Raw genomic sequence first — 54,121 nt, 5'->3', positions numbered from 1 at the left:
CGGGGGAGCGAGGGCTGTCCGAACGCGAGGCGGCCCGCAGGCTGGCGGTCTACGGGCCCAACCAGGTCCGGCGCCGCGAGAGGCGCTCCCTGGCGAGACTGCTGTCCGCCCAGTTCCTCCACCCCCTGGCGCTGCTGCTGTGGGGCGCGGGCTTCCTGGCGTTCGTGGCGGGCATGCCGGTGCTGGGCTGGGCGATCCTGGCCGTGATCCTGGTGAACGCGGTGTTCGCGCTGCTCCAGGAGCACCAGGCCGAGCGGGCGGTCGAGGCGCTGGCCGCCTACCTGCCGGAGAAGGCCCGCGTAGTACGGGACGGGACTCCGCGCGCGGTGGAGGTCACCGGACTCGTCCCAGGGGACCTGATCCTCCTGGAGGAGGGCGACAAGGTCCCCGCCGACGCCCGGCTCACCGACGGGGCCCTGGAACTCGACCTGTCGATGCTGACCGGCGAGTCGGCCCCCGTGGACAGGGTGGCGGCCCCGGCGGAGCAGGGCGTATCCCTGCTCCAGGAGCCCAACCTGGTGTTCTCCGGGACGACCTGCACCGGGGGAGAGGCGCGGGCGATCGTGTTCGCGACCGGCGGCCACACCGAGCTCGGCCGCATCGCGGCGCTCAGCCAGCGCGCCCCCCGCGGGGAGAGCCCGCTGGAGGCCCAGGTCAAGAAGGTCGCCTGGCTGATCGCCGCGGTCGCGGTCGGCATGGGCGCGGTCTTCCTTCTGATCGGCGCGCTGGTCGGCCTGCCGCTGACCGACGCGCTGATGTTCGCGATCGGGCTGCTGGTCGCCAACGTCCCCGAGGGGCTCCTGCCGACCATCACCCTCGCGCTCGCGGTCGGGGTCCGGGTCCTCGCCCGGCAGGGCGCGGTCGTCAAGCGGCTCAGCGCGGTCGAGACGCTCGGCTCCACCAACGTCATCTGCACCGACAAGACCGGCACCCTCACGCAGAACCGGATGCGGCTCCAGTCCTTCTGGACCCCGGACGGCGGCACGGTCACGGCCCCCGGTGAGGCGCCGCCCGCCGAGCTGGCGCGCGCGATGACCGAGTGCACGACCGTCACCCGCGGCGAGGGCGGCGACCTGCAAGGCGACCCGACCGAGATCGCCCTCGTCCTGGGCGGCGCCGGGCCCGACCCGGGGGCCGCCATGAAGGCGCGCGACGACCGGCGCCGCGCCGTCTTCCGGTTCGACGCCCGCCTGCGGTTGATGTCGGTCGTCGCCCAGCGCGACGACCACCTGGCCGTGTACGTCAAGGGCGCGCCCGAGGCGGTGCTGGACCGCTGCCCCGGCGCGGACCGGCGAGCGGTCATGGGCGTCGTGGAGGAGCTCGCCCGCCGCGGGCTGCGGGTGCTGGCGGTCGCCGACCGCGACCTGCCGCCCGGCGCCGCCCTCCCGCAAGCGCGGGAGGACGCCGAGACCGGGCTCCGCGTCCTCGGGCTCGTCGGGCTGTACGACCCGCCCCGCCCGGAGGTCGCGGACGCCGTGCGCCGCTGCCACGACGCGGGGCTGCGCGTCCACATCGTCACCGGCGACAACGGCGCCACCGCCGCGGCCGTCGCGGCGGAGGTCGGCATCGGGGTCCCGCGCCTGCGCGTGGTGGCCGAGTCCGAGAAGGTGCACGACCACGAGCTGGACGAGCTGCTGACCGGCGACGCCGAGATCGTCTTCGCCCGCTCGTCGCCGGAGACCAAGCTCAAGGTCGCCGACGCGCTGCGCGCCCACGGGAAGATCGTGGCGATGACCGGGGACGGCGCCAACGACGCCCCCGCCCTGCACCAGGCCCACATCGGCGTGGCCATGGGACGCTCGGGCACCGACGTGGCCCGCGAGGCCTCCACGATGGTGCTGACCGACGACAACTTCGCCACGATCGTCACCGCCGTGGAGTCCGGCCGGCGCGTCTACGACAACGTCCGCAAGTTCATCCTCTACATCTTCGCCCACGCCGTCCCGGAGATCGTCCCGTTCCTGGTGTTCGCGCTCAGCGGCGGCCTGGTTCCGCTGCCCCTCACCGTCCTGCAGATCCTCGCCATCGACCTCGGCACCGAGACGCTCCCCGCGCTGGCCCTCGGCCGCGAACCCGCCGAACCCGGCATCATGAGCCGGCCGCCCCGCCCGTCCTCCCAGGGCGTCATCTCCCGCGACATGCTGGTCCGCGCATGGGGCTACCTCGGCCTGGTGTCCGCCGTCCTGGTCATGTCGGTGTTCTTCTACACGCTGTGGCGGGCCGGCTGGCGGCCCGGCGACGCCACCGGCGCGGGCGCCGCCCTGCACCACGCCTATCTGACCGCGACCACCGCCACGTTCGCGGGCCTGGTCACCTGCCAGATCGGCACCGCCATGGCCGCCCGCACCGACCACGCGTCCCTCCGCGAGGTGGGCCTCACCACCAACCCGCTCCTGCTGGCGGGCATCGCCTTCGAGGTGCTGTTCGCCGCCGCCCTGATCTACCTGCCGCCCTTCCAGCACCTCTTCGGCACGGCCGCCCTCCCCCCGGACGTCCTGGGCATCATCGCCGTCTTCCCCGTCATCGTCTGGGCCGCGGACGAACTCCGCCGCCGCCACCGCCGCCGCGCCCGCCCCGCCCCGGCGGCGGTCGGCGCGCGCTGATGGTCCCGGCGTCTCAGGGCGCGGGGTGCGCGGTCCGCGCCGCTTCCCCGGCGAGCTCGTCGACGCCGTCGCGGATGCCCGCGCACAGCGTCCGAAGGTCGGGCAGGGCCTCGTGGTCGCCGGTGACCCCGAACGACAGGACGCCGTCGTAGGAGACGATGCCGACGGAGACGCGCAGTCCGGCGACGATCGGGATGTAGGGATCCATCTCCACCATCCGGCGCCCCATCGCGTACAGCGGGAAGGAGGGGCCGGGGACGTTGGTGACGATCGTGTGGACCAGCGGCTGCCGCAGCCGCAGCGCCGTGTGCGCGGCCAGCGAGAACAGCCCCGGGGCGCCCCCCAGGAGCTGTATGAAGGCTTCGAGTCCCGCGGCCTGGTGCGCGCTCTTCGCGCCGTCCATCTGCTCCCGCAGCAGCCGCAGGCGGCGCACGGGGTCCGGCACCCCGCACGGCAGGTCCGCCAGGACCGCCGACACCCGGTTCGCCAGGACCCCGCGCTCGCCGGGCGACCGGACCGAGACGGGGACGAGGGCGCGGACGGTCGAGTCCGCGGTGAGCTCGCCGCGGGCGGCCAGCAGCGCCCGGAAGCCCGAGGTCGTAGCGGCGAGCGCGGCGTCGTTGACCGATCCGCCGAAGGCGCGCCTGATCCGGGTCACCTCGTCGAGCCCGGCGTACGTCCGCGACCAGCGCCGCAGCGGGACGGTCGGGCCGTTGAGCGAGGACGCGCCGGGCCCGCTGAGACGCGCGGCGTAGCCGGGCACCGCGCCCGCGACGGCCATCGAGTCGCGCAGGGCCGGGAGGAAGAGCCGGGCGGCCTGCCGCCCGAGCCCCCTCATCCGGTCCGCGACGGCGCCGCGGACGACGGCCCGTCCCGAGGGCTCGGGGTCGGGCGTCCACAGCCGGGGATCGGCGGGCGACCAGCCGGGGCCCGCGTCGAGCAGCACGGCCAGCAGGTCGATCCCGGCCAGCCCGTCGACCATGCAGTGGTGCACCTTGGAGATCAGGGCCCATCGACCGCCCTCCAGGCCCTCGACCAGCCACACCTCCCACGGGGAGCGGGTGAGGTCCAGCCGCCGGCCGAGGACGCGGCTCGCCAGCTCTTCCAGCTCGCCCGGGCCGCCGGGCGGGGGCACCTCCACGTGCCGGACGTGGTCGGCCATCCGGAAGCGGTCGTCGTCGACCCAGACCGGGTGAGCGAGGCGGAGCGGGACCGTCCGGACGCGCTGCCGGCAGCGGGGCGCGAACCGCAGCCTGGCGAAGATCTCCCGCACCAGCTCCGCGTGGCCGGGCGCGGGTCCCTCGAACACGGTCACCGTGCCGATCTGGAGCGGCGTCGTGTCGTTCTCGGCGAAGAACATCCCCGCGTCCAGCGAGTTCATCCGCTCCATCGCGCACCTCCGGCGTGGCGTCTCGGGCCTGTCAGGTCGAGCGGGAGCGGCGGTCGAAGTCGGCCCATTCCTCGTCCCACCGGCGGTAGCGGCGCCTGTCGCAGCGGTGGCGCAGCAGCAGGTAGAGGGCGAGCAGCGGCAGTCCCGCCCCCGTCGCGGCCGCCGCGCCCGCCGACACGTCGTCGCCGATGGTCCGCATGTGCTTGCGCGGCCCCGTCTCGCCCAGCCTGCCGCCGGGGCCCGCCCACAGCTCGCGCCGCTCGCCGAGCTGGGTCGCCTTCCAGCTGGTGTAGTGGCCGGTCCGCGAAGCGCCGTCCGGGTCCGTCCAGGCCGCGGTGACCTCGCGCCCGGACTCCAGCGGCCTGACCCCGATCACCGTCGCGTCCACCCGGTGGCGCGTCGCGGCCTCGTACCGTTCGGCGCGGACCCCCGCGCCGTGGACGGGCCCGACGACGTGGGCGCAGACGACCGGGGCCGCGACCAGGAAGACGAGGAGCAGGAGCAGTCCGATCCGCCACTGGACCCGGTCCACGTGCCTGCGCAGGGGATTGCCGTCGAACCCGCAACGGCGCCGCAAGCGGTCCGCGCGCGTCCTGGCGTCCGGCGGCTTCATCTCCAGCCCCCCTCAACAAGGCGAGACGCGGTCTACCAGCAGCCTTTCTCGGAGGTGCGCCGGGCGCCACGGACCGATGTCCTCACCCCCGGGACCCGAAGGTCCCTTCCCGGTCGGCCGCGCCCACCACGGGCGCGGAGGGACGAACGTCCCAGGCCGAAGTGGCGAAGGCCCCTGCGGAGGCGGGCGGCAGCTCGGCAGCGTGGAAACGAACTCCTGTCGACCGGGGGAGGGCCCGTGAACCGCACGAGAGTCCGCAGGATCGCGTTCGCCTGCGGCGCCGCCACCGCCTATGTGTTCGCGCTCCGTCCCACGCTGCTGTGCTGGGGTGCCACCTACAGGGAGGCGGGCGTCCGGTATCCGAGCGACGAGCTCGTGGAGAACGCGACGAGCCAGTCGACCATGGCGGTCTCGCTGCCCGCGCCTCCGGAGGAGGTCTGGCCGTGGCTGGTGCAGATGGGGCACGGCCGGGGCGGCTGGTACAGCTGGGACCTGCTCGACAACGGCGGGCGGCCGAGCGCGGACCGCGTCGTCCCCGAATGGCAGGACCTGGCGGTGGGCGACCGCGTGCCCGCGGTGCCGAGCGGGGAGGCCTACTTCCGGGTCGAGGTCCTCGACCCGGAAAGGACGCTGGTGCTGCGGAGCGACCTGGAACTGCCGTCCGGAAGGTCGTTCGACCCGCGGGGCCCGCTGCCCAGGGCGTACTCGGACGGGATCTGGGCGTTCCATCTCCGCCGGCTCCCCGACGGGTGCACGCGGCTCGTCGTGCGGACGCGCGGGCGCGGGGAGCCCTCCTTCGCGAACCGCCTCTTCGCCTGGGGCCTGGGTGAGCCCGCGCATTTCATCATGCAGCACCGGCAGTTCCGCAATCTCGGCCGGCGCGTCGCCCGCCGCGGGTCCGCCGGGGCGCGGGGCGTTGAGGCCGGTCAGGCCCGCCGCCGGGGGAACGTCCGGCTCGTCCGGTAGCGGGAGGCGGACGAAGGACCTTCGTCCCTGGTGCGGGTTCCGCCGGCGCGGTGGAATGTAATCGGGCGAGGGAAGTCGAGGAGAAAGGGACGGAGAAGTGGGAGACCACGCACCGTCCATCTCGAAACGCTGCCTAAGCGGCGGAGGGCTTCTCCCGCCCCCAATCATGTTCCCTCGCGGACGCGGGGGAGGGTGACGGAGGTGCCCGATGTCTGACGGAAGCGGTGCCCGCGACGTGGTCGTCGGCTTCGACGGATCGGTCTACGCCATGCAGGCGCTGGACTGGGCGCTGGACGAGGCGGAGCTGCGCGGATCGCCGCTGGTGCTGTGCCACGCCTGGCACTGGCCGTACCAGGGCGTCGCCCCCGAACTGGAGGAGGCGGGCCGCCGGTCGCTGCACGAGGCGGCGCAGCACGTGCTGGCCCACGGCGTCGAGTGCGCGCGGGAGCGCACCGCCGGGGTGGCGGTCAGGCCGGTCTCGGAAGAGGGGTCGGCGGCCGAGCGGCTCACGGAGCTGTCGTCCGGCGCGGAGCTCCTGGTGCTCGGGTCCCGCGGGCTCGGGCGCCTCGCGCGCGTGCCCGTCGGCTCGGTCGCCGCGCACGTGGCCATGCACGCGCGGTGCCCGGTCATCGTGGTCCGCGGCGTCGGCGCGCTGCCCCGTCCCGGGGACGTGAGGCCGGTCGTGGCCGTGGTGGACGGCTCGCCGGCCGCGGAGGGCGCGCTCTCCTTCGCCGCGCGCGAGGCCGAGCTCCGCCAGGTGCCCCTGAAGATCGTCTACACGGGCGCCGAGGCGGAGCCCGCGACGGGGCCGGCGGCCCGGCACTCCTCCGCTCACGACCCGGTGGAGCGGGCCGTGGCGGTCGTCCAGGAGCGCCACCCGGACGTCCTCACGCATCCGGAGAACCCGCTCGCGCCCCCGCCCGAACCGCTGCGGGAGGCCGCGCGGGAGGCACGGCTCCTCGTGGTCGGGGCCGCGCACCCCGCGTTCGGCTCGGTGGCACAGTGGCTGCTGTACAACGCGGTCTGCCCGATCGCGGTGGTGCCGCCGGGGAGCACCGGCGACTCCTGACCGGCGACTCCTGACCGGCGACTCCTGACCGGCTCCGCCCGCTGGGCGGACACGTCCTCCGGATTTACCCGAATGTCCCTGCATGACCGGACTTTTGAACCTTTATCGGGGGACGGTGGGGGCGGACGCTGGAGGCATGACGACGGACGCCGAGAGCGGCATGAGGACCCTGCGCCGGATCGTGTCGGGAGAGCCGGTGACGACCGCGGTCGAGATGCCCGAGGTGCGGCTGCCGGACGTCCTGCTCGGCGCACCCGTCCCGTACGTGCGCCCGCTCGTGGCCTGGCTCCAGGAGAGGCCGCCCCACGTCCTCGCCCTGGCCGACCGCGAAGGCGCGGACATCGAGATCCACCACGGCGGGATCCAGCAGCGGATCGTCCGCAAGGAAGTCGGCGCGGACGACGGCATGAGCGGAGCCGTCCGGGGGGCCGGAAGGCGGAACAGGCGCGCGCCGGCGGATCCCGGTGAGCGCAACGCCGTCCGGGTGGCGAGGGCCATCTGCGACGAGCTCCTTTGCAGCCCCATGGAGCTGCTCCTCATCGCCGGAGACATCCGCGTGGTCTACGACGTCGACAAACGCGTCCCAGGCGGGTTGCGGCGCAGGGTCTCCGTCCTGCACGTGCCCTGCGTCCTCACTCGCGGGGACGCGGGGCACCGCCTGGCGCCCCGGGTCGACCGGCACGTCCGCGCCTGGGTCTCGGAGCGGAACCGGCGGCTCCTGACGCGGATCACCGAAGGGGGCGGCTCCGGTGACTGGGCGGTGGCGGGCGCGCAGTCGACGCTGGACGCCCTCTCGCGCGGCCGGGTCCGCGTCCTGGTCGCCGTCGACGACCCGCGGGACCGCCGCGTCGCGTGGTTCGACCGCTCGTCCGCGCGGGTGGCGCTGAGCCCGGACGCGTGGACGCGCCCGGACGCCCCGGCCGACGCCGTCCCCGTGATCGAGGCCGCCCCCCTGGTCGACGTCGCGCTGCGGGCCGCGCTCCTCACCGGAGCCGAAGCCCGCCTCGTCCCGCCCGGCACGCCCGACGCCCCGGTCCAGGGCCTCGGCGCGCTCTGCCGCTTCGGCGGATGACGGGCCCCCGCGCCGGGGGGCCGAAGGTCCCTGTTCCAGCGGACCCTCGCCCCTCCTGCGGGAGCCCTTCGCGGGTCAGGCTGGGACCGACCAGGCGGGAACCCTGAAGGGGGAGTTCACTGATGAACGACGAGCCGATCACCGGTGTGGTCGTTGGCTACGACGGCTCCACGGGCGGTGTGCAGGCCCTGGAGTGGGCCGCCGACGAGGCCCGGGCCCGGGGCCTGCCCCTGACCGTGCTCCACGTGTGGGACGTCTACGTCGGGGGCCCGATCGCGATGCCGGTCGTCGACCTGCGGGCCGTGGCGGAGGAGAACCTCAACAGCGGCGTCGAGCACGTCCGGAAGGTGGCGCCGGAACTGACCGTGCGGGGGGTGCTGGCCCGGGGGCAGGCGGCCGCCAGGCTGATCGAGGCGGGGCGCGGGGCGGACATGGTCGTGCTCGGCCCGCGGGGGCTCGGCGGGTTCGTCGGACTGGTGCTCGGCTCGGTCGGCGCGCAGGTGGCGGCGCACGCCCCCTGCCCGGTCGTGATCGTGCGGGGCGAGCTCGTCCCGCCGCCGGAGCAGGTGCACGGGCACGTCGTGGTGGGCGTCGACGGCTCCGCGGCGTCCCGGGAGGCGCTGGCGCTGGCGTTCACCGAGGCCGGCGCGCACGGCTGGGACGTCCACGCGCTCGTCGCCTGGGAGGCGGTGCCGGAGGGGGAGACCCCTCCACTGGTCGACGAGTCCGGAATGCGCGACGCGGCCAGGGCCCGCCTGGCCAGGATGATGATCCCCTCGCGCGAGCTCCACCCCGACGTGAAGGTCCAGTTCGAGATCGTGACCGGACCACCGCGCGAGGTCCTGATGAGCGCCGCCGAAGAGGCCCGCCTGCTCGTCGTCGGCTCGCGGGGCCTCGGCGGCTTCCGCGGCCTGCTGCTCGGCTCGGTCAGCCACGCCCTGGTCCACCACGCGCCCTGCCCGGTCGCGGTCGTCCACGCGTCCTGAGCGCGGGCCGGCGGACCCGCCTGGTCTCCGCGCGAGAGGCGCCGGGGGCCGCCGTCGGCGGCCCCCGGCGCCGTCCGGTCAGCGCCTCGGGGCCTTCTCGCGCTCCACCTGAGGAGCGGGAGCGGACGCCGGCCTCGGCGTGCGCAGGGTCGCGGCGGCCAGGACCGCGCCGGCCAGCGCGACCAGCGCCGCGCCGGCGAACGCCGCGGAGAAGCCGTCGGTGAGCGCGGCCGGGTCGCCGGACCGGCCGGCGCCGGCGGAGGCGGCGACGGCGGTCATCGCGGCCAGTCCCAGCGCCGAGCCGACCTGGTAGCCGGTGTTGACGATGCCCGAGGCGAGGCCGCCCTCCTCCGGCCGCGCGGCCGAGATCGCGGTGCCCAATGAGGGGATGAAGGCCAGCGACATGCCCAGCGCCGCGACCAGCGACGCGGGCAGGACGTCGACCCAGTAATTCCCCTCCGGGCGGACCAGCGCCAGCCAGCCCATCCCGGCGGCCAGCACCAGCAGCCCGGTGACGGTGGCGGCCTTCGGACCGAGGCGGCCGATGGCCCGCGGCGCCAGCACGATCATCCCGATCATGATCAGCGCGGTCATCGGGACCAGCGCGGCCCCGGAGGGGAAGGCGCTGTAGCCGAGGACCCGCTGCAGGTAGAGGTTCAGGAAGAACCACATCGGGATCCAGGCGCCGCCGAGCAGGAACTGGGCGAGGTTGGCGGCGCCCAGGTTCGGTGCGCGGAAGATCGACAGCGGCACCAGCGGGCTGCGGCGGGACGCCTGGACGGCCAGGAAGACGCCGAGCAGGACGAGCCCGCCGGCGAGCACCGCCCAGGTCGCGGGCGCGTCCCAGCCGGCCTCGGGGGCCCGGACGACGGCGAAGACGACGGCGCCGAGCCCGGCGGTGACGGTGAGCGCGCCGACCACGTCCACCGAGCCGCGGGCCCTCCCGCCGCCGCCCGGCATCAGCGCCGGCGCGGCGGCCAGCGCCACGACGGCGATGGGGATGTTGACGTAGAAGACCCATGGCCAGGACGCGTACTCGGTGATGAGGCCGCCGAGGAAGACCCCCGCGGTGCCTCCGGCGGGGGCCGCCGCGCCGTAGAGGGACAGCGCCTTGGTCAGCTCGCGCGGTTCGGAGCCGAACAGCGTCATCAGCAGGGTGAGCGCGGCGGGCGCGATGAGCGCGGCGCCGACGCCCTGCAGGGCGCGCCCGGCCAGCTCGACGGCCACGGTGCCGGCGGCGCCGGCCACCGCGGACCCGGCGAGCAGGACCACCCATCCGGTCGAGAAGAGCCGGCGGGCCCCGAACAGGTCCGACAGCCGGCCGCCGAGCAGGAGCAGGCCCCCGAAGGCGACGACGTAGGCGTTGAACACCCAGGACAGGTCCTCCTGGGAGAAGTCCAGGTCGTCCTGGATGCGGGGCAGCGCCACCCCGATGATCGAAGTGTCCATGATCACCATGAACTGGGCGGTGGCGATGAGTGCCAGCGCCCACCAGCGGCGGCCGGCGGGCGGCACGGAACGAGCGGACATATCCCCTCCCATTTACCCCTAGGGGGTATTATTGGAACGGGGTTACCCTAAGGGGGTATACCGGAACCCGCAAGCGTCCTTGCGGCGATCGGAAGGGTGACCTGCCGCACTATCCGCAGCCCACAGGCGCGATCCTCTCCGTGGGCAGTCCCACCCGGCGGTGACATCAAGCGAGGGATCGTCGAATCAACCTGGACATATACGGGGTAGGGGTACCGTCCCGTCCCCGGCATGAGGCCTCAGTGGCGCGTGATCGGCCGGCCGTGGTGGGCGGGGGCGGCGGTCGACGGCCGCGCGGGGCGCGGGTCCGGGCTGCCGCGCTCCTGGAATCCCGGCCGCACCTCGATCGTCGAGGCCCAGGCGTCGATCCGCTCCCAGTCGCGGTAGTCGCCGTACCGGCATCCGAGGCCCCTGAAGAGCAGATGCCCCACCACGGAGGTGTGCTCGCGGCGGAAGATGCCCGAGAACAGGCGGTGGTCGCGGGCCCTGACCTTGTCCCGGAGCTCGTCCCCCACGAGGCCCTCCTCCTTGGCGCCGAAGTTGCGCCACGGCCCGCGCAGAGCGGCGGGCATCCCGACGCTGAAGAGCCACACCGGCCGGCGGGCCAGGACGGCGCGTTCGCGGTCCAGGAAGGCGAACGCCTCGGGCAGCCAGGTGCGGTCGTGGATCGCGCTGCCGAGCACGAACGCCTCGTAGGATCCGGCGTCGTCGACCTCGGCCATGGAGCGGACGTCCACCTGGAAGCCGCGCTCGGCCAGCAGCGTGCCGATCCGTTCGGCGATGCTCCGCGTGGAGCCGTGCGCTGTGGCGTAGCCCACCAGGACCGTCATTTCCTCACCTCCGGGATGTGTCAATCTCAGCTTCGGCCCTCGCCGCGCCCGCCCCCAGGGCCGAACGTCCCGCGACGGCGGTACGTGTGGGAGGTCCGAACGTCCCTGCGGCGAGTGCCGAAGGACTTCCCGGCCTCCTCAGGGTTCGGGCCGGCCCGGGACGTCGGCGAGCACGAAGTAGTTCTCCTCCTCCTGGGCGAAGTGCAGGCGGAGGACGGCGTAGAGCTCCTGCGCGGTCCGCCTCAGGTCGCCCGCGGGCTCCGGAGCGGCCGGGGCGGTACGGAGCTCCGCCAGCAGCGCGCCGACCCGGCGGGTCAGTTCGGCGATCTCGGTGTGCCCGCGGCTCATCGCCCCGGTGGGGTCGGAGCCGCCCAGAACGCGCGCCACCGCCGGGTAGAGGAGCCTCTCGTCCTTGCGCTCGTGGGCCGCCAGGTCCGTCAGGAAGCCCGACAGCGCTTCCACGGCGGTGTCCCGCGCCTGCCCGGCGGGACCGGCGGCCGCGTCCGCCAGCGCGGGCAGGCGCTCGATCCGCGGCCACAGCGCCTGGTGCTCCTCGTCCAGCCGCCTGACGAGCTCGGCCTCGTCCCCGCGAAGGCGCGGCGCCCTGTCGCGGCTCGGCCCGAGCACGCGCAGGGCGGACAGGATCGCCGCCACGTCGATGCCCTCCTGGAGCAGCGCCCCCGCCGCCGGGGCCAGGAACCCGAGCGCCGCGACGACCATCGCGGCCAGCGACAGCCCCATCCCGACGAGGACGCTCTGGCGCGCGACCGACCGGGTGCGCCGCGCGATCGCGAGGGTCTCGGCCAGCCGCTCCAGCCGGTCCACGGTGATCACCACGTCGGCCGCCTCGGAGGAGGCCGTCGCCCCCCGGGCGCCGAGCGCGACGCCGACGCCCGCGGCGGCCAGCGCGGGCGCGTCGTTGACCCCGTCGCCGACCATCACGGTCGGGGCCCGGGCGCTCTCGTCCCGGGCGACCTCGACCTTCCCGCCCGGCGACAGCCCGGCGTGCACGGCGTCGGCCCCCACCAGCTCGGCGATCGGCCCGGCGACGTCGGCGCGGTCGCCGGTCACCATCACCGTACGGCCGATGCCCGCCCGGCGCAGCAGCCGGAACGTGCGCGGCGCGTCCGCGCGCATGCGGTCGCGCAGCAGCAGGACGGCCGCGAGCCGCCCGTCCACCCCGACGAACACCGTGATCGCACCGCGGGCGGCGGCCCGGCCGCGGACCCGGTCCAGCCACGCGGCGTCGGCGCGCCCCGCCCAGCTCGCCTTGCCGACGCTCACCCGGCGCCCCTCGACGGTCCCCCGGACGCCGCGGCCCGCGCGCTCCTCGACGTCGGACGGCGTGGCGAGGCGCATGCCGCGCTCGCGGGCGCCGCGGACGATGGCCGAGGCCAGCACGTGCGGGGAGACCTGGTCGAGCGACGCCGCGAGGAACAGCGGGTCCTCGCGGCCGGCCGGGTCGGCGGGGATGATCTCGGTGAGCGCGGGACGCCCGGTGGTGACGGTGCCGGTCTTGTCGAACAGCAGGACTCGCGCGCCCGCGAGCCGTTCCAGGACGCCCCCGCCCTTCACGACGACGCCCCGGCGGGCGCATCGGGACAGCCCGGACACGAACGCGATGGGCGCCGCGAGGATCAGGGGGCAGGGCGTGGCGACGACCAGGACCGCGACCGCCCGCACCGGGTCCGCGGCGGCGATCCACGCCGCCCCGGCCAGCACCAGGGTGACCGGGATGAAGACGGCCGAGTACCGGTCGGCCATCCGGATGAACGGCGCGTTCTCGGCCGCGGCCTCCTCGGCCAGGCGGACTATCCCGGCATAGGTGCTGGAACGGGCGTCGTTGGTGGCGCGCAGGTCGAAGGGGCCGCCGGAGTTGACCGTGCCGCCGCGCACCGCGTCCCCGGCGGGCCGCTCCACCGGCAGGGACTCCCCGGTGAGCGTGGACTCGTCCAGCACGGCCGTCCCCTGCTCCACCAGCCCGTCCACCGGCACGGTCTCCCCGGAGCGGACCAGCAGCAGCTCGCCCGGTCCCACCTCGGAGACGTCGACGGTCTCCAGGCCGGTGTCGCTCCGGCGGTGGGCCACCCGGGGCGCGAGCGCCAGCAGCGCGCCGAGGTCGCGGCGGGCCCGCCGCCCGGCCCGCTCCTCCAGCAGCCGCCCACCGGTGAGCATCACGGCGATCACGGCGCCGGCGAGCGGCTCGCCGACGGCGATCGTCCCGCCCAGCGCGAGGACGGCGATCACGTCGCTGCCGAACCTGCGGTGCAGCAGGCCGTCCACGACCCACCACACGGCGGGGCAGAGCGCGACCACCGTCGTCGCCAGCCAGATCAGGTCTCCGGCGCCCGGGCCCACCGTCCAGCGGACCGCGGCGCCCGCAGCCAGCCCGACGGCGGACACGGCGAAGAGCAGCTCGTGCCGCCCGAACGCGGTCTTCACCGTCATCCACCTCGCCGCCTGTGGGAGCCAGTGCCCTCCACGCTCCCCGGCCGGCCTCGGGCGGCCAAGGGGCGGTCGGCTCGTGGCCGGGGGACGACGGGCTGCCCGACCTTGGGACCTTCGTCCCTTGGGGCGCGCCGGAAGGCGATGGAGCGTGGAAAGGAGCGGCCGTGCCGCTGTGCGCGCCGGGTCGCACCGAAGGAAGCGATCGCCGCCAACGCATGTGAGGAGACGCGATGTCCGAGCCGATCGTCGTCGGCACCGATGGTTCCGACGAGGCCGCGGCCGCCCTCGACTGGGCGGCCGCCGAAGCCGCCCTGCGCGAGCGCCCCCTGCACATCGTCCACGCCGTGGAGAGCTGGCCCTACAAGGCCCCGCTGTTCGCGCCGCCCGAGACCGCCGAGCGCCTGACGCGCGCGGGGCGCATGGTCCTGGCGGCGGCCCGCGAGCGCGTCCTGGAGCGCCGGCCGGACCTGGAGACGACCACCGAACTGGTCGCCGAGGAGGCGTGGCAGGCGCTGCGGGCCCAGTCGGAGAAGGCGTTCGAGCTGGTGGTGGCCAGCCGGGGCCGGGGCGGGTTCGCCAGCCTGATGCTGGGATCCACGAGCCTGCGCCTGGCGGGCCACTCCGCGGTGCCGGTGGTGATCGTGCGCGGCGACGGCGCCGACCGCGGCGAGGTCATCGTGGGGATCGACCTGGCCCAGGAGACCGAGCCGGTCCTCGACTACGCGTTCGAGGCCGCCGCGCTCCGCGGCGCCCGGCTCCGCGTCGTCCACGCCTGGCAGACGTTCGCGACGCTGATCGAGGCCGGTTACGCCGTCGATGCCGACCAGATCGAGCTGGACCTGCGCAAGGAGGTCGCGGCGGCCTACCAGCCGGTGCGCGGCAGGCATCCGGGGGTCGAGGTCGCCGACGAGGTCATCCTGGAGCACCCGGTGACGGCGCTGTCCAACGCGTCGCGGAACGCCCGCCTGCTGGTGGTCGGCGCCCACGACCGGCGCTGGAGCGCTCCCCGGCTCGGGTCGACCTCCCACGGGGTCATCCACCATGCGCAGTGCCCCGTGGCCGTCATCCCCTCCCGCTGACACCCGCCCGGACGGACTCATCGGCAGCGGCCCGCGCCGCTGCCGATGTCCTGTGCCCGCAAGGTGTGTCAGGCCGGGGTGGGGCTGCCGCGCCGGAGCGGGGTCTGGCGCATCATCCGCTGGAGGTCCTCGGTCGTGACGATCCCGACCAGGTGGTGGTCGGAGGCGACGGCCGCGACGAGGTCGCCGGCGACGGGGGCCATCTGGAGGAGGGTGTCGACGGGCCTCTCGGGCGCGACGACCCGGTCGGGTCCGAGCGTGACGCTGACGTCGCCGAGCGTGACACCGGTGTCCCAGGCCGGGATGCGGGAGAGCCGGTCCGTCGTGACGGCGCCGACGGGTTCGCCGGAGACGCTCACGACCGGGAAGACCGACTGGCGGGACCGCACCGCCACGTCCCGGATGAAGCCGGCCGCGGGCTGCCAGGTCCAGCCGTGGTCGGGGTCGTGCCTCATGATGTCGGCGACCCGGAGGTCCCGCGCGGCCTCGCGCAGGTCGCTCCAGCGCTCCTCCGCCCGCGCCGAACTGGAGATGAACCAGCCGATCAGGGCCAGCCACAGCCCGTTCCACCAGCTCCACAGCAGCAGCATCAGCAGCCCGCCGCCCATCATGACGCGGCCGAGCCACAGGCCGGCGTGCTGGGCGGTGCGGGTCGCGCGCGCCTTGTCCCCGCTCCGGCCCCACAGCAGCGCGCGCAGGATGCGCCCGCCGTCCAGCGGTGCTCCGGGAAGCAGGTTGAACACCGCGATCAGGACGTTGGTCGCCGCCAGCCAGCTGAGCGAGGCGGTGGCGATCACGGGCGCGCCGAGCGCCTCCGCGGCCTGCCAGGCCCCGGCGAACACGCCCCCGGCCGCCGCGCTGGTCAGCGGGCCGACGCCGGCGATCTGGAGGTCGGCGCGGGCGGTGGCGGGTTCGCCGTCCAGTTCCGCGAGGCCGCCCAGCGCCCACAGCGTGATCGAGGCGACCCCCACGCCGTGGTGGCGGGCGACGATCGCGTGCGCGATCTCGTGCGCGGCCAGCGAGCCCATGAACAGCACCGCGGCCACGGCGGCCGCCGTCCAGCGCAGGCCGGGCGACGCGGCCGGGTCGGCGGTGGGCAGCACCGAGCGCCCGAGGATCTCGGTGATCAACAGCATGATCACCAGAACCGACCAGTGCACACCGACCGGGATCCCCCGGAAGGTGCCGAACCTGAACGTCTGTTTCATCACGAGCCTCCTACCGATGCCTTCAGGCTCGCGCCGCCGTGCGTGCGGCGGTCAGGGGCGAACATCCCCTCCCGGTGGGCCTTTGGACCCCCGGACCGGGCCGGCGCCCTCCCCGGCGGCCTCGGTGCGCAGCGCCGCGACCTCCACGGTCAGGTCGATGCCGACCGGGCACCAGACGATGCACCGGCCGCAGCCCACGCAGCCGGAGGAGCCGAACTGGTCGTGCCAGGTGCCGAGCTTGTGGGTGAGCCACTGCCGGTAGCGGCTCCTGGGCGACGCCCGGACGTCGCCCCCGTGCAGGTGGGAGAAGTCCGGGTCGAAGCAGGAGTCCCAGAGCTGCCACCGCTCGGCGTGGTCGCCGGTCAGGTCCGTGGTGTCGGAGACCCTCGTGCAGAAGCAGGTCGGGCACACCATCGTGCAGTTCCCGCAGCTCAGGCAGCGTTCGGCCACCTCGTCCCAGCGGTCGGCCTCCAGGGTGCCGGCCATGAGGTCGCGCAGCCCCAGGGCGGGCATCTCCCGGCCCATGCGGCCGGCCGCCGCCGCCACCTCCGCGCGCGCCCGGGCGACGTCGGCGGGCTCGGCGGGCGGCGGGGCCATGCCCTCCACGAGGGCGGCGCCCGCCTCGGTGGCGACGTCGACGACGTAGCGGAGGCCCTCGCCGCCGACCAGCTCGGTGAGCGCGAGATCGTAACCGGGGCCTGCCTGCGGGCCGGTGCCCATGGAGGCGCAGAAGCAGGTCCCGCCGGGCTCGGTGCAGTTGACGGCGATGACGAAGTTGTCATGCCGCCGTGCCCCGTAGGCGGGGTCGGCGTGGCGGCCTCCCAGGAGGACGCGGTCCTGGATCGCGATCGCGCGCAGGTCGCACGGCCGGACGCCGAGCAGCGCCAGCCGGGCCGCCTCGGGCTCGTGGTCCCTCACCTGGAACCCCTCCCGCGTCCGGTCCGCCTCCCAGAGCTTGACCTTCGGCCGGTGCAGGAACGGCTTCCAGGACTGCGGCCCGGCGGCGTGCGCGAACGCAGCGCCGTCCTCGCGCCTGCGCAGCCGGTAGGCGCCGGCGCTGAGCGTGACGCCCCAGCCGTAGGGGAGCCGGTCGGCCGAGTCGAGCTCGTCCAGGACGATGGCGTCGTCGCGCACGGTCGGCCCGATGACGGTGTAGCCCGCCCGCCGCAGCGCCTCGCAGAGGGGGCGGAGACTCGTCAGCACCAGCGCCCCGGGGCCGCCGGTCTCCGATGTGTTCGCAGGAGCGGTCATGCGTCCTTCCTTCCTGCCCGGTCGTCCGCCGGGCGCACGGCTCCGCGCCGGGGCGGGAGCGCGCCGGCCAGGTGGTCGGCGACCGCGCCGACCGCGACGGCGACGCCCGGGGTCAGTCCCCGGCCGAACCCGAAGTCGGCCCCCTCGATCGCGAGGACGCGGAGGCGGGCGGGCATCCGGTCCACCGCCGACCCGAGCGCGACGGCGTCGCCGAGGCCGAGGGCGTGGTCGGTCACGGGCCGCGCGGTGAGGGCCGCGGTCTCGGCGTCCAGCTCGTGGATCCGGCCGGGCTCCGGCGGGTCCGCCCGCACGGCGTCCACGACGATCGCGAGGTCGGCCCCCGCCCACAGGTCGATGAGCCTCGCGGGCTCGCCGTCGGTGACCGCGAGCCCGGCGTCCACGCGGCCGCGGAGCGCCTCGACCACGGCGGGCCCGGCGCCGTCGTCGCGGCGGAAGGCGTTCCCGACGCCGATCACGGTGATCACGACCGCTCCACGGTCAGGTCGAGGAAGTGGGTGGAGCAGGAGATGCAGGGGTCGTAGTTGCGGATCGCCTGCTCGCAGTGCCTGGTCAGGGCCTCGTCGTCGAGGTGGAGGCGGGCCGCGACGAAGCGGCGCAGGTCGTCCTCGATGGCCGCCTGGTTCTGCGACGTCGGCGGGACGATCTTCGCCGCCCTGATGAGGCCGTCCGGGCCGAGGTCGTAGCGGTGGTAGAGCAGGCCGCGCGGAGCCTCGGTCGCGCCGTGCCCGGTCCCCTCCCGCGGGGTCACCGGAACGGACGGGCGCGGCGGCGGCTCGTACGCGGCGATGATCCGCAGCGCCTCGTCCACGGCGTAGACGACCTCGACCGCGCGGACGAGGATGCTGCGGAACGGGTTGCGGCACTCGGGGCCGAGCCCGGCCCGGTCCGCGGCCTCCAGCGCGAGCGGGGACAGCCGGTCGCGGTTGAGGGAGTAGCGGGCCGGGGGACCGGTCAGGTAGCGGCCCCCGCCGGTGAAGCGGGCGTGCAGGGCGGTCGAGTGCGGGACCTGCTCCTCGACGACGTTCCGCTCGAAATCGGCGGCGGCGAAGGCGCGCCCGGCGCTGCCGCGGACGATGCCGCCCTCCAGGGGGTACCGGTCGGCCGACAGCGCGAGGAACTCGTGGCCGTGGGTGAAGTCGGGGAACTCGAAGCCCGCCGCCCATTCCACGGTGGCGAGGGCGTCGTCGAGCGCCCCCCGCAGCGTCTCGGCGAGCGGGGCGAGCTCGGCGGGCGCCGGGGTCCGGTAGAAGCCGCCGACCCGGACGTTCACCGGGTGGATCGCGCGCCCCCCGAGGAACTCCATGAGAGAGTTGCCGGCCTTCTTCAGCCGCAGCCCCCGCTCGACGGCGGCGCGGTGGTCGCGGGCGAGTTCGATCGCGCCGGGATAGCCGAGGAAGTCCGGTGCGTGCAGCAGGTAGATGTGCAGGGCATGGCTCTCGATCCACTCGCCGCAGTAGAGCAGGCGGCGCAGCTCGCCGAGGGCGCCGTCCACGGTCGCGCCGCAGGCGGCCTCGACGGCCTGGCAGGCGCTCGTCTGGTAGGCGACCGGGCAGATCCCGCAGATCCGGGCGGTGATGTCGGGGGGCTCGGTGTGGGCGCGGCCGCGCAGGAAGGCCTCGAAGAACCGCGGCGGCTCGTAGATGGCGAGCCGCACCTCCTCGACCTGCGAGCCGCGCACGCGGACGTGCATCGCGCCCTCGCCCTCGACCCGCGCGAGGGCCCCGACGCTCAGCGTCCGGTCGTTGCGGTGCGTCATGGCCGCTTCCCCCGGGCGGAACCGCCGCTCGCCCCGGGCGGGGCCTCCTCGCGGAAGGCGGCGACGTTGAAGGTGGACAGCACGCGGTCCGCCTCGTCGTCGGTCATGTCGAGCCACGGCAGCAGGCCGCGCGTGTTCGGTCGTCCTTCGCTCCACGCGGGGGCCGGGCCGAAGCAGCCGTAGCAGCCCCGCCCGTACGCCGGGCAGATCGCGCCGCACCCCGCCTGGGTGATCGGGCCGAGGCACGGGGTGCCGCGGGCGACCATGACGCAGACGTTCCCGCGGATCTTGCACTCGAAGCAGACGCTGTGGACCGGGACGTCCGGCCTGCGGCCCGCGAGGTGCGCCGCCAGCACCTCCAGGAGCTGGCCGCGGTCGATCGGGCACCCGCGCAGCTCGAAGTCCACGGGCACGTGCGCGGCGATGGGGGTCGACGTCGCGAGCGCGGTGATGTACTCGGGCCGCGCGTAGACGACGGAGGCGAACTCCTCCACGTCGGCGAAGTCGCGCAGCGCCTGGATCCCCCCGGCGGTGGCGCACGCGCCGATCGTGACCAGCTTCCGCGAGACCGCCCGCACGTGCCGTATGCGGTCCAGGTCCGCGGGCGTCGAGATCGACCCCTCGACCAGCGAGACGTCGTACGGCCCCTCGCCGACGGCGCTCGACGCCTCGAGGAAGTGCGAGACCTCGATCTCGCCGGTGAGGGTGAGCAGCTCGTCCTCGCAGTCCAGGAGGGTGAGCTGGCAGCCGTCGCAGGAGGCGAACTTCCACACGGCCAGCGTCGGTCGTCCCATGGCTACAGCTCCCTGACGGTCATCAGCGGGGCGGCGCGCTCGTAGGGGACGACCGGCCCGTCCCGGCAGACCAGCAGCGGGCCGAGCTGGCAGTGCCCGCACCAGCCGACCCCGCACCGCATGTTGCGCTCCAGGGAGAACCGGACGTTCCCCGGCGGCACCCCGAGCCCGGTGAGCGCCTCGGCGGTCAGGCGCATCATGATCTCCGGCCCGCAGACGAAGGCGGCGGTCCGGGCGGGGTCGATGTCCGCGGCGCGCGCCAGGGCCGTGATCAGTCCGACCTGGCCGGTCCAGCCCGGGGCCGGCCGGTCCACGGTCACCTCGACCTGGGCGCCGCGCGCCCGCCAGGTCTCCAGCTCGCCGGTGAACAGCAGGTCGCCGGGGGTGCGGGCGCCGACCAGGACCGCGATGCGGCCGAAGGCCTCCCGCTCGGCCAGGGCGCGCAGCACGACCGGCCGCAGCGGGGCGAGGCCGATCCCGCCCGCCGCCACGACCAGGTCGCGTCCGCGGGCGCCGTCCAGCCCCCAGCCGGTGCCGAGGGGGCCCCGCAGCCCGAGGACCTGGCCCGGCCCCGTCCCGCACACGGCCCGGGTGACGGCGCCGACGGCCCGGACCGTCTGCTCCAGCACCGGCCCGGCCCGGCCCGCGGGGGCCGCGCCCCGCTCCCCGCCGTCCGCCCCGATGCGGCTGAGGGAGATCGGCGCCTCGCCGACGCCGAACGCGTACATCATCGTGAACTGGCCCGGCGCGGGCTCGGGGATCGGCGCAGCGACGGGCTCCAGCGCGAGCGTCACCGTGTCGGCGGTCTCCACCCGCCGGGCCGTCACGCGGTACGGGACGGGGGTCATCGGATGCCCCGGGGGCGCCGGGGTCATGCCGGCCGCTCCGGGGGCGCGTACAGGTCCAGCACCCGGACCCGCGTGGCTTCGAGCCGGTCCAGCAGCACGGCGCCGAACCGCAGGGTCAGGTCGTAACCGAGCCGGAGGTCCGCGGCGCACAGCTCCCGGACCTCGGCTCCCTCGAACCGGAGGGTCCGGACGGCCTCCAGGGAGACGGCGCCGAACCTCCAGACGTGCGGAGGGAACATCCACGACCAGCCCAGCACCGAGGAGGGCGGCAGCGTCTCCACCACCACGGCGCCCCGCCCGGGGACCTGGAGGTCGAGGGCCACCGTCCCCGAGCGCAGCAGCCAGAAGTGCCCGGCGGCCCAGCCCTCCTCGAAGAAGCGGTGCCCGGCCGGGACCTCCAGCGCGCGGGCGGTGGCGGCCAGGGCGGCGAGGTGGCGGTCCGGCATGCCGGCGAAGAACCGCTCCGCGGCCAGCGTCCCGCCCGTGACGCCGTTCGTTGCCTCCACCTGCCGTGACCTGCCCTCATGACGGAATGGGCATACCGCAGGGACGGTCAAGAACAGGCGGGGACGGGGACCGGGGGTCAGCCGGCGGTGCGCAGCAGTTCTCCGGCGTCCGGGTCGGTGACGGGCAGGCCCGCGCCGTCGAAGACGACGGCCCCGGCCTCGTCGAGCGCCCGGCGGGAGAGCCGGTAGTGGTGGGCGCACAGGTGCAGGTCCACGGGCCGGCGGTCGCGGCCGGTGAACGGCGTGATCGCCACCACGACGGGCTTGGCCAGGCAGCAGCAGCCCCGGTCCGCGAGGGGCGGCACCACGGCCGGTGCGGGGGAGGGCCCGGGCTCCGCTCGTCCCGGCTTCCTGCTCCTGCCCGCGCGGCGGGCGATGCCCTGGTTCGAGAACTTGGTAGCCATGCCCTCACCCTCCCCCTCCGCCGCGCCGCGGGAGCAGGGCCGTCCCGCCGCGGGTTCCGGGACCAACGGCCCGCGCGCGGCGCCGGCGGGCGCGCGGGCCGGGGTCCCCGGCGGCTCATCCCGTGGAGCCGACGAGGACGCCGTAGGCGATGATGTTGTCCTTGTAGCTGCGCTTGACCGGGTCGAACTCGCCGCCGCAGGTCATCAGCCGGACCGTGGGTTCGGCCGTCCGGCCGTAGACGCGCCCGGTGGGGAACCGGGACTTGCGGACCTGCTCGACCGAGGTGATCTGGAAGACCGCGGTGCGCCCGTCCCGGCGCAGCACCCTGACCTGCGCCCCGCGCCGGAGGCGGCCGAGGTCGTAGAACACGGCGGGGCCCGACGCGCGCGTGTCGACGTGGCCGTAGAAGGCGGCCGGTCCGCGCTCGCCCGGCGCCGCGCCGCCCTCGTACCAGCTGGTGAGCCACGGCTGCCTCAGCGAGGGCTCCTGGACGGTGCCGTCGGGGTTCAGCCCGAGGGCCGTGACCGGCGCGTCGACCCCGATCGCGGGGATCCGGATGCGGACGGGCACCGACCGCGCCATGGCGGCCGCCGCCGGGGGGCTCGGCGACGAACCCCCCGAGCCGCCCCTGGGCACGCCCGGGGGGCCGCCCCGGTCGAGTCCGAAGACGACCAGGGCGACCCCGATGATGACGGCGGCGGCGGCCGCGAGCGGCAGCCGCACGCCGGCCCGCCGGCGCATCTCAGGCCCCGTTCTGGCGGCGCCTGCGCAGCGCGAGCGTGCCCGCGACCGACCCGGCACCGATCAGGACGACCCCGCCGAACAGGTACGGAACCGATGTGGAGGTCGAGCCGCCGCCCGTCTGGGGCGGGCCGGACGGGGTGGGGTTCGGAGCGGGACTCGTGGGCGCCGGGCTCGTCGGGGTGGGGCCGGGCGTCGCCTGCGTGATCAGGAGCGAGGTCGACGCGCTGACCGCGGTCCCGTCGCAGAGCAGGTTGACCGCGTACTTGCCCGCCTTGGCCTCGGCGGAGGTCTTCAGCGTGAGCTTCGCGGCTCCGGCGAAGGCGCCGCTCTGCGCGAAGGCGTCGGACTTGACGACGGCCTTGGCCGTCCCGCCGGCGCAGACCGCGGACACGGTCACCGGGGCGCCGCCCGCGGGAACCGAGGCGGGGGTGACGCCGACGGTCGCCGCGGGCGTCGTCGGAGGAGTGGGTTCGCTCGTCGTGGGCGTGGGGCTCGGCTCGAAGGGACCGAGCACCAGCGCCGCCGTGAGCGCGGGGGTGAGGGCGAGACCGAGGGGCAACATGATCCACCTCCTGCGCGCCGCTGACCGCGGGGCGCGTGTGCCGTCGGGGGCTTGCCTCCTCAGTGCAGGCCGCCCGCCCTGACGGCTTCAGGGACGAAGGTCGCGTCGTGGGGGGACCAACGGCCCGCCCCGGCCGGGCCCGCGCGACGGCGGATCCGGCGGGTCGCAGGCGCCGCGCCCTGAACCTTGAGCTCGGGGCGGGGACGACGCGGCGGCGAAGGTCCTCGCGGCGGCGGACCTTGGTCCCTGGCCCCGGCCCGGTAGGTCCGCAAAGGCTGGAAATCGGCCGTGCAAGTCGCCTGATCGCCGGAGGAGCCATGTCCGCACCGATCGTCGTGGGGACGGACGGGTCCGGTCCCGCCGGCCGGGCCGTCGACTGGGCGGCCGACGAGGCCGCGATGCGGCACCGGCCGCTCCACATCGTCCACGCGGCGGAGATCTGGCCGTACCAGGTCCGCCGCTTCGCCCCGCCGGACGCGGCCGAACGCCTCTCGCCCGCCGGGCACGCCGTGCTGCTGGAGGCCGAGCGGCGCGTCCGGGAGCGCCGGCCGGATCTGCGGGTGACGACCGCCCTGGTCGTCAACACGACGCCGGACGCGCTGCGCGACGAGGCGGAGAAGGCGTTCGAGCTGGTGCTCGGGCACCGCGGGCACGGCGGCTTCACCGGGCTCCTGCTCGGTTCGGTCAGCCTGCGCGTGGCGGGGCACACCGCCGTCCCCCTGGTGGTCGTCCGCGGGGAGGGCGACGCCCGCGGCGAGGTCGTGGTGGGGTACGACGTCGCCGAGGAGCCGGGGGACGCGCTGAAGTACGCCTTCGACGCGGCCGCCGCCCGCGGGGCGCGGCTTCGCGTCGTGCACGCGTGGCAGCTCTCGGTGAACATGGCCGAGGCCGGATACGCCATCGACGAGGAGCGGCTCAACGACGAGCGGCGGGCCCGGGTCATCGAGGCCTACGCCCCGCTGTACGAGAGGTATCCGCTGGTCGACGTGGTCAACGACGTCCTCGTCGGGCACCCGGTGTCCGAACTCTGCAGGGCGTCGCGGACGGCGGACCTGGTGGTCCTCGGCGCGCACGCCCACCGCTGGGGCATCTTCCGGGTCGGCTCGGTCGGCCACGGGGTGATCCATCACGCCGAGTGCCCGGTCGCCGTCGTCGGCCGGTTCACCTAGCCGAAGGGCCCGTGGGCCCGGTTCGATCCCGGGTCACGCTCCTTCGAGCGGACGGCCCCCGGCGGCCCGGTGCCCGGCGGCGAGCTCCTCGTGCAGCCCGTCCCTGACGTGCCGGAGCCGCGCGCTCAGCCGGACGGGACGGGTCTCGGGATCCCGGAGCCGCTTGACGCGGTCGGGCAGCGCGGCCATGTCGGCGGCGCACCGCTCGCGCACGCGTTCGAGCGGCTCGGCGTCCGCGAGGCGGCGCCCGCCCGCCATGACGGGGACGAGCAGGGGCTCCGTCCCGTCCGGGGCCGGCTCGTCCCGCAGCGCGACCAAGTCCCCGTCCGCGCCGCGGTGGACCTGCTTGGGGCACGGTGCGGTGATCTTGCCGGTGGACAGCTTCATCACCGGCCGGTCCTCGTAGGCGACGAGCTTGTAGGCGCTGTCCAGATACGGGGCGTCGGCGGACACGCCCATCTTCGTCCCCACGCCGTACACGTCGATCGGGGCGCCGGCGGCGGCGAGGTCGGCGATCCGGTACTCGTCCAGCCCGCCGCTGGCCACGATCCGCGCGCCCGCCATGCCGGCCTCGTCCAGCATCGAGCGGGCCCTGACCGCGAGGTCGCCGAGGTCGCCGGAGTCGAGCCGGATCCCCGCCAGGAGCGCCGGCCCGGCCCGGCGGGCCGTCCGGATCGCGGCGGCGACCCCGCTGACCGTGTCGTAGGTGTCGACCAGCAGCGTGGTGCGGTCGGGGAAGTCGGCGGCGAAGGCCGCGAACGCCTCCTCCTCGGCGGGGAAGGCCTCGACGTAGGAGTGGGCCATCGTGCCGGTCGCGGGGATGCCGTACCGCCGGGCCCCCTCGACGTTGCTGGTGCCGGCGAAACCGGCGAGGTAGGAGGCCCGCGCCACGGCCATCGCGGCGTCGACCCCCTGCGTCCGGCGGAAGGAGAAGTCGATGACCTGCGCACCGCCCGCCGCGCGCACGCAGCGGGCCGCCTTCGTGGCCACCGTGGACTGGAAGGTGATGTGGTTCAGCAGCACGGTCTCCACCAGCTGGGCCTCCGCGATCGGCGCGGTGACCTCCAGAAGGGGTTCGCCGGGGAAGACGACACGTCCCTCGGGCACCGCCCGGACCTCACCGGTGAACCGCAGGCGCTCGAACGCCCGGAGCGAGGCGTCGTCCAGCCCCTGCACATCGGCCAGGTAGTCGAGGTCCTCCTGGGAGAAGCCGTAGTCCTCGACGAACGACAGGCAGTCCTCCAGGCCCGCGGCGATCAGGAAGCCGCGGTCGGGCGGCAGCTTGCGGACGAAGAGGCTGAACGTGGCCTGGCCGGTCATGCCGCGGCGCAGGTAGCTCGCCGCCATCGTCACCTCGTACAGGTCGGTCAGCAGTCCGCCGCTCATACGATCAGTCCCTCGCCCGTGCAGTCCTCGCCGTGCCGGTCCGCGGCCCTCACGGGTTCGACCCTGCCCCGTCCGGCCCCGCCCGCCTTCCCCACGTCCGTCCCGCGCGGAGGGGCCGAAGGTCCCTTTCCGGGGTGCGCCGATCTCGGGATTCGGGACTTCCGCCCCTAGGGACGCCTCCGGCCGCCTTCCAACGATGGAGAGTGAACGGCCGAGCGGAGGAGGTTCGCCATGAAGGCCAAGGAATGGAGCGTCGAGCTCTACATCACCGAGGACGGCCCGGACACCGTCGCGCACGCGGTCCTGTCGAGCGACGGCCAGAAGAGGACGACCGGACGCGGGCACGCGCGTCGCAACCCGATCGACCGCGAGGTCCCGGAGATCGGCGACGAGCTCGCCGTCAGCCGGGCGCTGGCCGATCTCGCCGACCGGCTCCACGGCCTCGCCAGCAAGGACATCGCCCAGTTCGCAGGGCCCGCCTGAGCGTCGCGGAACCGCGCTCCTTCCGACGAGCTTCCGACGGGGTGAGCCGAATGGGCTGGGAGACCATCACCAAGGCCGGGCGCCCGGGCCCGCCGCCGAACCTGGACGACTACGACAAGGCCTACGACCGCTTCCGCTGGGACGACGCGCGGGCCGCCATGGACGGCCTCCCGGGCGGGCGGGGGCTGAACATCGCCCACGAGGCGGTCGACCGGCATGCCGAGGGGCCGCTCGCCGACCGGGTGGCCCTGCGCTGCCTGGACCGCCGCGGCCGGGTCACCGAACTCACCTACGCGCGGCTCCGGGACGAGACCTGCCGGTTCGCGGGCGTGCTGCGCGCGCTGGGGGTCCGCAAGGGGGACCGCGTGTTTACCCTGCTGGGCCGCGTCCCGGAGCTCTATGTGGCGGCGCTGGGGACGCTGAAGAACACGAGCGTCTTCTCGCCGCTGTTCCCCGCGTTCGGCCCGGAGCCGATCCGCGACCGGCTCCGGCTCGGCGACGGGAAGGTGCTGGTCACCAGCCCCGAGCTGTACAAGAGGAAGATCGCCCAGATCCGGGACGAGCTGCCGGGCCTGGAGCACGTCCTGATCGTCGGCGGCGGCGGCGACGCGCCGCCGGGGACCGTGTCCTACCAGGAGGTCATGGACGACGCCGCCCCCCTCTTCGAGATACCGCCGACCGACCCGCGGGACATGGCGCTGCTTCACTTCACCAGCGGCACCACGGGACGGCCCAAGGGCGCGGTGCACGTCCACGAGGCCGTCGTGGCGCATCACGCGACCGCGGCCTACGCGCTCGACCTGAGGCAGGGGGACGTGTTCTGGTGCACGGCCGATCCGGGCTGGGTCACGGGCACCTCCTACGGGATCATCGCCCCGCTCACCCACGGGGCGACGCTGCTGGTGGACGCCGCCGAGTTCGACGTCAAACGCTGGTACCGGATCCTGGAGGAGCAGCGGGTCTCGGTCTGGTACACCGCGCCCACCGCGCTGCGGATGCTCATGCGGTACGGGGCCGGGCCGGCGCGCGCCCGCGACCTGTCCGCCCTGCGGTTCGTCGCCAGCGTGGGGGAGCCGCTCAACCCCGAGGCCGTCGTGTGGGGCGTGACGGCGTTCGGGCTGCCCGTCCACGACAACTGGTGGCAGACCGAGACCGGCGCGATCATGATCAGCAACTACGCCTCCATGGACATCAGGCCCGGCTCGATGGGGCGTCCCATGCCCGGCGTCGAGGTCGGGCTGCTGGAGCGCGGCCCGGACGGGCGCGCACGGGTGTCGGAGGACGGGACGGTGACGGTGGCGCGCGGCCCGGAGGCCGAAGGCGAGCTCGCGCTGCGCCCCGGCTGGCCGTCGATGTTCCGCGCCTACCTGCACGACGACGCGCGCTACGCGGGGACGTTCGCGGCGGCTGGTACCTCACCGGGGACATCGCCCGCCGGGACGCGGACGGCTACTACTGGTTCGTCGCGCGCGCCGACGACGTGATCAAGTCGGCCGGGCACCTCATCGGGCCCTTCGAGGTCGAGAGCGCGCTCATGGAGCACGAGGCCGTCGCCGAGGCGGGGGCGATCGGCCGCCCGGACCCGGTCGCGGGAGAGGTCGTCAAGGCCTTCGTGACCCTGCGCCCCGGCTACGAGGCGGACGAGGAGACGCGCCGCGAACTGATCGCGTTCGGCCGCCGGAGGCTGGCGTCCCTGGCGCCCAAGGAGATCGCGTTCGACCAGCACCTCCCGCACACCCGCTCCGGCAAGGTGATGCGCCGGCTGCTGAAGGCGCGCGAGCTGGGGCTCCCCGAGGGCGACGTGTCGACACTGGAGCAGAGCCCATGACCAGGAAGAAGAGGACCGAGCCTGGCGGCGCCGGAGGCGGCGGCCGCACGGCGGACGCGGCGGCGCGCAAGGCGGCGGACGAGGAGCGCCGCGGCCTGCTGCACGAGATGCTGCGCATCAGGCGCTTCGAGGAGCGCTGCGTCGAGCTGTACAGCGCGGCCGAGATCCGCGGGTTCATGCACCTGTACATCGGCGAGGAGGCCGTCGCCGCCGGGGTGATGCCGGCCCTCGGGCCGGAGGACGCCGTCGTCACCACCTACCGCGAGCACGGCCACGCCCTCGCGCGCGGCATCCCGGCCGAGGCGGTCATGGCGGAGATGTTCGGCCGGACCACCGGCTGCAGCCGCGGCCGCGGCGGCTCGATGCACCTGTTCGACGCGGCGACCCGCTTCTACGGCGGCAACGCGATCGTGGCCGGCGGGCTGCCGCTCGCGGTCGGGCTGGCGCTCGCCGACCGGATGCGCGGCGCCGACCGCGTCACGGCGTGCTTCCTCGGGGACGGCGCCGCCGCCGAGGGCGAGTTCCACGAGTGCCTGAACCTGGCCGCGCTCTGGCGGCTGCCGGTGCTGTTCGTCTGCGAGAACAACCGGTACGCGATGGGGACCGCGCTCGCCCGCGAGCACGCGGAGACCGACCTCGCCCTGCGCGCCTCGTCCTACGGCCTCGTGTCGTGGGCCGTGGACGGAATGGACGTGCTCGCCGTCTCCGCGGCCGCGCGGCGGGCGGCCGAGTCCGTGCGCTGGGGCGGGGGGCCGCACTTCCTGGAGATGCGCACCTACCGGTACCGCGCCCACTCGATGTACGACCCCGACCGCTACCGAGGCAAGGCCGAGATCGAGGAGTGGAAGCGCCACGACCCGATCGACGCCCTCGCCGCGCGGATGCGCGCCGACGGCGAGCTCGGCGGCGACGACCTCACCGCGATGGACAGGGAGATCGCCGCCGAGATCGACGGCGCCGTGCGGGCGGCGCGGGAGGCGCCGCTGGAGCCGGTCGCCGACCTGACCCGGTTCGTCTACTCCGAGAAGGCGGTGCGGCGATGACGACCACCCAGGCGCCCCGGGACGCTCCCGCGGCCGCCGAGCCCGCCCGGACCACCTACCGCGAGGCCATGCGGGCGGCGCTGCGCGAGGCGCTCGCGGAGGACGAGCGCGTGTTCCTGATGGGCGAGGACGTCGGGCGCTACGGCGGCTGCTTCGCGGTCAGCCTCGGGTTGCTGGAGGAGTTCGGGCCCGAGCGGATCCGCGACACGCCCCTGTCGGAGTCGGCGTTCGTCGGCGCGGGCATCGGCGCGGCGCTCGCCGGGATGCGCCCCATCGTGGAGATCATGACGGTCAACTTCAGCCTGCTCGCGCTCGACCAGATCCTCAACAACGCGGCGACGCTGTCGCACATGTCGGGCGGGCAGTTCGGCGTCCCGCTGGTCATCCGGATGACCACCGGGGCGGGCCGGCAGTTGGCCGCGCAGCATTCGCACAGCCTCGAAGGCTGGTACACCCACATCCCCGGCCTGCGGATCGTCGCCCCCGCCACCCTGGAGGACGCCCGCGGCATGCTGTGGACCGCGCTGGAGGACCCCGACCCCGTCCTGGTCTTCGAGCACGGCTCGCTGTACGGCATGGCCGGCGAACTGGCGCCCGGCGCGGGCGCGGTGGACATCGACCGCGCGGCGGTGCGCCGGGCCGGGTCGGACGTCAGCCTGATCACCTACGGCGGGACCCTCGGCAAGACCCTGGAGGCCGCCGAGCGGCTCGCCTCCGAGGGCGTGGAGGCCGAGGTCGTCGACCTGCGGTCGCTGCGCCCGCTGGACGACGCCACGATCATGGACTCGGTCCGCCGCACCCACCGCGCCGTGGTCGTGGACGAGGCGTGGCGGTCGGGGAGCCTGTCCGCGGAGGTCAGCGCGCGCATCACCGAGCAGGCGTTCTACGACCTCGACGCGCCGGTCGCGCGGGTGTGCGGCGCCGAGATCCCCATCCCCTACCCGCGGCACCTGGAGGAGGCCGCGCTGCCGCAGCCGGACGACGTCGTCTCCGCCGCGCACCGGGTGGTGAGCGGCGATGCCTGACTTCACGATGCCCTCGCTCGGCGCCGACATGGAGCGCGGCACCCTCACCGAATGGCTGGTCGGCCCCGGGGACCGGGTGCGCAGGGGCGACACCGTCGCCGTCGTCGAGACCGACAAGGCCGACATCGAGGTCGAGTGCTTCGACGACGGCGTGGTCGACGCCCTCCTCGTCGAGCCCGGCGTGAGCGTCCCGGTCGGGACCCCGCTCGCCCGGCTGACCCCGGCCTCGGCGCCGCCGGGCGAGGTGCCCCCTCCCGCCCCTCCCGCCCCTCCCGCCCCTTCCGGGCCGTCCGGCGCCGCGGAGGCCGCGGCGCGCCCGGCACGGGAGCGGAGCGAGCCGTCCCGTGCCCCCGCGCACCGGCAGGCCGCGCACCGGCAGGCCGCGACCCCGCTGGTCCGGCGCCTGGCCGAGGAGCGCGGCATCGACCTGGCCTCGGTGCACGGCACGGGACACGACGGAAGGATCGTCCGCGCCGATCTGGAGAGGGCGACCCGCCCGGCGACCCGCCCGGCGACCCGCCCGGCGCGCCGCCCGAAGGCGTCCCCGCTGGCCCGCAGGATCGCCGGTGAACTCGGCGTCGACCTCGGCCGGGTGCGCGGGTCGGGCGCCCGCGGCGTCATCCGCGCCGACGACGTCCGCGCCGCGGCGCACGGCCCGCGTCCGGCCCCGGCACCGCGCCGGAGGGCGGCGGCCGGGCGGCCCGCCCCGGACAAGCAGGCCGCGATGCGGCGGGCGATCGGCGAGCTCATGGCCCGGAGCAAGCGCGAGATACCGCACTACTACCTCGGCACCACCATCGACATGGAGACCGCGACGACCTGGCTCAGGGCGCGCAACCGCGAACTCCCCGTGTCGGGGCGCGTCCTCCCGGCCGCGCTGCTGCTCAAGGCGGGCGCCCTGGCGGCGCGGGAGGTCCCCGAGCTCAACGGTCACTGGGTCGACGATGCGTTCGTCCCCGGAGACGGCGTCCACGTCGGCATCGTCACCGCGCTGCGCGGCGGCGGGCTGGTGACCCCGACCCTCCGCGGCGCGGACGGGCTGTCCCTGGACGACCTGATGGCCGCCCTGAAGGAGATGCTCGTCCGCGCCCGGACGGGCCGGCTGCGCGGCTCCGAGCTGGGCGACGCGACGATCACCGTCACCGACCTAGGCGACCGGGGCGTGGAGTCGGTGACCGGCGTGATCTTCCCGCCCCAGGTGGCCCTGCTCGGCTTCGGCAGGATCGTCCGGCGCCCGTGGGCCGTGGACGGGATGCTGGGCGTCCGCCCGGTGGTCACCGCCACGCTGGCCGCCGACCACCGGGCCACCGACGGCCACACGGGAGCGCGCCTCCTGGAGGCCGTGGACCGGCTGCTGCAGAGCCCGGAGGAGCTATGACACCGGCAGAAGCACGCGACCTGGCCGCCCGCTCGCTGGAGAAGGCGGCTCCCGACGTCGACGCCGCGACGGTGGACGGGGACGCGGACCTGCGCGAGGACCTCGGCCTCGACTCGCTGGACTTCCTCGGCTTCGTCGAAGGGCTGAGCGAAGGCTCGGGCCTGCGCATCGACGAGGACGACTACACGGAGCTGTCCACGCTGGACGACTGCGTCGCCTACCTCGTCCGCCGCACCTGACCGCGGAGCGGGGCCGGGACGAAGGTCGGCCCGAGGGCGGGCCGATGCGCCCTGGAACCCCGGGCGCCCGCATCGAATGCTGGTGTTGAGCGGTCACGAGCGAGGTGGGGGAGATGTACTCCGATCGGCGGGACGCGGGACGGCAGCTCGTCGCCGACCTGCGGAGGTACACGGGTGGGGACGTCCGGGTCCTGGGGCTCCACGGGAGCGGCGTCCCGGTGGCGGCCGAGGCGGCGGCGCTGCTCGGTTGCGCGCTGGACGTGCTGGTCGTGCGCGAGTTCGGCGTCCCGGGCCGTCCCGGGATCGTCGTGGGGGCGGTCGGCGAGGGCCGGGCGAGCGTCCTGGACGAGGACGCCGTCCGGCGGGCGGGGGCCGGCGAGGGCCTCGTCCGGGAACTGGAGGGAGACGCCCGGGCCGAGGCGCGGGCGCTCGGGCTCCGGCTGCGCGGGCGGCGCCCGCGGCTCGCACTGGCCGACCGCGACGTCATCGTCGTCGACGACGGCGACGCGTCCCGCATGGCCGTGGAGGCGGCGTGCCGCGAGGCCCGCGCGCAAGGCGCCGGGCGGGTCGTCTTCGCCGTGCCCGCGGCGGCGCCCGCGACCCTGGACCACCTGTGGGCCGTCGCGGACGAGGTGGTCTGCCCGCTCTCGCCGACCTTCTTCGTCACCGCGGGCGACTTCTATCTGGACTTCACACCGGTCTCCGAGGTCGAGACCGCCCGGCTGCTCGGACGAGCGGCCGAGCCCACGGCCTGAGCCCGCCCCGGCCGGCTCAGGCCGCCCAGGTCTCCAGCGCGAGCAGGTCGCGCATCGAGACCATCCCGACCAGGCGCCCGCGGTCGTCCACCGGCAGGTGGCGGATGTCCGCCTCCAGCATCCGGCGCGCGACCTCCGCCGCGTCCTCGTCCATGGCGGCGGTCTTGACCTGCGTCGAGGCGTAGCCCGCCGCCGTCTCGGAGGCCGGGTCGGGGGACGTGGCGAGGGCCGCGGTCAGGTCGCGCTCGGTGATGATCCCGGCGACCCGCTCGCCGTCGAGGACCGCCAGGGCGCCGACCTTCTTGTCGATCATCCGCTGCGCGATGTCGGCCAGGGGCTCCTCCGCCCGGCAGACGAAGACGGTCGGACGGTACACGTTGCTGACCAGCATGGTTCCTCCCGTTTGATCGGTCGCTCCGGCCGCCGGGGCCGGGATCCGGACGCGCGCCCGCGTTCAGCTCGTTCCGCCCCGCGTCGACGCGCCCGCGGTCTCGGCCGCCCTGCCGCGTCCGGCCCCCTGCGCGGGCACCACGGCCACCGGGCAGGGCGCCTCCTGCAGCGCGGTCTGGGTGACCGGGCCCAGGAGCGTCTGGGGCCCCGAGCCGATCCCGCGCGCGCCCATCACCAGCAGGGTCGCGCCCTCGGAGGCGCTGACCAGGGCCCGCCGCGGGGTGTCGACCACGAACTCGGTCTCGAGCGTCACCCTCGGGTAGCGGCTCCGCCAGGGGGCGACGTCCTCCTCGAACCGCGCCATCGCCTCGTGCCTGACCACCTGGGGGTCGCTGAAGGGGACGCGGTCCGGCCCGCGGAACGCGGCCGGATCCCACCAGCTGCACACCGCGGTGACGGACGCGCCGCGCAGCGCGGCCTCGTCGAAGGCGAAGCCGATGGCGGACTCGCCGCTCGTCGAGCCGTCCACGCCGACGACGACGCGCTCCCGGTCCGGCCGCGCGGGCGGCAGGTCCGGCCGCACGACGATGACCGGGCGGACGGCGTGCGACGCCACCTGGACGGCGGTGGAGCCCACCGAGAGGCCCTCGAACCCGCCGTGGCCCCGCGAGCCGAGCACGACCACGGCGGCGTCGCGGGACGCCTCCAGCAGCACGGCCGAGGCCCATCCCCGGTCCAGGCGCCAGCGGACGTCCAGGCCCTCGGCGAGGTTGTGGGCCTTGCGCACGCCCTCGTCCGCCACGATCGCCCCCGCGCCGCGGAGCACCTCCAGGGTGTCCTTGTCCGGCAGACGCAGCGGATAGGGCCAGTGCCACGCGTGGCAGACCGTGAGGGGCAGCCGGCGGAACCGAGCCTCCCGCACCCCCCAGCGGAGCGCCTCGTCGGCGGCGGGCGACCCGTCGTAGCCGACCAGGACGGTGTCCGTCCTCTCATGATCGTTCATGGCCGATCCCTCCCCCTGTCGGTGTGTCCAGCCTTCCCGGCGGGGAAAAGGCGCAGGTAGGGGCCGCTGTCCCGGGTTCGGGGGACCTTAGGCCCTGCCCTTCGGCCTCGCCTCCGGCGCGGCCCGCCGGGGCTCTCAAATGCGGACATAATTGACAAAGTGCCTGCAAATCCTCATGGAAGGCCGTGGATCGCGGCACGGGGCGGGTAGTTCCTCCAGGTGTATCGTTCGCTCCCGTGCAGAGGGGCTGAGTGATGACCTACCCGTCACCTGCGCCCGGGCGTGCGTACGGATCGGGTGACGTCGCCGGTCGCGCCCCGCCCGCCCCGGAGGCGGCGGAGGCTCTCGCCCGGCAGCTGAGCTCCGACGCGCAGCGCATCGCCCGCGATCTCGCCGACCAGATCACCCGCCGGCTGTTCGGCATCGGCCTGGAACTGAACGGCGCGCTGGCCCGCATCCAGGACCCGTGCGCCGGCCAGGGCGTCCAGGCGGCCCTGACCGCCCTGGACGACACCATCGCCGACCTGCGCCGCGCGGTCTTCGACCTGCGCACGGCCTCCCGGCCACCGGAGGCGCCGGACCGCTGAGGCGGCCGCCGCCGGGCCGGGGGCGGTCGGCTACGTTGGAGCCGTGCGCGCACGAGACCTCGCCGTCGACTACCCGACCGTCACGCCGGACAGCAGTGCGCTGGAGGCGGCCCGGCTGGTGGCCGAGCACCGGCTCGCGGGCCTGATCGTCGTCGATCCGGACCGCCGGCCCGTCGCGGTGATCCCGGGCTCGCGGCTCCTGCGGGCCATCATCCCGGCGCACGTCCGGGACGACCCCGCCCTCGCCCGGGTCTACGACGAGCGCCACGCCGACAGGCTGTGCGCCAGGCTCGGCGAGAGGAGCGTCGCCGACCTGCTCGCCGAGGAGCGCAGGGACCTGCCCGTCGTCGACGCCGACGCCACCGTCATGGAGATCGCCAGCGTCATGGCGGCCGACCGCAGCCCCGTCGTCGCGGTCAGCGGCGAGGCCGACCGCACCGACGCGCCCATGATCGGCGTCGTCACCGTCGCGCACCTCCTCGAACGGCTCCTTCCCGACCGCCCGCCGGCCTGAGACCGCGCCTCAGCGCAGGGCGAGCGGGGTCTCGGACCTCACGCGGGTCAGCTTCTCGGGGTTGCGGACGTAGTAGAGCCCGGTGATGCGGGCGTCCTCGACGCGGACCGCCAGGACGCCGTCGAGTTCGCCGTCCAGCCTGAGGACGAGGGCCGGGCCGCCGTTGACCACGGCCTCCTCGTAGGCGACCCGCCGCCGGTACCGGGCGGTGCCGCCGATGATGAACCGGGCGACCTTCGCGGCACCGCTGATCGGCCGCGGCGCGGCCTGCTTGACGCCGCCGCCGTCGCCCATGAGGACGACCTCGGGCGCGAGCACGTCGAGCAGGCCCTGCAGGTCGCCGGTCTCGACCGCGCGCTGGAACGACTCCAGGACCGCCCGGGTCTCGCCCGGCGAGACCGCCTCGCGCGGGCGGCGCGCGCCGACGTGCCCGCGGGCGCGGTGGGCGATCTGGCGGACGGCCGCGGGGCTCTTGCCGACCGCGGCCGCGATCTCGTCGTAGGCGACGGCGAACACCTCGCGCAGCACGAAGACGGCGCGCTCGGTCGGCGACAGCGTCTCCAGGACGAGCATCAGCGCCATCGACATGCTCTCGGCGAGCTCGACGTCCTCCGCCACGTCCGGCGAGGTGAGCAGCGGCTCGGGCAGCCAGGGGCCGACGTAGGCCTCCTTGCGGCGTGCCATCGTGCGCAGCCGGTTGAGCGCCTGCCGGGTCGTGACCCGGACCAGGTAGGCGCGCCGGTCGCGCACCTGCGCCAGGTCGACCTCGACCCAGCGCAGCCACGTCTCCTGGAGGACGTCCTCGGCGTCGGCGGCGGAGCCGAGCATCTCGTAGGCGACGGTGAAGAGCAGGTTGCGGTGGGCGACGAAGGCCTCGGTCGCCGGGTCGGCGGCGTGGTCGCTCATGGATTGCTCCTCCGGTCGCGGGCTCGTCCACTGGACACCGGAGGCCGCCCGTTCGTGACACGGGCGCGAGTGCGCTCCATCACAGCGGACGTCCGGGCCGTCCTCGCCGGCCGCCCTCAGTGGAGGCGGTGGTGGAGGGGGGCGGCCAGCTCGATGGTGCTCAGCATCAGGGCGACCGTGTAGTCGATCAGGTGGTCGCGGTCGACGTCCAGGTCTCCGCGGAACCAGGTGGTGAACAGCTCCCACAGGCCGGCCGTGAGTGTCAGGCCGGTCAGCTCCACGTCGATGTCGGGGAGGAGCACCTGGTCCAGCGTCTCGTGCGTCTGGGCGGCGAAGATCGCCGCCATGCTCCGGAGGATCTCGACGCGCCGCCGCTGGAGCAGGGGAGAGGAGGGGAAGGCGTGGGTCAGGATGTGGGCGCGGCGCGGGTCGGTGGTCAGGAAGTCGAAGACGGCGGTCACCACGGCGCGGGTGCGGGCCGCCGGGTGGCGGGGCGCCCGGCGGGCGGCGGAAAGTATCACGTGGGTGCCCTGGGCGACCTGGTCGTCGACGATCGCCAGGAGCAGGGCGTCCCGGTCCGGGAAGCTCTCGTAGAAGTAGCGGTCGTTGAGCCCCGCCTCGGCGCACACCTTCCGCACGGTCGTGGCGGCCCAGCCCCGGGTGCCCAGCAGCTCCAGCCCGGCCGCCATCAGCGCGGCGCGGCGGCGGGCGCGGCGCTGGTCGGCGGGCACGCCGCCGTAGGGGCGCGCGCGGGAGGTCTCGGACGTCACAGCCCCGATTGTGCCGCATCCCTTGACTTCGCCCCCAAATCTGGAGACGGTACACACCAGATATTTCTGGTGTGTCGCTTCACCAGAAATCTCGGTCGCGACGAGACAGGAGCGTGAGGTCGATGGCCACGGAGATCCCCCCGCAGCTGACCCTGGCGGACATCGACCTGAGTGATCTGCGCTTCTGGATCCGCCCGCTGGACGAGCGGGCGCGGGCGTTCGCGCTGCTGCGCGTCCAGCCTGCGCCGGTGTTCTTCACCCTGCCCAAGCTGCCGTTCCTCGGGCAGAGCCCGGGGTCCTGGGCCCTGGTCCGCCACGCCGACGTGACGGAGGCGAGCCGCCATCCGGAGGTGTTCAGCAGCGAACCGAGCGCCACCAGCCCCGCCGACATGCCCCGCTGGATGGACGGCTACTTCAACTCGATGATCGACATGGACGATCCGCGGCACGCCAAGATCCGCCGGATCGTGTCCCGGGCGTTCAGCCCCAAGATGCTCGCCAAGGCCGACGACGACATCGCCCGGCGGGCCGCCCGGATCGTGGACGAGCTGATCGAGGCGGGCGGCGGCGACTTCGTGGCCCGGGCGGCGGTGCGGCTGCCGGTCGAGGTCATCTGCGACATGCTCGGCATCCCCGCCCGCCACCACCGGCGGGTGGTGGAGCTGACCAACGTCATCGTCGGCTACAGCGACTCCGAGTACGTGGGCGCCGCCGTCGACTACAGCGGCGGCACCGCGAAGCTGGGCCGGCTCGCCACGCTCCGCATGCTGGGCACGGTCGCGTCGGCGGGGTGGCGGCTGCACAGGCTGGCGGCCCAGCTCGGGCGCGAGCGCAGGGCGGCGCCCACCGGCGACCTGACCTCGGCGCTGGTGAACGCCAACGTCGACGGCGAGCGGCTGTCCCCGCGGGAGTTCGCCACGTTCTTCCTGCTGCTGGTGGTGGCCGGGAACGAGACCACCCGCAACGCGATCGCGCACGGGCTGAAGCTGTTCACCGACCACCCCGACCAGCGCGAACTGCTGCTGGCCGACTTCGACGGGCGCATCGCCGGAGCGGTCGAGGAGATCGTGCGCTTCAGCAGCCCCGTCATCTTCATGCGGCGCAACCTCACCCGCGACCACGAGATGAACGGCCACACCTTCCGCAAGGGCGACAGGGTGACGCTGTTCTACTGGTCGGCCAACCGCGACGAGGCGGTCTTCTCCGACCCCGACCGCTTCGACATCACGCGCTCACCGAACCCGCACGTCGGGTTCGGCGGGCCCGGCCCGCACTTCTGCCTGGGGGCCAACCTGGCCCGGCGGGAGATCACCGTGATGTTCCGCGAGCTGTTCACCCGCCTGCCCGACATCGCCGCGGGGGAGCCCGACCGTCTCGAGTCCGGCTTCATCAACGGGTACAAGCGACTGCCCTGCACCTTCACCGCTCCGCGGTCCCAGGGCTGAGACGCGCGCTCGCGTCGCAGCCCCGGGATCGGCCGCTCACTGCCGGCGGGGCACCGATGTCCCGGTCACGGTGTCCTTGCCGTCCTGCCCGTCGTCACGCTCGGCGGCGGTGCCGCCGGGCCTGGGGGAGGGCACGCGCTCCTCGCGGCCCGTGCGGGCCGGACGGGCGAGGTGCCAGCGCAGGAGGGGTTCGACGCCGCGGGCGATCAGCGGCCCGGCGATCGCCAGCATCAGCACGTAGGCGGCGGCCAGCGGCCCGAGCCGGGGGTTGATGCCGGCGGACACGGCCAGCCCCGCGATGACGATGTTGAACTCGCCGCGCGGGACCAGCGCGGCGCCGGCGCGCAGGCGCCCGCGCGTGGCCACCCCCGCGCGGCGGGCGGCCAGCCAGCCCGAGGTGAGCTTGGTGGCGATCCCCGCCACGGCGAGGAGCGCGGCCACACCGAGCACGGGGGGCAGCTCGCCGGGGTCGGTGTGCAGGCCGAAGAACACGAAGAACACCGCGGCGAACAGGTCCTTCAGCGGGGCCAGCAGGTCGCGCGCGGTGTGGGCCAGCGGCCCCGACAGGGCGATGCCGACGAGGAAGGCGCCGACCGCCGCCGACACCTGCAACTGCTGGGCCAGGCCCGCCACCAGCAGGGTCAGCCCCAGCACCTTCAGCAGCAGCACCTCGTCGGTGGGGCTGGCCACGAACCGCTCCACCAGCCGGCCGTGCCGCAGCGCGATGAACAGGATCAGGGTGATGGTGGCGGCGGCGATCCCCAGCGTGGTGGCCCCGGCGACCAGGGACGCCCCGGCCAGCAGGGCGGTGAGGATCGGCAGGTAGGCGGCCATCGCCAGGTCCTCGAACACCAGGATCGACAGCACCGCGGGGGTCTCCCGGTTTCCCAGCCAACCGAGGTCCCCCATCACCTTGGCGGTGATGCCGGAGGAGGTCACGTAGGTGACGCCGCCGAGCGCCACCGCCGCCACCGGCCCCCAGCCCATCACCAGCGCGACCGCGACCCCGGGCGTGGCGTTGAGCACCAGGTCGGCCAGTCCCGCCGGGGCCGAGGTGCGCAGCGTCCCGACCAGTTCCCCGGCCGTGTACTCCAGCCCGAGGGTGAACAGGAGCAGGATCACCCCGACCTCGGCGCCGAGCGCCACGAACTCCTCACTGGCGCCCAGCGGCAGGATCCCGCCGGAGCCGAAGGCCAGGCCCGCCACCAGGTACAGCGGGATCGGGGAGATGGAGAAGCGGACCGCCACCGCGCCGAGCAGGCCCAGCGCCAGGACGATCGCGCCCAGTTCGATCAGTTGTGTCGCAGCGTGCATGGTCCCCTCTCACCCACCGTGCAGTATGGCTGCGACGGCGGCGGTGCCCTCGTCGGTGCCGACCACCACCACGACGTCCTCGGCGCGGAACTCGAAGTCCGGGCGCGGGCTGGCGATGACCTCGCCCTCGCGCACCACGGCCACGATCGAGGCGCCGGTGCGGGTGCGCGCCCGGGTGTCGCCCATCCGGCGGCCCACGTACGGGGAGGCGCCCGTCAGCAGGATCTGCTCGGTCACCAGCCCCTCCACCTGCCGGTTCAGCTCGGCCAGCCGCTCCACGACCCGCCCGGTGCCGAGCAGCTCGGCCAGGGCGTTGGCCTCCTCGGGCTCCATCGCCACCGACACGACGCAGGTGTCGGGGTCCTCCTTGTCGTAGATCACCAGATCGCGGCGGCCCGTGCGGTGCGACACCACCCCGATCTGGCGGCCCCGCCCGGTGGTGAACACATGCCGCAACCCGATGCCCGGCAGTGATGTCCGCTCGACGTCCATGGCCCTCTCCCGTGTACTCCGTGATCTCCGTGCCCGCTCCGGCCGACCTGATCGACGCCGATGAGGTATCGAACATGGTTCCAGAGCCGACCGGAACACGACATTAGGCGAATTCCGGTGTGGGCAGTGCAGCTCATGGATGTGGCGAGGCCCTCGCCCTCCCTCACCCGGAACCCTCCGCGGCCGGCGGCTGAGCCTGGATCGCGGGCGATCGGACGTCGTCGCGCTCGCGCGGGAGCCGGTGCCGTCGCAACGGACGGTTGGCGAGGCCGATGGAGACGACGGTGGCCGCCGCCGATGACGTGCTCGACCGAGGAGACCCGTCCCCGGTAGTGGTCGGGCGTCTCGATCTGGATCAGGGCGCCGAGGTCGGCGGGCAGCAGCCGGGCGGGGAAGGCGGCCGGGCGGGCGCCCCGAGCGCGCGCTGGGACCTGGAGGGGAGGCTCCTCCCTCTGCCGGGGGAGGCCGCATGGGCGGGTCGCCGACGAGGCTGTGCCCCGGACGTTCGTCGAGGCGTTGAGGGCGAGGCATCACATGAGGGAACCGTCGACCGGCCTCGCGCCTGTGCCGCTGACCGGATGGTGGCGGCGGTGGCCGTCGTGGGCGGGATACGCCGCGGCCGGATGTGCCGCACTGTACGGAGCGGCACTTCTGGCAGGTTCGCTCGCGGGACGCCTCTCGGTGGTCGGCGTGCCCCGTTCAGCCCTGCCCGCGGCCGCCGTGCTGCTGGTCGGGGCGGTGTTCGCTGCCGCCACCGTCCGTCCGTGGGGGCGGTCGCTTCCGGTCCGGGCCGTCTCCGGCGGCGTGTGGGCCGTGGCCTCGGCGAGCCTGGCGGGCAGTTGCTTCGTGCTGCTGAACCTGATCGAGCTGGTGCTCACGGGCACCGTCCGCGGCCGTGACGGGAACAGCGACTGGTCGGGCTTCGCCGAACGGCTGTGCTTCGCCGCGGTCGGCGCCCTCTTCGCGGCCTCGGCGGTGTCGTGGCGCCGCCGGACGGCCCTGTCCTGCGTCCGCTGCGGACAGGTGCACACCCGGCGGACGGGGGGCCTGGTGCGTCCGGCGCCCCAGGCCGCGCCGCGCGGGGTGCGCTGGACCGCCTACGCCGGCTGCGCGGCCTTCGTGCCCTATTTCACCCTGCACGCCCTGGGCACGCTCGGCGGCTACGCCGAGGTCAAGAAGCACTACACCGACGAGCCGAACCCTTACATGCTGCTGGTCCTGCTGCTGCTCATCGGCCTTGCGGACTTTCTCCTGCTGGGCCTGGTCCGTCCCTGGGGCATGGTGTTCCCGCGCTGGGTGCCGTTGCCGGCGGGCAGGCGGGTGCCGAGGTTCCTCCCGCTGGTGCCGGTCTGGTTGATCGCCCCGACGCTGGCCCTGTACGGCGCGGGAGGCATGATCCTGGGGATCCTCCTCGACACCGGGGCCGTCGGCTCGGACCCCCATTGGCCGTCGCTCGGCGAGGCGGCCTCGCTGGCCTTCGGGGGATACGGCTGGGCCCTGGCCATCGCCGCCGTGTCATACCAGCTCCGCACCCGCCCCCGCTGCGCCGTCCCCCTGGCGGCTCGGCGCGATCCCTGAACACGGGACGGCTCGCGAGCGGGGGCCGGAGGCCGGACCGCCGCCCTCGTTGAAAGTGGCGATTTCGTCAAGTCCTTGACCGCGCCGCTGAAATGGAGCGCTAGGCAATCCCGAGGAACGGCCCATTTCTCGCCATCTGGTTCCGGTCTCACGGGATGCCATGCGTTCCGGTAAAGAATGATCTCGCATTGTGTCGCGAGAGCGGCAATGCGGGCCTCTCCTCGTGGGCGTGTGCTCAGATGAGGCGGAAGAAGGATCGCTTCGGACCTGCGCGGGGGGAGCAGACGGCATGAGGCATCGGGGAGCTTGGATCACGGCGGCGGTCGGTGCCGTCGCCGTCGCCGCGTCGTTCGGTCACGCTTCGGCGGCGGGCGGGCGTCCCGGATCGGTGCTGGTCGAGGAATCGTTCACCAGGGCCTCCGCTGACCAGCGTTTCGTCGGTTACGGGGCGGCCTGCCTGACGGGCGCGCGGCGCGGAAAGGCCCCGGCGGAGGCCGCGAACCATCCGCTCGGGGGCTGCCGCCGGGATCCGGCCGGACCCGTGCCGCCGGGCGGTGCGGCGCCGCGCGGGTACCTCCAGCTCACCGACGCCCACCCCGAGGTGACCGGCGCCGCGCTGTTCGACGCGCCGATCCCGGCGGAGGACGGCATCGAGGTGACCTTCGAGCAGTGGCAGTACGGCAACACCACGCGGGCGCCGGCGGACGGGATCTCGTTCTTCCTGACCGACGGCGCCCGGCGCCTGGCCACACCGGGCGCGTTCGGCGGAAGCCTCGGTTATGCCCAGAAACGGCCGGGAGGCCGGGCGGGCGCGCGATTCGTGCCCGGAGTTGACGGCGGATATCTCGGTATCGGACTCGACGTGCTCGGGGAGTACTTCGGCGACGGAGAAGGGCGCGGGAACGGCTGTGCCCGCCGTTCTCCCGCCGGGACGGCCTTCCGCCCGCCCGCTCCCGGCCCCAACATCGTGAGCGCGCGCGGGCCCGGGAACGGGATCCGCGGATACTGCCTGCTCGCGGCGTCCACCAAGAACACGACGCGGAGCGGCCCCTGGCGGTCGTCCCTTCCGGGACGGCTCCACGGTGATCTGACGAAGATGCCCGCCGGGGTCGCGCCGGACCGGGCCCAGAGACTGCTGGAACCGGTGAAGCGGATCGTCCGTGTGGCCGTGTCGCCCGGACCGGACCCGGTCGCGACGGTGGACATCGACTTCCGGGACGGCGGCGGTTTCAAGCGCGTGCTGAGGTTCGCCGCGCCGCGTCCCGTCCCGGACACCGTCAAGTTCGGCTTCGCGGCGTCCACGGGACCGCTGACCGACGTGCAGCTCGTCCGCCGGGTCGTCGTGCGCTCCCTGCGGGGCTGACCGGCCCACGAGCGCCGGACGGTCGCCGGGCCGGCGGCTCAGACGAAGGCCGCGACGCCCTCGTACTCGCCTTGGACGGCTCGGCCCGCGGCCTCGTATTCGAGCAGCAGCAGGCCCTTCGACGTCGCTTCGTGGTGGACGAGCCGCAGCCCGGCCGGGGCGCCCGCGGCGTTCATGAGGCGCCTGCCGGTCCGCAGGACGGCGGGCGCCACGACGAGGCGGAGCGTGTCGACCAGGCCGGCCGACAGCAGCGCGTCTCCCAGCCGGGCGCTGCCGTGCACCTGCAGTTCGCGCCCCGGCCGCGCCTTGAGGTCGGCGACGGTCTCGACCGGATCGCCCGCGAGCACCGTGACGGGCTCCCAGGTCCCCTCGGTGAGGGTGCCGGACACGACGTACTTCGGCAGCGTGTTCATCCGTTCGGCGAACGGGTCCGCCGGGTCGGTGATCTTCGGCCAGTCGCGCGCGAACGCCTCGTAGGTGCGCCGGCCGAGGAGCAGGCCGTCGGCGAGGCCGAGCCACTCGGAGGCGCGCCGGACGAACGCCTCGTCCAGGTGGGGCACGAGCCATCCGCCGCGGGCGAAGCCGCCGGTGGTGTCCTCGTCCGGCGAGCCGGGACCCTGGCTGACCCCGTCGAGCGTGACGAACTGCGTCAGAGCGATCTTCATCGTGCGGTCGTCCCCTCGGTGAACGCGGCCAGCTGGGCGGCGACCGTGCCCCACCCGTCGACGAGGCCGAGCTTCTCGTGGTGGGCGCGGGCCTCCGGATCGCCGTGCCGGACGACGATCCGGTAGTCCGTGCCGTCCGGATGGTCGTCCAGCGTGATCGCGGCGGTCATCGGGACCGGCGCGGGGTGCGCGGGGCGCCATGTGCTGTCGATCGCGTTGGTGAAGACGATCCGGCGGGCCTCCTCGACGTCGAGGAAGCACGCGTCCATGTGCGGGACGAACGTGCGCCCGTCCTCGCTCAACCGCGTGACGAACGCTCCGCCGGGCCGCGTCTCCAAGCGGTCCACGGCGCAGCGGGCCGGCGCCGGGACCCACCACTGCTCCAGCCGGGACGGGTCCGTCCAGGCGCGCCAGACCGCCGCGCGCGGGGCGCGGATGATCCGCTCCAGGCCGAGGTCGAGTTCGGGATTCATCGGTTCTCCTTGTCGGGGTCGGTGACGAACCGGTCGAGGCGGTCGGTGCGCCCCTCCCAGATCCGTCGCTGCTCGGCGAGCCAGTCGTCGACGAGGGCGAGCCGCTCGCGGTTGAGCGCGCAGGTGCGCACCCGTCCGGACTTGGCGGTGCGGATGAGCCCGCTCGATTCGAGGGTCCGGACGTGCTTCATGAACGAGGGGAGGGTCATGGGGAACTCGCGGGCGAGATCGCCGACGCTCGTGGGCCCGCGGCCGAGGCGCCGGACTACGGCGCGCCGGGTCGGGTCGGCGAGGGCGACGAACACGCCGTCCAGTTCCGCCGAATACTGTGCCATGCAGCTAAGTATTACCGCCCCGCGATGGTTAGCGCAAGGGCTAAGTGTCGAGGGGTGCGCGCGCCACCCATCGAGGCCGCCGCAGTCGCGGGCCGGCCGGTCAGCGGGGGGTGGGCAGGTGGAGGGCGATGGCCACCACGACCGGGGCGGGCGGCGAGGCCGCGGCCCCGGCCGACGCGCCCCGCCCGGTGGGCGCGGCATGCGCGAACAACGCCGTGGCGGCGGCCAGCAGGGCCGCGCACGCCCATTCACGCGGGGTCAGGCGCTCGCGCAGGACGGGGACCGCCAGCACGAGGAGGACCATCAGCCCGGCCAGGAACATCGGCCGGGCCTGGAAGAGCGACAGGCCGTGCAGGGCGGCGGCCTGGACGGCGGCGCCGGCGCCGATCACGAGGGCTCCGGCGAGCCACGTCCGGCTGCCCGCCAGGGCCCGGACGAGGCGCCAGGGCCGGGCGCCGCGCAGGGCGGGCATGGACGCGGCGGCCGGCTTGCACCAGGTGAGCTCGCAGAAGTAGATGCCGGTGGACAGGGCGGCGAGGGCCTGGAAACCGATGTGCATGGCACGACCTCCCGTGGCCGCCCGCGGCCCTGGCCGGTCGGCGCGCTCGGCCGGGCCGCGGGCGGCGGCTCACTGCGGGATCACTCGGGTCACTGCGGGATCACTCGGGTCACCGCGGGATCACTCGGGTCACGGCTTGGCCGGGTCGTAAAGGTCGAAGAAGTTGGCCTCGCCGCGGTCGAAGCGGCGGTCGTCGTCGTCGAAGAAGCCCTTGAACTCGTTCGGCTGGTAGAGCTTGAACAGCTTGGCCGGGGTGCCGCCGGCGCCGGAGGCGTCCAGGATGGCGTTGGCGGCCTTGCGTCCGGCCTCGTTGGCGCCCTCCATCGTGGCCAGGTTGATGTCGGCGCGGACGTAGTCGGAGGCCAGGAACAGGTTGGGCACGGCGGTGGCGGCCTCGGGCCGGTGGTTCCAGGAGCTGGGCCTGTTGATGAGCAGGGGCTCGTCGTTGGCGACCTGCGGGGTCCCGTTGCCGGTGATGGCCGGGTCGATGAAGTAGGAGTGGATGTTGGCGTCGTTGAGGATGATCCCGTTCCAGGGGAGCGCCCTGCGGATCTGCGCGACGACCTCCTTGAAGATCTGCTCGGAGGTGCAGTCCTTGGCCGCCTTGCCGTAGAGGATGCCGGGCTTGTCCCAGGCGGACAGGTCGATCGACAGGCACTCGTTGACCTGGCCGTTGCCGTAGGTGGTGCCGAACTTCTCCTTCCAGAACTGGGCCTGGCTGATGGAGGTCAGCGCCCACGGCTGCCCGGCGTAGGCGACGTGCCCCTTGGCCAGGTCGATCGGCTGGCGCAGGTAGATCATGATCCCGTTCATCCAGTCGGTCGTCAGCTCGCGCAGCGACCTCAGGCTCGGGTCCACGGCCAGGATCTGGTCGTTGAGCAGCGGCACGGCGCGCTCGACCGGCACCGCCAGCACGTAGTAGTCGGCGTCGACCGCGCTGGTGCCGGAGGCGCCGGTGACCTGCGCGCCGCTGATCTTCTTGTCCTGCACGTCGAGCCGCGTCAGGGTGGCGTCGGACTGGAAGGTCACTCCGAGGGACTCGAGGTAGGCGACCCACGGGTCGATGAGCGCCTCGTTGGTCGGGGCGTCGAGCAGCCGGTCGGGCGCCTTGTAGCCGCCCAGGCCGAGGGTGCTGTAGACCCACGCCTCGGCCATCAGGCCCATGGTGTGGGCGTTGGCCTTGTCGGGCTTGGCCGCCACGAGGGTGCCGGTGAACATCTCCACCAGCAGTTCGTTGTAGGCCTTGGACATCTTCTCGGCGTGCACGAACTGGGAGAAGCTCATGTTCTCCCACTGCTGGTAGCGGCGCTTCGGCCCGCTGGTGACGAACGCGATCATCTTCTGGAGGAAGTAGCCGACCTCCAGCACCGGGACGGCTCCGGCCACGTTGAGCGCGGTCTGCAGGAAGGCCAGCAGCGAGTCCGGGCTGAGCGTGCCGATGATGCTGCCCCGGGCCGGGAGGGTGAACTTGGTGCCCTTGTAGAACGCGGCGACCTGGTCGCCCGCGACCAGGTTGTCGAAGGCCTTGCCGCCGCCCGGCAGCGGGATCCGGGACATGGTGTCGGGGAGGTTCTGGTAGAAGCCGGGGAAGAACCGGAACCCGTGCTCGGCGGGCAGGTCCTGGCGCCCTCCGCTCCCGGTGCCGGGGACGGGCATGCTGCGGCACTTGCCGCCCCAGGCCTTGCGCTCGTAGACGGTCACCTGGAAGCCGCGCTCGGCCAGCTCGTGAGCGGTCGACAGGCCGCCCATCCCGCCGCCGAAGATCGCCACGCGGCGCCCGGCGGCCGCGCGGGGCGCCCGCGGGGCGCGGCGGGCGGCGGCGGGTACGGCGGCCTGCGCGGTCCCGGAGCCGAGGGCCCCGGCCGCCGCGACCGCTCCGGCTGCCGCGATCGCTCCGGTCACGAACCGGCGGCGGTCCAGCCCGCCGCCGGCGCCCGGCTGCTCGCCCGGGCCCGGCTCGCTCCGAGACGACGGGGTCTGCGATGGAGTCCTGTCCTCCACGGCGCACTCCTTGGGGGGTGGTTGCTAACCGACACTCATGTCGGTTGCGGATGGCCCCTCACTATGAGCACGCCGCCGCGCGCCGTCAAGACCCTCCCGCGATCTCGCCCCGGGGGAGCGCGGCGCCGCCGCGCCGGGTCACCGGGGCCTGCCGAGGCCGTTCCACAGCAGCCTCGCCACGCCTTCGACCAGCAGGGACCTCGGCATGTCGGGGGTGCGCTCCCACCACTGCGCCACTCCGTCCAGGCCGGTGATGATGAGCTCCACCATCGCCTCGGCGATCGGCTCGCGGGGGTCGACGCCCATCGCCCGCATATCGTCGGTGAGCAGGGCGGTCACCGCCCTTGCCCGGGACTCCCGGATGCCCTGGCGGACGATGCGGATCTCGGGGTCGTCCTCGTTCGCGTGGTCGAACAGGAGCCTGCGCCCGGCGGAGCGTGTTTCGGTGAAACTGAAATAGGCATCGATGGTCGACCGCATCCGCTCCTCCGCCGGGCCGCTCGCGGTGATGCGGGCGCCGACGTGACTCATCAGCGCCGCGTTCTGCTCCTGCATGACCGTCAGCAGCAGCCCGCGCTTCGAGGGGAAGTGGTCGTACACCACCGTCCGGGCCACTCCGGCGTGCGCGGCGATCTCGCTCAGCGACGTGCCGTGGTAGCCCTTGCCGGCGAAGAGCTCCAGTGCCGCGGCGGTGATGAGCGCCCGCCGCGCCGGCCCCCGCATCCGCGTCCTGGGCGGATTTTTCGCCATCGTCTTGACTCCCCTCGTCCGGTGCGGCCACCCTAACCGACATGAGTGTCGGAAAAATGCGAGCCGCGGACGGAGGCCGGGGGCCCCGGCGCGGAGGGGGGACCCGCGCCGGGCGCCGCAGGATCTCGATCGCCGTCGTCGGAAGCGGGTTCAGCGGGATCGGCCTGGCCATCGCCCTGAAGCGGGCCGGCTTCGAGGACATCACGATCTTCGACAGGGCCGACGGGCCGGGCGGCGTCTGGCGCGACAACACCTATCCCGGCGCCGCCTGCGACGCGCCCTCCCACCTGTACTCCTACTCCTTCGAGCCCAAGCCCGACTGGGCGCGCCGGTTCGCCGAGCAGCCCGAGATCCTCGCCTACCTGCGCCACTGCGCCGAGAAGTACGGCCTGACCCCGCACTTCCGGTTCCGCACCACGGTCACCGACGCCCACCTCCACGCCGCGACCGAACGCTGGCGGCTGCACACCAGCGACGGCGAGGTCCACGAGTACGACCTCTTCGTCGCCGCGTGCGGGCAGCTGTCCAACCCGGCCGTCCCCCGGCTGCCCGGGCAGGACCGCTTCGGCGGGACGATGTTCCACTCCTCCCGCTGGGACCACGACCACGCACTGCAGGGCAGGCGCATCGCGGTGGTGGGCAACGGCGCCAGCGCGATCCAGTTCGTCCCGCTCATCGCCCCCGCCGCCGAGCATCTGACGATCTTCCAGCTCGAGGTCCACTGGATCAGCCGCAAGCCCGACCGCCTCTACCCGCGCCGGCGGCACGTCCTCAACCGCCGCCTGCCCGCGGTGCAGCGTCTCTCGCGGCTGGGGATCTTCCTGTGGTTCGAGGCCGTCCTCAACCCCGCGCTGATCTCCCCGCGCGGCCGCCGCGTCCTGTCGCTGCCCGTCCGCCTGCTGTGCCGGTACGCGCTCCGGTCGGTCCGCGACCCGGGGCTGCGGCGGCGCCTCACACCCCGCTACGAGCCCGGCTGCAAGCGCATCCTCACCTCGAGCGAGTACTACCCGACGCTCAACCGCCCCGACGTCGCCGTGGTGGACAGCCCCATCACCGAGATCACCCGCCACGGCGCCCGGACCGCCGACGGCGACCACCACACCTTCGACACCCTCATCTGGGCCACCGGATTCCGCTCCCAGGACTTCGTCGCGCCCATGCGCGTCTTCGGCGCCCACGGACAGGAGCTCAACGCCGCCTGGAAGGACGGCGCCCGCGCCTACCTCGGCCTCGCCGTCACCGGCTTCCCCAACTTCTTCCTCATGTACGGGCCGAACACCAACGTCGGGTCCGGCTCCATCGTCCACATGCTCGAAAGCCAGGCGGCCTACATCGTCCAGGCGGCCCGCCTCCTCGCGGGCGGCGTGACCTCGATGGACGTCCGCGCCGACGTCCTCGACCGCTTCGACGCCGCAGCCCAGGACCGGCTGTCCACCTCCGTCTGGAACCAGGGCGGCTGCGACAGCTGGTACCTGGACTCCGAGCACCGCAACACCAACAACTGGCCGGGCTCCATGACGGGCTACCGCCGCCGCACCCGCCGCCTCGACCCCGCCGACTACCACCTCGCCCACTGACGGAAGGGGACCGCCATGGCCGGCCTCGGCGCCAGCGAGATGCTCATCATCCTGGCCGTCGTCATGCTGCTCTTCGGTTCGGCGAAACTCCCGCAACTGGCCCGCTCGCTCGGCCGCTCGGCACGCATCCTCAGGACCGAGACCCAGGGCCTGCACGACGACGAGCCCGCCGACCGCCCGCCCGAAGCCGACCCGCGGCCCCCGGCGGGGCGGCAGGGCGCCCTTCCGCCCGCGCGGCCGCCGCGTCCGAGCTCCCCGCCCGCCGAGCACCGCGAGACCGGACCGGCGCGCTAGCAGCCGGAGCCGCCGCCCGACCGCCACCTGGAGATCCGGATGTCAATGCTGAACAGCGGAACGGCCGCCCGGCCGGCCGCCGACCGGCATCCCCACGACTACTACTACCGGGAGGGCATGCCGCTGCGGCCCCCGCCCGAGACCGCGGCGGTCTCGCCGCTCTGGCTGACCAGGCCCCACATCGAGCAGTTCTCGCCCTGGATCCCGGTGCGGGCCGCTCCCGTCCAGACGCCGCTGACCCGGCTGTTCGACGACCACCGCTGGCAGGGCGACGAGCTGATGGACGCCGTCGTCCTCGCCTTCACCAGGACCGGGACGGCGCGGGGCCGGGAGATGTTCGACCGGGCGCTCGACCACGGCATCGACGCGGTGGAGGGCGCGCCGCCCGCGCTCGTCGACCTGTTCCACCACCTGGACGAGCCTCCGGAATGGTTCGACGCCGACCGCTGGGAGAGGGGGCGGCGGCTGTGGATCAACGCGTCCCTCTCCGGAAAGCTCACCATGATGCTGAGCGACGCCATGGGCACCTTCGTCGGCGCCGAGGTGTCGTCGGCGACCGGTCAGACCCGCAGGTTCCTCGCCGACTTCCGCAGGCGCGAACTGGAGACCGTCACCTGGTTCTACAACGTGACACGTCCGGGCGGCGCCGACCGGCACTCCGCGGTCTTCAAGAGCATCGTCCGGGTCAGGCTGATGCACGCCCAGGCGCGCCTCGCACTGCGCCGGATCTGGGGGGACGAACACTTCGCCCGGCACGGCAACCCCATCTCCAACGCCATGACCATGGGCGCGGCGGTCACCTTCGGGCTGCTCCCGCCGCTGTTCGACCACGCCCGCGGCCGGCGGATCGCCCGCGCCGACCTCGACAGCGTCATGCTGTACTGGGCCTGCATCGCCCACCTGATGGGCGTCGCGGACGAGCTCGTCCCGCGCGACGCCGCCGACGGCCTGCGGATGGCCCACCACATGATCCTCACGGCGGGCGGCCCGACGGAATGGACCGACATCACGGTCAGGGCCGCCTGCGACCACGTCCTCAGCAGGAACCCGGTGCTGCGGCGCCTTCAGGTCCAGGCCTCGGCTCCCGTGGTGGGTCTGGTCTCGGCCCTCACAGGCGAACCGCTCGTCCGGGCCCTGCTCCGCGCCTCTCCGCTCGCGACCCTCCGCCTCCAGCCCTGGCAGGGCATCGCCCAGCGCCTCGTCCACCTCAACGTGGCCGTGCGCAGGGCGGGTGACCGGCTGCCCAACGCCGAACGCAGGCTGGAGGCGCGAGCCCGCGGCGGGGACGCCTGGCAGCGGAGGGGAGTCGCCATGGTCTCCAAGCTCGCCGCCCGGTCCGGAGTCTCCGGCACGCCCTACGACCACCACGACACCAGCGTGGGGTGAGCGGCTATTCGCCCAGCCCGGTCCAGAGCAGCCGCATCGCGCCTTCGACCAGCATGGACCTCGGCATGTCGGGGTTGCGCTCCCACCACTGCGCCACCCCGTCCAGGCCCGAGATGATCAGTTCGACCATGGCCTCGGCGATGGGCTCCCCGGGCTCGACCCCCACCGTGCGGACGTCGTCGGCCAGCAGCGCCGTCACCGCGCGGGTCCGCGACTCGCGGATGCCGCGCCGGACGATCTGGACCTCCGGATCGTCCTCGCCGGTGCGGTCGAACAGCAGGCGCCGGGCGTCGGGACGGCTCTGGGCGAAGCTGAAGTAGGCCTCGATCGTGGAGCGCATCCGGTCCTCGGCGGTGCCGGACGACCTGATGCGGGCCCCGACGTACTCGATCAGGGCCGAGTTCTCCTCCTGCATCACCGCCAGGAGCAGCACGCGCTTCGAGGGGAAGTGGTCGTACAGGACCGTCCGCGCCACCCCGGCGGCCGCCGCGATCTCGCCGAGGGACGCGCCGTGGTACCCCTTCCCGGCGAAGACCTTCACCGCCGCCGCCGTGATCAGCGCCCTGCGGGCCGGCGCCCGCAACCGCGGTTTGGGAGCGGCGTCGGCCATCGTTCCTCCGTCGGACGGTGAACCACCATTATGGTCCCTTCACGCCCCGGGCCGCCCGCCCGCGGGCGGGGGAGGACCGCCCGGGCGTCGTTCGCGCCGAACCGGGCAGGCGGACCATGTCGAGAACGCACCGGCCGCTCCGACCGACCCGTGAGGGGCCCGCCGCAGCACGCGGCGATGCCCACCTGGTTCGAAGGAGAACGCGATGTCACGCAACATCGAGACCGTCAACGCCTACCTGGACGGCTTCCGCAAGAACGATCACGAGCAGATCCTGTCCTGCCTCACCGACGACATCGAGTGGACCGTCTTCGGCGCCTTCCACCTGACCGGCAAGGAGGCCTACGACAAGGCCATCGACGGCCCGCCCGAACTCCTCGACCCTCCCCGCCTGGAGGTCGTGCGGATGGTCGAGCAGGGCGACGTCGTCATGGCGGAGCTCACCGGGACGGTGGAGCGCGCCGCGGGCGGCGAACTGCGCTTGTCGATGGCGGAGGTCTTCGTCATGCGCGACGGCAGGATCGCCGAACGCCGCGCCTGGGTCGTCGAACTGAAGGAGAACGACCACCGCTGACCGGCCGGGGCCCGTCGCGGTTCGCGGCCCGGCGATGAGTTCTCGCCGGGCCGCGAGTCCAAGCTGCGTGTGTGATGGCGGAGCCTGGGAGCGGCAGTGAAGGATGATGTGTGGGCGATGGTGCACGCGGAGCGTGCGGCGCTGATCGAGGACCTCTCGCGTCTCGATGACGAGCAGTGGGACGAACCGTCTCTCTGCGACGGGTGGACGGTGCACGACGTGGTGGCCCATCTCGTCGACACGGCCCGCACGACGCGCCTCGGTTTCGCCGTCCGCCTCGCTCGGGCCCGGTTCGACTTCGACAGGCAGAACGCGCACGGCGTGCAGCGGGAGCGGGGCGCCGGCCCGCGGGAGACCCTGGAGCGGCTGCGCCGGGTGGCGTCGCGGAGGTCGACGCCGCCGGCGCCGCTCGACAGCAGGCTCGTCGAAGAGGTCGTCCACGGTGAGGACATCCGCCGGCCCCTGGGGCTCATCCATTCCTATCCGCAGGAGGCCGTCGTCAGGTCGCTGCTTCTTCAGGCGCGGACACCGGCGGCTTTCGGCGGAGCCAAGGAGTCGACGGCCCGGATCCGGCTGACGGCGACGGACGCCGGGCTGTCCATCGGCGACGGCCCGGAAGTGAGCGGGACCGCGCTCTCGCTCCTGCTCGCCATCTCCGGGCGGAAGGCGGCCCTGGACGAGTTCGCCGGATCGGGAGTCTCCGCCCTGGCGACGGCCGCCTGACGCCCCGCATCCCGGATATGCGCCGTGACGGTCAGTCCAGGGCTTCGACGAAGCGCTGCGCCTCTCCGCGGTGCATGCCGGTCTCGGCGCAGACGACCGCGATGGCCGACTCGTGGTCGCCGGCGGCCTTGAAGGCCCGTACCCGGTCCGACAGCAGCGGCCTTTCGGTGTGCGGCTCCGCGGGAACCCAGCCCTCCTGGACGGCGGTGACGTAGTCTTTCGCCGCCCTCATCCCGAGAGAGGTCTCCCGGTGGACGAGCTTCGCCGCGTCCTTCCCTCTCCCCTCGGCGAGCAGCGCGCGCGCCTTCGCCTGGACGTCGAACGGCACCGTCCTCGCGTACGCCTCGCCCTTCAGGCCGTCGACGTATTCCTTGGCCTCCTTGAGCCCGAGCCCGGTGGCCTGCCGGATCAGCTTGATGGCGGGAATCATGTCCCCGTCGGCGACCAGGGCGATCGCCCTCTCCCTGGCCTCGGGAATGACGTACGGGACGGACTTCACTCGACCACTCCTCCATAGGCGGTCGGACGATTCTCTTACAGCGGGTCACAAGGGTGAAAGCAGGCGGAGCGATTCGCGATCCGCGCGCTGCTCAGAAGGCCGATGGCCGCGGCCGATGCCCGCGGATCGCTACGCTGTCCTCAGAGCGGGCACCGGAGACCGGCGGTCTCCCGGGGCCGAACGGCGCGAACGCGGAACGGCGGGTGGGACGGCTGAGGCGGTCGACGGAGCGCTCATCGCACCGGCGCGTCCTCCGATGGGCGTTCGGCCTGTGCGTGCTTCTCGGCCTGCTGGCGATGCACGGCTTCCAGGCCGCGTCGAACCCGACCGAGATGAGCGGGGTTCCGCTGGTGTCCATGGCCGCCGGCCATGCCGCCCCGGACGGCACAGGGATGGCGGGGCACCGCCCGCCTCCCGGCGACGGGACGGGCGACCATCGCTCCGGTCACCGCTCCGACCATCCCGGCGGCCAGGTCTGCCTGGCCGTGCTGACCCTGCTCGTGCTCCTCGCGGCCGCCCTCGCGCTTTGCCTGCGCGCCTCCCCGGCCGTGGCCGCGCCGAGGCGAACGCGTGTCCGGGTCCTGCTGGTGGGGCGGCCGCCGCCGAGACCGTCCCTGCACCGGTTGAGCGTGCTGAGGCTGTAGGAGGCCCTCGGCGGTGCCCCCCGCGGGCGCCGCCGACGATCGCCGATCACAGACCTCGACACGGAAGGCACACCACGATGAAGCGAGCGTTCGCGCTCGTGACCGCCCCGGCCCTGGCGATCGCCCTGGCCGCGTGCGGTGACGGCAAGGAGTCCCACGGGACGACGGGTCACTCGGCGTCCGCGAGCCCGTCGTCCGCGCAGGCGGGCCCGCACAACGACCAGGACGTCATGTTCGCGCAGATGATGATCCCGCATCACCGGCAGGCGGTCGAGATGGCCGACCTGGCCGCCGCCCGGGCCTCGTCCGCGGAGGTGAGGTCCCTGGCCGCCCAGATCAAGAGGGCGCAGGCGCCGGAGATCGAGCAGCTCGGCGGCTGGCTGAAAGGCTGGGGCGCCTCGGTCCCGGCGCCCGGGACGACCGGCATGGGGGGCATGCACCATGGCGGCACCAGCGGCATGATGAGCGAGCGGGACATGAAGGAGCTGGCGGCGGCCAAGGGCCGGGCGTTCGACCGGGCGTTCCTCGAGATGATGATCGAGCATCACGAGGGCGCGGTGGCGATGGCCAGGACCGAGGAGTCCGCCGGACGGTCCCCGGAGGCGAGGCGGATGGCCGGGAGCATCGTCTCCTCGCAGACCGCCGAGATCGCCGGGATGCGGGCCCTGCTGAAGCGGTAGCG

The 54,121-nt window shown here is 74.3% G+C and carries 57 protein-coding genes (1 of these 57 running past the window's edge); 27 read left to right on the top strand and 30 right to left on the bottom strand.

Going from position 1 to position 54,121, the window contains the following annotated elements; genetic code table 11:
* Positions 1–2,603 carry the 3' portion of a cation-transporting P-type ATPase gene (locus FKD65_RS07500; protein WP_205718590.1) on the top strand. The gene continues 121 nt to the left of window position 1, outside the view, so 2,603 of the gene's 2,724 nt are visible here — the last part of the coding sequence; its start codon lies off the left edge, out of view; the stop codon is at positions 2,601–2,603.
* 13 nt (positions 2,604–2,616) lie between these two features.
* On the opposite strand, the gene FKD65_RS07495 is transcribed toward FKD65_RS07500, so the two are convergent.
* Together FKD65_RS07495 and FKD65_RS07490 are read right to left on the bottom strand one after the other, a co-directional pair.
* On the bottom strand, positions 2,617–3,993 hold the full coding sequence (locus FKD65_RS07495) for a wax ester/triacylglycerol synthase family O-acyltransferase (RefSeq protein ID WP_141576780.1): 1,377 nt from the start codon (positions 3,991–3,993) through the stop codon (positions 2,617–2,619).
* A 31-nt stretch (positions 3,994–4,024) separates the two neighbouring features.
* Positions 4,025–4,606, bottom strand: a complete 582-nt coding sequence (locus FKD65_RS07490; RefSeq protein ID WP_141576779.1) for a hypothetical protein — start codon at positions 4,604–4,606, stop codon at positions 4,025–4,027.
* Positions 4,607–4,843: 237 nt separating this feature from the next.
* On the opposite strand from FKD65_RS07490, the gene FKD65_RS07485 reads away from it, so the two are divergent.
* From FKD65_RS07485 to FKD65_RS07470, 4 genes are all read left to right on the top strand, one after another.
* On the top strand, positions 4,844–5,572 hold the full coding sequence (locus FKD65_RS07485) for a hypothetical protein (RefSeq protein ID WP_205718589.1): 729 nt from the start codon (positions 4,844–4,846) through the stop codon (positions 5,570–5,572).
* A 208-nt stretch (positions 5,573–5,780) separates the two neighbouring features.
* Entirely contained in the window at positions 5,781–6,641 is an 861-nt protein-coding gene (locus tag FKD65_RS07480) for a universal stress protein (RefSeq protein WP_141576778.1), read from the top strand.
* A 136-nt stretch (positions 6,642–6,777) separates the two neighbouring features.
* Entirely contained in the window at positions 6,778–7,713 is a 936-nt protein-coding gene (locus FKD65_RS07475; RefSeq protein WP_141576777.1) for a hypothetical protein, read from the top strand.
* A 122-nt stretch (positions 7,714–7,835) separates the two neighbouring features.
* Positions 7,836–8,699, top strand: coding sequence for a universal stress protein (locus tag FKD65_RS07470; RefSeq protein ID WP_141576776.1), 864 nt, complete (start codon positions 7,836–7,838; stop codon positions 8,697–8,699).
* Positions 8,700–8,777: 78 nt separating this feature from the next.
* On the opposite strand, the gene FKD65_RS07465 is transcribed toward FKD65_RS07470, so the two are convergent.
* The 3 genes from FKD65_RS07465 to FKD65_RS07455 form a co-directional block, all read right to left on the bottom strand.
* Positions 8,778–10,229 (bottom strand): MFS transporter, encoded by a 1,452-nt coding sequence (locus tag FKD65_RS07465; protein ID WP_141576775.1) that lies wholly within the window; start codon positions 10,227–10,229, stop codon positions 8,778–8,780.
* Between the two features lie 239 nt (positions 10,230–10,468).
* Positions 10,469–11,059, bottom strand: coding sequence for a flavodoxin domain-containing protein (locus FKD65_RS07460; RefSeq protein WP_141576774.1), 591 nt, complete (start codon positions 11,057–11,059; stop codon positions 10,469–10,471).
* Positions 11,060–11,197: 138 nt separating this feature from the next.
* Positions 11,198–13,507, bottom strand: coding sequence for a heavy metal translocating P-type ATPase (locus tag FKD65_RS07455; protein ID WP_141576773.1), 2,310 nt, complete (start codon positions 13,505–13,507; stop codon positions 11,198–11,200).
* A 230-nt stretch (positions 13,508–13,737) separates the two neighbouring features.
* Between FKD65_RS07455 and FKD65_RS07450 the strand changes: the two genes are divergently transcribed.
* Positions 13,738–14,586 (top strand): universal stress protein, encoded by an 849-nt coding sequence (locus tag FKD65_RS07450; protein WP_141576772.1) that lies wholly within the window; start codon positions 13,738–13,740, stop codon positions 14,584–14,586.
* A 68-nt stretch (positions 14,587–14,654) separates the two neighbouring features.
* On the opposite strand, the gene FKD65_RS07445 is transcribed toward FKD65_RS07450, so the two are convergent.
* The 10 genes from FKD65_RS07445 to FKD65_RS07400 form a co-directional block, all read right to left on the bottom strand.
* On the bottom strand, positions 14,655–15,794 hold the full coding sequence (locus tag FKD65_RS07445) for a site-2 protease family protein (protein WP_141576771.1): 1,140 nt from the start codon (positions 15,792–15,794) through the stop codon (positions 14,655–14,657).
* A 51-nt stretch (positions 15,795–15,845) separates the two neighbouring features.
* Positions 15,846–17,045 carry a 4Fe-4S dicluster domain-containing protein gene (locus tag FKD65_RS07440; RefSeq protein ID WP_141576770.1) on the bottom strand — a complete coding sequence of 400 codons (1,200 nt, stop codon included), beginning with the start codon at positions 17,043–17,045 and terminating at the stop codon, positions 15,846–15,848.
* The gene (locus tag FKD65_RS44865; RefSeq protein ID WP_205718588.1) at positions 17,042–17,530 is read right to left on the bottom strand and encodes a hydrogenase maturation protease; all 489 of its coding nucleotides are present in this window, start codon (positions 17,528–17,530) and stop codon (positions 17,042–17,044) included. The genes FKD65_RS07440 and FKD65_RS44865 overlap by 4 nt, the downstream gene beginning before the upstream one ends.
* Positions 17,527–18,822, bottom strand: coding sequence for a Ni/Fe hydrogenase subunit alpha (locus FKD65_RS44860; protein ID WP_141576769.1), 1,296 nt, complete (start codon positions 18,820–18,822; stop codon positions 17,527–17,529). Before FKD65_RS44860 ends, FKD65_RS44865 begins: the two co-directional genes overlap by 4 nt.
* A complete protein-coding gene (locus FKD65_RS07425) occupies positions 18,819–19,616 on the bottom strand; it encodes an oxidoreductase (protein WP_141576768.1) in 798 nt (265 codons plus the stop codon). The genes FKD65_RS44860 and FKD65_RS07425 overlap by 4 nt, the downstream gene beginning before the upstream one ends.
* Before the next feature lie 2 nt (positions 19,617–19,618).
* Positions 19,619–20,491 carry an FAD/NAD(P)-binding protein gene (locus tag FKD65_RS07420; RefSeq protein WP_240810012.1) on the bottom strand — a complete coding sequence of 291 codons (873 nt, stop codon included), beginning with the start codon at positions 20,489–20,491 and terminating at the stop codon, positions 19,619–19,621.
* Positions 20,488–20,970: a cyclic nucleotide-binding domain-containing protein gene (locus tag FKD65_RS07415; protein WP_205718587.1), complete on the bottom strand. Its 483-nt coding sequence runs from the start codon at positions 20,968–20,970 to the stop codon at positions 20,488–20,490. Before FKD65_RS07415 ends, FKD65_RS07420 begins: the two co-directional genes overlap by 4 nt.
* 77 nt (positions 20,971–21,047) lie before the next feature.
* Positions 21,048–21,374, bottom strand: a complete 327-nt coding sequence (locus FKD65_RS07410) for a hypothetical protein (RefSeq protein ID WP_141576767.1) — start codon at positions 21,372–21,374, stop codon at positions 21,048–21,050.
* A gap of 115 nt (positions 21,375–21,489) precedes the next feature.
* Positions 21,490–22,116 carry a class F sortase gene (locus FKD65_RS07405; protein WP_141576766.1) on the bottom strand — a complete coding sequence of 209 codons (627 nt, stop codon included), beginning with the start codon at positions 22,114–22,116 and terminating at the stop codon, positions 21,490–21,492.
* 1 nt (position 22,117) lies between these two features.
* Positions 22,118–22,681, bottom strand: coding sequence for a hypothetical protein (locus FKD65_RS07400; protein WP_141576765.1), 564 nt, complete (start codon positions 22,679–22,681; stop codon positions 22,118–22,120).
* 317 nt (positions 22,682–22,998) lie between these two features.
* Here FKD65_RS07400 and FKD65_RS07395 point away from each other — a divergent pair, with 317 nt between their 5' ends.
* Positions 22,999–23,850: a universal stress protein gene (locus FKD65_RS07395; RefSeq protein WP_141576764.1), complete on the top strand. Its 852-nt coding sequence runs from the start codon at positions 22,999–23,001 to the stop codon at positions 23,848–23,850.
* A 33-nt stretch (positions 23,851–23,883) separates the two neighbouring features.
* Here FKD65_RS07395 and FKD65_RS07390 read toward each other — a convergent pair whose 3' ends face one another.
* Complete coding sequence (locus FKD65_RS07390; protein ID WP_141576763.1) at positions 23,884–25,236, bottom strand: nicotinate phosphoribosyltransferase; 1,353 nt, start codon at positions 25,234–25,236, stop codon at positions 23,884–23,886.
* A gap of 231 nt (positions 25,237–25,467) precedes the next feature.
* Here FKD65_RS07390 and FKD65_RS07385 point away from each other — a divergent pair, with 231 nt between their 5' ends.
* From FKD65_RS07385 to FKD65_RS07355, 8 genes are all read left to right on the top strand, one after another.
* Positions 25,468–25,719: a DUF1876 domain-containing protein gene (locus tag FKD65_RS07385; protein ID WP_141576762.1), complete on the top strand. Its 252-nt coding sequence runs from the start codon at positions 25,468–25,470 to the stop codon at positions 25,717–25,719.
* Positions 25,720–25,769: 50 nt separating this feature from the next.
* Entirely contained in the window at positions 25,770–27,203 is a 1,434-nt protein-coding gene (locus FKD65_RS45435) for an AMP-binding protein (RefSeq protein WP_240810011.1), read from the top strand.
* Positions 27,200–27,547 carry a hypothetical protein gene (locus FKD65_RS45430; RefSeq protein ID WP_240810010.1) on the top strand — a complete coding sequence of 116 codons (348 nt, stop codon included), beginning with the start codon at positions 27,200–27,202 and terminating at the stop codon, positions 27,545–27,547. The genes FKD65_RS45435 and FKD65_RS45430 overlap by 4 nt, the downstream gene beginning before the upstream one ends.
* Positions 27,544–28,590 (top strand): pyruvate dehydrogenase (acetyl-transferring) E1 component subunit alpha, encoded by a 1,047-nt coding sequence (pdhA, locus tag FKD65_RS07375; protein ID WP_205718585.1) that lies wholly within the window; start codon positions 27,544–27,546, stop codon positions 28,588–28,590. Before FKD65_RS45430 ends, pdhA begins: the two co-directional genes overlap by 4 nt.
* Positions 28,587–29,615 carry an alpha-ketoacid dehydrogenase subunit beta gene (locus FKD65_RS07370; protein WP_141576761.1) on the top strand — a complete coding sequence of 343 codons (1,029 nt, stop codon included), beginning with the start codon at positions 28,587–28,589 and terminating at the stop codon, positions 29,613–29,615. Before pdhA ends, FKD65_RS07370 begins: the two co-directional genes overlap by 4 nt.
* Positions 29,608–30,993, top strand: coding sequence for a dihydrolipoamide acetyltransferase family protein (locus FKD65_RS07365; protein ID WP_141576760.1), 1,386 nt, complete (start codon positions 29,608–29,610; stop codon positions 30,991–30,993). Before FKD65_RS07370 ends, FKD65_RS07365 begins: the two co-directional genes overlap by 8 nt.
* A complete protein-coding gene (locus FKD65_RS07360) occupies positions 30,990–31,232 on the top strand; it encodes an acyl carrier protein (protein ID WP_141576759.1) in 243 nt (80 codons plus the stop codon). The genes FKD65_RS07365 and FKD65_RS07360 overlap by 4 nt, the downstream gene beginning before the upstream one ends.
* Positions 31,233–31,345: 113 nt before the next feature.
* Positions 31,346–31,987 (top strand): phosphoribosyltransferase family protein, encoded by a 642-nt coding sequence (locus FKD65_RS07355; RefSeq protein ID WP_141576758.1) that lies wholly within the window; start codon positions 31,346–31,348, stop codon positions 31,985–31,987.
* Between the two features lie 16 nt (positions 31,988–32,003).
* On the opposite strand, the gene FKD65_RS07350 is transcribed toward FKD65_RS07355, so the two are convergent.
* Positions 32,004–32,378: a cyclic nucleotide-binding/CBS domain-containing protein gene (locus FKD65_RS07350; RefSeq protein WP_141576757.1), complete on the bottom strand. Its 375-nt coding sequence runs from the start codon at positions 32,376–32,378 to the stop codon at positions 32,004–32,006.
* A 63-nt stretch (positions 32,379–32,441) separates the two neighbouring features.
* Positions 32,442–33,380: a universal stress protein gene (locus tag FKD65_RS07345; protein WP_141576756.1), complete on the bottom strand. Its 939-nt coding sequence runs from the start codon at positions 33,378–33,380 to the stop codon at positions 32,442–32,444.
* 254 nt (positions 33,381–33,634) lie between these two features.
* On the opposite strand from FKD65_RS07345, the gene FKD65_RS07340 reads away from it, so the two are divergent.
* On the top strand, positions 33,635–33,967 hold the full coding sequence (locus FKD65_RS07340) for a histidine kinase (RefSeq protein ID WP_141576755.1): 333 nt from the start codon (positions 33,635–33,637) through the stop codon (positions 33,965–33,967).
* 43 nt (positions 33,968–34,010) lie between these two features.
* Positions 34,011–34,481, top strand: a complete 471-nt coding sequence (locus tag FKD65_RS07335) for a CBS domain-containing protein (RefSeq protein WP_141576754.1) — start codon at positions 34,011–34,013, stop codon at positions 34,479–34,481.
* Between the two features lie 9 nt (positions 34,482–34,490).
* Here FKD65_RS07335 and FKD65_RS07330 read toward each other — a convergent pair whose 3' ends face one another.
* A complete protein-coding gene (locus FKD65_RS07330; protein ID WP_141576753.1) occupies positions 34,491–35,387 on the bottom strand; it encodes an RNA polymerase sigma-70 factor in 897 nt (298 codons plus the stop codon).
* A gap of 116 nt (positions 35,388–35,503) precedes the next feature.
* A complete protein-coding gene (locus tag FKD65_RS07325; RefSeq protein WP_141576752.1) occupies positions 35,504–36,157 on the bottom strand; it encodes a TetR/AcrR family transcriptional regulator in 654 nt (217 codons plus the stop codon).
* Positions 36,158–36,279: 122 nt separating this feature from the next.
* On the opposite strand from FKD65_RS07325, the gene FKD65_RS07320 reads away from it, so the two are divergent.
* Positions 36,280–37,602, top strand: coding sequence for a cytochrome P450 (locus FKD65_RS07320; protein WP_141576751.1), 1,323 nt, complete (start codon positions 36,280–36,282; stop codon positions 37,600–37,602).
* Between the two features lie 36 nt (positions 37,603–37,638).
* Here FKD65_RS07320 and FKD65_RS07315 read toward each other — a convergent pair whose 3' ends face one another.
* Together FKD65_RS07315 and FKD65_RS07310 are read right to left on the bottom strand one after the other, a co-directional pair.
* Positions 37,639–38,916: a cation:proton antiporter gene (locus tag FKD65_RS07315; protein ID WP_141576750.1), complete on the bottom strand. Its 1,278-nt coding sequence runs from the start codon at positions 38,914–38,916 to the stop codon at positions 37,639–37,641.
* Between the two features lie 9 nt (positions 38,917–38,925).
* Positions 38,926–39,408 carry a cation:proton antiporter regulatory subunit gene (locus tag FKD65_RS07310; RefSeq protein WP_141576749.1) on the bottom strand — a complete coding sequence of 161 codons (483 nt, stop codon included), beginning with the start codon at positions 39,406–39,408 and terminating at the stop codon, positions 38,926–38,928.
* Positions 39,409–40,098: 690 nt separating this feature from the next.
* On the opposite strand from FKD65_RS07310, the gene FKD65_RS07305 reads away from it, so the two are divergent.
* Positions 40,099–40,986, top strand: a complete 888-nt coding sequence (locus FKD65_RS07305) for a hypothetical protein (RefSeq protein WP_141576748.1) — start codon at positions 40,099–40,101, stop codon at positions 40,984–40,986.
* A 289-nt stretch (positions 40,987–41,275) separates the two neighbouring features.
* A complete protein-coding gene (locus FKD65_RS07300) occupies positions 41,276–42,349 on the top strand; it encodes a hypothetical protein (protein ID WP_141576747.1) in 1,074 nt (357 codons plus the stop codon).
* Between the two features lie 38 nt (positions 42,350–42,387).
* Here FKD65_RS07300 and FKD65_RS07295 read toward each other — a convergent pair whose 3' ends face one another.
* From FKD65_RS07295 to FKD65_RS07270, 6 genes are all read right to left on the bottom strand, one after another.
* Positions 42,388–43,014, bottom strand: coding sequence for a dihydrofolate reductase family protein (locus tag FKD65_RS07295; protein WP_141576746.1), 627 nt, complete (start codon positions 43,012–43,014; stop codon positions 42,388–42,390).
* Positions 43,011–43,487 (bottom strand): SRPBCC domain-containing protein, encoded by a 477-nt coding sequence (locus tag FKD65_RS07290; protein WP_141576745.1) that lies wholly within the window; start codon positions 43,485–43,487, stop codon positions 43,011–43,013. The genes FKD65_RS07295 and FKD65_RS07290 overlap by 4 nt, the downstream gene beginning before the upstream one ends.
* The gene (locus FKD65_RS07285) at positions 43,484–43,822 is read right to left on the bottom strand and encodes a helix-turn-helix transcriptional regulator (protein ID WP_141576744.1); all 339 of its coding nucleotides are present in this window, start codon (positions 43,820–43,822) and stop codon (positions 43,484–43,486) included. The genes FKD65_RS07290 and FKD65_RS07285 overlap by 4 nt, the downstream gene beginning before the upstream one ends.
* Positions 43,823–43,922: 100 nt before the next feature.
* Positions 43,923–44,381, bottom strand: a complete 459-nt coding sequence (locus FKD65_RS07280) for a hypothetical protein (RefSeq protein WP_141576743.1) — start codon at positions 44,379–44,381, stop codon at positions 43,923–43,925.
* A gap of 129 nt (positions 44,382–44,510) precedes the next feature.
* Positions 44,511–46,382 (bottom strand): FAD-dependent oxidoreductase, encoded by a 1,872-nt coding sequence (locus FKD65_RS07275; protein ID WP_141576742.1) that lies wholly within the window; start codon positions 46,380–46,382, stop codon positions 44,511–44,513.
* 138 nt (positions 46,383–46,520) lie between these two features.
* Complete coding sequence (locus FKD65_RS07270; protein WP_240810009.1) at positions 46,521–47,132, bottom strand: TetR/AcrR family transcriptional regulator; 612 nt, start codon at positions 47,130–47,132, stop codon at positions 46,521–46,523.
* Between the two features lie 41 nt (positions 47,133–47,173).
* Here FKD65_RS07270 and FKD65_RS07265 point away from each other — a divergent pair, with 41 nt between their 5' ends.
* Genes FKD65_RS07265 through FKD65_RS07255 form a run of 3 tightly spaced genes read left to right on the top strand, consistent with a single transcriptional unit; the run spans position 47,174 to position 50,389 of the window.
* A complete protein-coding gene (locus FKD65_RS07265; RefSeq protein WP_240810008.1) occupies positions 47,174–48,709 on the top strand; it encodes an NAD(P)/FAD-dependent oxidoreductase in 1,536 nt (511 codons plus the stop codon).
* Positions 48,710–48,724: 15 nt separating this feature from the next.
* Positions 48,725–49,003 carry a twin-arginine translocase TatA/TatE family subunit gene (locus FKD65_RS46210; RefSeq protein WP_141576741.1) on the top strand — a complete coding sequence of 93 codons (279 nt, stop codon included), beginning with the start codon at positions 48,725–48,727 and terminating at the stop codon, positions 49,001–49,003.
* Positions 49,004–49,042: 39 nt separating this feature from the next.
* Entirely contained in the window at positions 49,043–50,389 is a 1,347-nt protein-coding gene (locus tag FKD65_RS07255; protein ID WP_205718584.1) for an oxygenase MpaB family protein, read from the top strand.
* Between the two features lie 4 nt (positions 50,390–50,393).
* Here FKD65_RS07255 and FKD65_RS07250 read toward each other — a convergent pair whose 3' ends face one another.
* Positions 50,394–50,999 carry a TetR/AcrR family transcriptional regulator gene (locus FKD65_RS07250; protein WP_141576740.1) on the bottom strand — a complete coding sequence of 202 codons (606 nt, stop codon included), beginning with the start codon at positions 50,997–50,999 and terminating at the stop codon, positions 50,394–50,396.
* 205 nt (positions 51,000–51,204) lie between these two features.
* Between FKD65_RS07250 and FKD65_RS07245 the strand changes: the two genes are divergently transcribed.
* Positions 51,205–51,573 (top strand): nuclear transport factor 2 family protein, encoded by a 369-nt coding sequence (locus tag FKD65_RS07245; protein ID WP_141576739.1) that lies wholly within the window; start codon positions 51,205–51,207, stop codon positions 51,571–51,573.
* A gap of 96 nt (positions 51,574–51,669) precedes the next feature.
* On the top strand, positions 51,670–52,296 hold the full coding sequence (locus FKD65_RS07240) for a maleylpyruvate isomerase family mycothiol-dependent enzyme (protein WP_205718583.1): 627 nt from the start codon (positions 51,670–51,672) through the stop codon (positions 52,294–52,296).
* A gap of 31 nt (positions 52,297–52,327) precedes the next feature.
* Here FKD65_RS07240 and FKD65_RS07235 read toward each other — a convergent pair whose 3' ends face one another.
* Positions 52,328–52,795, bottom strand: coding sequence for a ribosomal protein L7/L12 (locus tag FKD65_RS07235; RefSeq protein WP_205718582.1), 468 nt, complete (start codon positions 52,793–52,795; stop codon positions 52,328–52,330).
* A gap of 203 nt (positions 52,796–52,998) precedes the next feature.
* On the opposite strand from FKD65_RS07235, the gene FKD65_RS07230 reads away from it, so the two are divergent.
* Positions 52,999–53,439: a DUF6153 family protein gene (locus tag FKD65_RS07230; RefSeq protein ID WP_141576738.1), complete on the top strand. Its 441-nt coding sequence runs from the start codon at positions 52,999–53,001 to the stop codon at positions 53,437–53,439.
* A gap of 77 nt (positions 53,440–53,516) precedes the next feature.
* Entirely contained in the window at positions 53,517–54,119 is a 603-nt protein-coding gene (locus FKD65_RS07225) for a DUF305 domain-containing protein (protein WP_141576737.1), read from the top strand.
* Positions 54,120–54,121 lie beyond the last annotated feature (2 nt).

The organism is Actinomadura sp. WMMA1423 (genome assembly GCF_006547145.1).
In the GTDB taxonomy this organism is placed as follows: Bacteria; Actinomycetota; Actinomycetes; order Streptosporangiales; family Streptosporangiaceae; genus Spirillospora.
This window is presented reverse-complemented; position numbering and strand designations above follow the sequence as displayed.

What these genes read in the sequence shown, in the direction of transcription:
- FKD65_RS07495 (WP_141576780.1), bottom strand. Translation starts at nt 3,993, where the DNA reads ATGGAGCGGATGAACTCGCTGGACGCGGGGATGTTCTTCGCCGAGAAC.
- FKD65_RS07490 (WP_141576779.1), bottom strand. Translation starts at nt 4,606, where the DNA reads ATGAAGCCGCCGGACGCCAGGACGCGCGCGGACCGCTTGCGGCGCCGT.
- FKD65_RS07480 (WP_141576778.1), top strand. Translation starts at nt 5,781, where the DNA reads ATGTCTGACGGAAGCGGTGCCCGCGACGTGGTCGTCGGCTTCGACGGA.
- FKD65_RS07475 (WP_141576777.1), top strand. Translation starts at nt 6,778, where the DNA reads ATGACGACGGACGCCGAGAGCGGCATGAGGACCCTGCGCCGGATCGTG.
- FKD65_RS07470 (WP_141576776.1), top strand. Translation starts at nt 7,836, where the DNA reads ATGAACGACGAGCCGATCACCGGTGTGGTCGTTGGCTACGACGGCTCC.
- FKD65_RS07465 (WP_141576775.1), bottom strand. Translation starts at nt 10,229, where the DNA reads ATGTCCGCTCGTTCCGTGCCGCCCGCCGGCCGCCGCTGGTGGGCGCTG.
- FKD65_RS07460 (WP_141576774.1), bottom strand. Translation starts at nt 11,059, where the DNA reads ATGACGGTCCTGGTGGGCTACGCCACAGCGCACGGCTCCACGCGGAGC.
- FKD65_RS07455 (WP_141576773.1), bottom strand. Translation starts at nt 13,507, where the DNA reads ATGACGGTGAAGACCGCGTTCGGGCGGCACGAGCTGCTCTTCGCCGTG.
- FKD65_RS07450 (WP_141576772.1), top strand. Translation starts at nt 13,738, where the DNA reads ATGTCCGAGCCGATCGTCGTCGGCACCGATGGTTCCGACGAGGCCGCG.
- FKD65_RS07445 (WP_141576771.1), bottom strand. Translation starts at nt 15,794, where the DNA reads ATGAAACAGACGTTCAGGTTCGGCACCTTCCGGGGGATCCCGGTCGGT.
- FKD65_RS07440 (WP_141576770.1), bottom strand. Translation starts at nt 17,045, where the DNA reads ATGACCGCTCCTGCGAACACATCGGAGACCGGCGGCCCCGGGGCGCTG.
- FKD65_RS44860 (WP_141576769.1), bottom strand. Translation starts at nt 18,822, where the DNA reads ATGACGCACCGCAACGACCGGACGCTGAGCGTCGGGGCCCTCGCGCGG.
- FKD65_RS07425 (WP_141576768.1), bottom strand. Translation starts at nt 19,616, where the DNA reads ATGGGACGACCGACGCTGGCCGTGTGGAAGTTCGCCTCCTGCGACGGC.
- FKD65_RS07420 (WP_240810012.1), bottom strand. Translation starts at nt 20,491, where the DNA reads ATGACCCCGGCGCCCCCGGGGCATCCGATGACCCCCGTCCCGTACCGC.
- FKD65_RS07410 (WP_141576767.1), bottom strand. Translation starts at nt 21,374, where the DNA reads ATGGCTACCAAGTTCTCGAACCAGGGCATCGCCCGCCGCGCGGGCAGG.
- FKD65_RS07405 (WP_141576766.1), bottom strand. Translation starts at nt 22,116, where the DNA reads ATGCGCCGGCGGGCCGGCGTGCGGCTGCCGCTCGCGGCCGCCGCCGCC.
- FKD65_RS07400 (WP_141576765.1), bottom strand. Translation starts at nt 22,681, where the DNA reads ATGTTGCCCCTCGGTCTCGCCCTCACCCCCGCGCTCACGGCGGCGCTG.
- FKD65_RS07395 (WP_141576764.1), top strand. Translation starts at nt 22,999, where the DNA reads ATGTCCGCACCGATCGTCGTGGGGACGGACGGGTCCGGTCCCGCCGGC.
- FKD65_RS07390 (WP_141576763.1), bottom strand. Translation starts at nt 25,236, where the DNA reads ATGAGCGGCGGACTGCTGACCGACCTGTACGAGGTGACGATGGCGGCG.
- FKD65_RS07385 (WP_141576762.1), top strand. Translation starts at nt 25,468, where the DNA reads ATGAAGGCCAAGGAATGGAGCGTCGAGCTCTACATCACCGAGGACGGC.
- FKD65_RS45435 (WP_240810011.1), top strand. Translation starts at nt 25,770, where the DNA reads ATGGGCTGGGAGACCATCACCAAGGCCGGGCGCCCGGGCCCGCCGCCG.
- pdhA (WP_205718585.1), top strand. Translation starts at nt 27,544, where the DNA reads ATGACCAGGAAGAAGAGGACCGAGCCTGGCGGCGCCGGAGGCGGCGGC.
- FKD65_RS07370 (WP_141576761.1), top strand. Translation starts at nt 28,587, where the DNA reads ATGACGACCACCCAGGCGCCCCGGGACGCTCCCGCGGCCGCCGAGCCC.
- FKD65_RS07365 (WP_141576760.1), top strand. Translation starts at nt 29,608, where the DNA reads ATGCCTGACTTCACGATGCCCTCGCTCGGCGCCGACATGGAGCGCGGC.
- FKD65_RS07360 (WP_141576759.1), top strand. Translation starts at nt 30,990, where the DNA reads ATGACACCGGCAGAAGCACGCGACCTGGCCGCCCGCTCGCTGGAGAAG.
- FKD65_RS07355 (WP_141576758.1), top strand. Translation starts at nt 31,346, where the DNA reads ATGTACTCCGATCGGCGGGACGCGGGACGGCAGCTCGTCGCCGACCTG.
- FKD65_RS07350 (WP_141576757.1), bottom strand. Translation starts at nt 32,378, where the DNA reads ATGCTGGTCAGCAACGTGTACCGTCCGACCGTCTTCGTCTGCCGGGCG.
- FKD65_RS07345 (WP_141576756.1), bottom strand. Translation starts at nt 33,380, where the DNA reads ATGAACGATCATGAGAGGACGGACACCGTCCTGGTCGGCTACGACGGG.
- FKD65_RS07340 (WP_141576755.1), top strand. Translation starts at nt 33,635, where the DNA reads ATGACCTACCCGTCACCTGCGCCCGGGCGTGCGTACGGATCGGGTGAC.
- FKD65_RS07330 (WP_141576753.1), bottom strand. Translation starts at nt 35,387, where the DNA reads ATGAGCGACCACGCCGCCGACCCGGCGACCGAGGCCTTCGTCGCCCAC.
- FKD65_RS07320 (WP_141576751.1), top strand. Translation starts at nt 36,280, where the DNA reads ATGGCCACGGAGATCCCCCCGCAGCTGACCCTGGCGGACATCGACCTG.
- FKD65_RS07315 (WP_141576750.1), bottom strand. Translation starts at nt 38,916, where the DNA reads ATGCACGCTGCGACACAACTGATCGAACTGGGCGCGATCGTCCTGGCG.
- FKD65_RS07310 (WP_141576749.1), bottom strand. Translation starts at nt 39,408, where the DNA reads ATGGACGTCGAGCGGACATCACTGCCGGGCATCGGGTTGCGGCATGTG.
- FKD65_RS07300 (WP_141576747.1), top strand. Translation starts at nt 41,276, where the DNA reads ATGAGGCATCGGGGAGCTTGGATCACGGCGGCGGTCGGTGCCGTCGCC.
- FKD65_RS07295 (WP_141576746.1), bottom strand. Translation starts at nt 43,014, where the DNA reads ATGAAGATCGCTCTGACGCAGTTCGTCACGCTCGACGGGGTCAGCCAG.
- FKD65_RS07290 (WP_141576745.1), bottom strand. Translation starts at nt 43,487, where the DNA reads ATGAATCCCGAACTCGACCTCGGCCTGGAGCGGATCATCCGCGCCCCG.
- FKD65_RS07285 (WP_141576744.1), bottom strand. Translation starts at nt 43,822, where the DNA reads ATGGCACAGTATTCGGCGGAACTGGACGGCGTGTTCGTCGCCCTCGCC.
- FKD65_RS07280 (WP_141576743.1), bottom strand. Translation starts at nt 44,381, where the DNA reads ATGCACATCGGTTTCCAGGCCCTCGCCGCCCTGTCCACCGGCATCTAC.
- FKD65_RS07270 (WP_240810009.1), bottom strand. Translation starts at nt 47,132, where the DNA reads ATGGCGAAAAATCCGCCCAGGACGCGGATGCGGGGGCCGGCGCGGCGG.
- FKD65_RS07265 (WP_240810008.1), top strand. Translation starts at nt 47,174, where the DNA reads ATGAGTGTCGGAAAAATGCGAGCCGCGGACGGAGGCCGGGGGCCCCGG.
- FKD65_RS46210 (WP_141576741.1), top strand. Translation starts at nt 48,725, where the DNA reads ATGGCCGGCCTCGGCGCCAGCGAGATGCTCATCATCCTGGCCGTCGTC.
- FKD65_RS07255 (WP_205718584.1), top strand. Translation starts at nt 49,043, where the DNA reads ATGTCAATGCTGAACAGCGGAACGGCCGCCCGGCCGGCCGCCGACCGG.
- FKD65_RS07250 (WP_141576740.1), bottom strand. Translation starts at nt 50,999, where the DNA reads ATGGCCGACGCCGCTCCCAAACCGCGGTTGCGGGCGCCGGCCCGCAGG.
- FKD65_RS07245 (WP_141576739.1), top strand. Translation starts at nt 51,205, where the DNA reads ATGTCACGCAACATCGAGACCGTCAACGCCTACCTGGACGGCTTCCGC.
- FKD65_RS07225 (WP_141576737.1), top strand. Translation starts at nt 53,517, where the DNA reads ATGAAGCGAGCGTTCGCGCTCGTGACCGCCCCGGCCCTGGCGATCGCC.